Here is a 56,472-nt window from a genome sequence, read left to right on the forward strand (position 1 = left end):
ACGGCCTCGACCTCGACTCCATCGCGGCCGTGGTGCTGGGTGGCACCCTCCTGTTCGGCGGCCGCGGCTCGGTGGTCGGCACCGTCGGCGGCGTGGCGATCCTCGCCGTGCTCGACACCGCGTTCAACGTGCTCGACGTGAACCCGTTCTTCAAGGACGTGCTGCGCGGCGCGATCATCATCGCCGCCGTCGCCCTGTACGCACGACGGCAGATCGACCCGGCGAGCCGGCGCATCCGGTTCGGCACCAGAGCTGGTATCCGAGGAGGCGACGCCGCATGACCCTGACCGCAGACACCTCGCGAGGGACCGCACGGGGCACCGCGCGACAGTGGCGCGAGCGCCTGCTGTCCGGCGGCAGCTGGACGGTGCTGGCGCTGCTCGTCGTGGTCCTCGCCGTCATCGTCGTGATCAACCCCTCGTTCGCCGAGCCGGTCTCCCTCATGGCGTTCGCCAAGAAGGCGGCCCCGCTGGTGGTCCTCGCCGTGGGGCAGTACTTCGTGATCGTCTCGGGCGAGTTCGACCTGTCCGTCGGCTCTCTCGTCGGTGCCCAGGTGGTCATCGCGGCGCGGCTCATCGACGGCGAGGAGGCGCTGACCTGGCCCGTGCTGGGGCTGATGCTCGCCTTCGGCCTGCTGGTCGGGCTCGTCAACGGCCTGGTGACGACCCTGCTGCGGGTGCCGTCGTTCATCACGACGCTCGGCATGATGCTCGTGCTGTTCGGCGCGATCCGGCTGTGGACCGGCGGCGCGCCCACCGGCGCGCTGAGCGAGAGCTTCCGGGTCCTCGGCCGCAAGGGCTTCCCTGACGTCCCCGGGCAGTTCCAGGTGCCGTACGCGCTGCTGGTGGCGCTCGTCGTCGTCGGGCTGGCGGTGCTGCTGATGCGCCGCCCGTTCGGCCGGTCGCTCGTCGCCGCTGGCGACAACGCCCTTGCCACCACGTACAGCGGGGCCTCCGTGTGGTGGCTGCGTACACGGGCCTTCCTGCTCTCGTCGTTCCTCGCCACGGTGGCGGCGGTACTCATCGGCGGGTTCGCCGGCGTGACCGCCCAGGTGGGGCAGGGGCTCGAGTTCATGGCGATCACCGCGGTCGTGCTGGGCGGCGTCGCCCTCGGTGGCGGCCGCGGGACCGTCGTCGCCGCGATGGTCGGCGCGCTCGCCCTCGAAGCCCTCTTCACCCTGTTCAACCAGCTCGCCCTGCCGTCGACCATCCGGCCCGCCGTGCAGGGCGTGATCATCATCGTCGCCGTCGCCTACGCGGCGCGTCGACAACGCACCTGAGCTCGAACCCATCGAACGACAGCACTCATCAAAGGGGATGGACATGCGACCGATCCGAGCACTGCTGGCGGGCACGGCAGCGGCAGGACTGCTCCTGCTGACGGCCTGCACCACCGACGCGCCGACCGAGGAGCTGCCGGCCGCCGAGACGAGCGCGGCCGAGGAGGCGCCCGCCGAGTCCGGGGCCGAGAGCGAGTGGTTCGTCCAGGCGGACTACGACCGGGAGCTGGCCCAGCGCGACATCGAGCCAGAAGGCCCGGCCGACCAGCCATGGCTGCAGGCCATCGAGCCGGAGTTCGTGGACACCGCCGACCTCGCGAGCGACGGCGGCGACAAGACGCTGTGCTTCTCCAACGCCTCTGTCTCCAACCCGTGGCGCGTGACCGGCTGGATCACCATGCAGCAGCAGGTCGAGGTGCTCAAGGAGGAGGGCGTGATCGGCGAGTTCCGGGTCTCCGACGCCGCCGACGACGACAACAAGCAGATATCCGACATCCAGGCGTTCGTCGAGGCGGGTGACTGCGACGCGATCATCATCTCGCCGTCGACCACGGCGACGCTGACCCCGGCCGTCGAGGCGGCCTGCGAGAGCGGCAAGCCCGTCATCGTGTTCGACCGGGGCGTGAACACCGACTGCATGGTCACGTTCATCCACCCGATCGGCGGCTACGCCTACGGCGCGGTGGGCGCCGAGTTCCTCGTGGACAACCTGGAACCTGGCTCGACGGTCCTGGCACTGCGCATCCTGCCCGGCGTGGACGTGCTGGAGCACCGGTGGGCCGCGGCGGACAAGGTCTTCTCGGAGTCCGACATCGACGTCGTCGGGGTCGAGTTCACCGGCGGGGACGGCGCGAAGATCAAGGACCTCGTGACCCAGTACCTGCAGCGCGGCGAGGTCGACGGCATCTGGATGGACGCGGGCGACGGAGCCGTCGCAGCGGTCGAGGCGTTCGAGGACGCCGGCCAGCCGTACCCCGTCTTCGTGGGCGAGGACGAGATGAGCTTCATGCGCAAGTGGGACGAGACGGGGATGACGGCGATCGGCAACGTCTACTCGAACTTCCAGTGGCGCACGCCGATCCTTGCCGCGCAGAAGATCTGGGCCGGCGAGGAGGTGCCCTCCGAGTGGGTGCTGCCCCAGGAGCCGGTCGACGACGCCGACCTCGCCGCGTTCCTCGACGCCAACGCAGACATGCCGTCCCTGCACTACGCGAAGTTCGGCGGCGAGGACCTGCCCGGGTACCCCGAAGCCTGGACGGACCGCTGAATGACGGCACCCACGAAGAGCGGGACCACGTGGCCGGTCGGCGTCAACACCTGGGTGTGGACGTCGCCGCTCACCGACCGCTCGCTCGCCGAGATCGCGTCCCGCGTCGCGGGATGGGGGTTCGACGTCCTTGAGCTGCCCGTCGAGCACCTCGGCGACTGGGACCCGGGCCGTGCGGCACAGGTCCTCGCCGACAACGGCCTCGCTGCGAGCGTGTCCCTCGTGATGGGCGAGGGCCGCGAGCTGGTCGCCGCCGACGCCGGAACCGTGCGTGCGACGCAGGACTACCTGCGGGCGGTGGTCGACGCGGCGCACACGGTCGGCGCCCGGGTGGTCGGTGGTCCTGCGTACGCGTCGGTCGGGCGCACGTGGCGCACGACGCCGCAGGAGCGGGCCGACGCGTACGCCGAGCTCGCCGAGCACCTCGCGCCCGTCGTCGAGCACGCGATCGCAGCGGGCGTCGTCGTCGGCCTCGAACCGCTCAACCGCTACGAGACGAGCCTGATCAACACGGTGGACCAGGCGCTCGACGTCGTCAGACGCCTGCCCGCCGAGGGGATCGGGCTGATGCTCGACGTCTACCACATGAACATCGAGGAGCGGGACCTGCCCGCCACGGTGGTGCGCGCTGGGGCGCGCATCGCCGCCGTGCAGGTCTGCGGGAACGACCGCGGGGCACCCGGCGCGGACGGCATCGACTGGCCGGGGCTGCTCGCCGGGCTCGAGCGAGCCGGCTACGACGGCCCGCTCGTCATCGAGTCGTTCACCGCGGAGAACGCCACGATCGCCACCGCCGCCTCGATCTGGCGGCCGCTGGCCGCGAGCCAGGACGCCCTCGCGACCGAGGGCCTCGACCACCTGAGAGGACTGATGCCACCGAACAAGGTCTGAGGAGCACGCGCCTGAGTCTGAGGATGCGCAGCGCGCTCGGCGCCGGCACGCCGGGCTGGTCAACGAAACACGCTCCGCCGGGGGTACCCCCGGCGGGTCCGCACGTCGATCTGCCCAGGAGGCAACACGATGACCGCACCACGACGTCCCCGCTGGGGGAGATCCATAGCGGCTCTCGCCGTCGGAGCACTGGCGCTCACGCTCGCGTCCGTCCCGGCGGCCACGGCCGCAGACGGGCCGCAAGCCGGCGCCGAGGGGGAGCAGGCGGCGGCCCTGGAGGAGGGCCGGGTCCTCATCTTCACCGCCACCACCCAGTACCGGCACGCCGAGGCGATCACGCAGGGCACGCCAGTGCTCGAGGCGGCGTTCGCCGAGGCAGGCATCGAGTCCGACCACACGGAGGACCCGACGGTCTTCAACGACGCGGACCTGGCGCAGTACGACGCGCTGGTCATGTTCCAGGCGTCGGGCGACCCGTGGAACGCCGAGCAGAAGGCCGCGATGGAGCGGTACCAGCAGGCGGGCGGTGGCATCGTCGCCATCCACAACGCGACGGACATGCGCGGCAGCTACGCCTGGTGGGACGAGATGATCGGGTCGCTGATGCCGGGGCACGCCGCCACCGGTTCGAGCCCGGGCCTGCCCGGCACGGTCCGCGTCGAGGACCGGAAGCACCCCTCGACGGAGCACCTGCCGCAGCGCTGGGACCGGGCGGACGAGTGGTACAACTTCTCGACCAACGTGCGCGGCGACGCGCACGTGCTGGCGACGATGGACGAGTCGACCTACGACCCGGGCAGCAACGCCATGGGCTACGACCACCCGATCTCGTGGTGCAAGTACTACGACGGCGGCCGCGCGTGGATGACCGGCATGGGCCACTTCGGCGCGCACTACACCGACGAGCCGGAGCTGGTGCAGCACATCGTCGGCGGCGTGCAGTGGGCAGCGGGGCTGGCCGAGGGTGACTGCGGCGGCACCGACTGGGGCCAGTTCGAGAAGGTCTCGCTGGACACCAACACGAGCGCGCCGTTCGGGATCGACGTGGCGCCGGACGGCCGCGTCTTCTTCACCGAGCTGGTCCGCGGGCAGATCCGGGTCTTCGACCCGGAGACGCAGACCACGTCCACCGCGGTGACGCTCCCGGTCTACTCCGGCGGTGAGGACGGCCTGCTGGGCGTAGCGCTCGACGAGAACTTCGCCGAGAACGGGTACCTCTACCAGTACTGGTCACCCGCGAGCGAGGACGACACCGACCCGGCGAGCTTCACGAACCGGCTCTCGCGCTTCACGGTGACGCAGGACGGCCCGGGGACGACGACGATCGACCCGGAGTCCGAGAAGGTGCTGCTCGAGGTCCCCGCCCGGCGCCTGCCGGACGAGCCGGGGCACACGGGCGGCGGCGTGATCGTCGACCACGCGACCGGTGACCTGTACCTCGGCGTCGGCGACGACGTGAACCCCCACTCGGAACCGTCGGGCGGGTACGCGCCGATCTCCGAGCGGGACGGCACCTTCCACGACGCGCGGGAGACGTCGGCCAACACCAACGACCTGCGCGGCAAGGTCCTGCGGATCCACCCGGAGGACGACGGGACGTACTCGATCCCTGACGGCAACCTGTTCCCGGAGTCCGAGGACACCGCGGACAAGACGCTGCCCGAGATCTACGCGATGGGCTTCCGCAACCCGTTCCGGTTCGCCATCGACCCGGCGACGGGCAACCTCGGCGTCGCCGACTACTCGCCCGACAACGGCAGCGACAACCTGGCCCAGCGTGGCCCTGCGGGCATCGCGGAGTGGAACCTCATCAAGGAGCCGGGCTTCTTCGGCTGGCCGCTGTGCATGGGGAACAACGAGCCGTTCCGCGACGTCGACTACCGCACCAGCCCGGTGACGGTCGGCGAGTTCTTCGACTGCGACGCACCGGTCAACGACTCGGTGCGGAACACCGGACTGACCGAGCTGCCTGCGGCTCAGCCGGCGGACATGTGGTACGGCTACCAGCGGTCCTCCGTGCCCGGCGCCATCAACCAGGGTGGCGGGCTCGCGCCGATGGGTGGCCCGTTCTACGACTTCGACCCGGAGCTCGACTCGGACACCAAGTTCCCCGAGTACTTCGAGGGCAAGGCGTTCTTCTACGAGTGGTCGCGGAACCAGGTGTTCACGATCGAGCCGAAGGATCCCGAGGCGGCGCCGGGTGAGACCGACGTCGAGAAGGTCAACCGGTTCCTGCCCGACGAGGACTTCCTCGCGCCGATCGACGCGAAGTTCGGGCCGGACGGCGCCATGTACGTGCTCGACTGGGGCGGCGGCTTCGGCCGGGACAACCCCGACTCGGGCCTGCACCGGGTGGACTACGTGACGGGCTCGCGCTCGCCCGAGTCGCTGCCGAAGGCGTCGCCGGACTCCGGGACCGCGCCGCTGGAGGTGGAGTTCGACGGGACGGGCAGCACCGACCCGGAGGGCGAGAACCTCGAGTATGCGTGGGACTTCGACGGGGACGGGACCACCGACTCGACCGACCCGACGGCATCGCACACGTACACGGCGGACGGCGTCTACGACGCACGGCTGACCGTCACGGACCCAGCAGGCAAGGACGGGACCGCCACGGTGCCGATCACCGTCGGCAACACCCGGCCGGAGGTCGACTTCGGGCTGCCGCCGACGGGCTCGTTCTTCGAGTTCGGCGACACCATCTCGTGGGACGTCTCCGTGACCGACGCGGAGGACTCGCCCGACGGTTCCGCCATCGACGACGAAAGAGTCGTCATCCAGCCGGCCCTCGGGCACGACGCGCACGCGCACCCGTCCGAGCCGCTCCACGGCCGCACGGGCTCCGTCGCGACCGAGCTCGGCGGCGGGCACGGGGAGGGCACCAACGTCTTCTACGTGCTCGACGCACGGTACGAGGACGACGGCGGCGCCGGCGACATCCCGTCGCTCACAGGCTCGGACACGACCCTCGTGTTCCCCAAGGAGCGGCAGGCCGAGTTCCACACGGAGCAGGAGGGGACCAGGACGGCGCCGAGCCGTGACGCCGAGGGCGGCGGTGACGTCGTCGCAGGCTCCGACGGCGCATGGGCGTCCTACGACCCCGTGAACCTCACGGGGATCGACGCCCTGACGCTGCGGGTGGCCTCGGCCGCCGCCGGCACCATCGAGCTGCGGAAGGGAGCCCCGGACGGCGACCTGCTCGGGACCGCGGAGATCGAGGGCGGCGGGGTCAGCGACTTCGCCGACGTGCGGGTCGACGTCGACGACCCGGGGGAGAGCTTCGCGCTCTACGTCGTCTTCCCCGGGCCGGGTGAGCGCCTGCTCAACTTCGTGGAGGCGAACGGCAAGGGCGTCAGCGACACCACGCGGCCCGAGGTGGCGATAACGGAGCCCGAGGCAGGAGCCGAGCTCGAGCACGGCCAGATCGAGGTCACGGCCGACGCCACCGACGCGGAGAACACCGTCAGCCAGGTGGAGTTCTTCGTCGACGGGACGTCGATCGGCGTCGACGACACCGCGCCGTACGCGGCGTCCTGGGACGTCACCGCCGACGGCTACTACGACCTGACGGCGGTCGCGACCAACGACCGCGGTCTGCCGACGACGTCCCGGGTGGTGGTCGCGCAGGTCGGCGACATGTTCGGCGGGATGCAGACCTTCAGCAACGCGGACGGCGAGTTCGAGCAGCTGTCCTCCGGGGCCTACGTCATCGAGTCGGGTGGCGCCAACATGTGGCAGGGCACCGACCAGTACTCGACGATCTACCGCGAGGGCTCCGACCGGCACTGGTCGGCCACCGTGAAGATCAACAGCCAGGGGAATTCCAACGGGTCCGCCAAGGCGGGGATCATCGTCCGCAACGACGTGACCCAGCCGGGCACGTCACCGGGCTACGCGGCGCTCGGCCTCCGGCCGAGCGGCGGGTTCGAGTGGCTGCGGGGCAACGACGCAGGCCAGCTCGTGACGTCGACGGGCGGCGGTTCGACGGCGTACCCGGCCTGGGTGCGGCTCGTGCGCGACGGTGACCTGTACTCGGCGTACTGGAGCTCGGACGGCGAGACGTTCACCCAGATCGGGGAGCCGGAGGAGCTGGCAGGCGCGGCCGACCTGCAGGACGTCGGGCTGTTCGTCACCGCGCACAGCACGACGAACCGCAGCGCGGTGGAGTTCCAGGACTTCACGTTCGACGACCAGCCGGACCCGCCACGGGTCGAGGTGGCGGCAGACAGCCGGTGCACCGGTCCGCAGGGGCGCGTGACGGTGAGCGCGACCAACGCGGGCGCCGACCCGGCCCGGTTCGAGCTCAGCACCGCGCACGGGAGCAAGACCTTCAAGGAGGTGCTGCCAGGGGAGACGGTCTTCCAGCAGTTCCGGTCGGGCGCCGTTGCGCTCGACGCGGGGGCCGCAACGGTGACCGCGACCAACGGGCCGCACGAGGTGGTCGTCGAGGACGACTACGACGCCGTGAGCTGCGGGTAGTCGCCGTGGCTGACCGGACCGACCGACCGGATGGCCTGTCCGGCCTGACGGCCTGACCGAGAGGAGCAAGGGCGTGCCGAAGACGAGGAGCAGGCCGCGGAACCCACCGCGGAGCGGACCGAGCGCCGCGGCACGTCCATCGAACCGGGGCGGTGCCGGCCGCCCCGGACCTCGGCCGCCGGCGCCCACGCGGCGCCGGTGGCTGAGGTGGGGCGCCGTGGCGGCGGCCGTGCTGGTGGCCGCCACGGCCCTGACCCTGCTGGTGGTGCAGCCGTGGGAAACGGCGGAGCCCTCGCCCGGCGGGATCGAGGTAGATCCCGCCCGGGTGGCAGAGCTGGAGGCCGCGGAGGCCGCCCGAGACGGCGAGAACCTGACCGCGGCGGCGGAGCTCGCCACCTCGGCGCAGGAGCGGCTGCTGCCCGTGATGGACGGGCTGTACGAGGCGTTGCCGACGGGGGACGAGTCGGGCGACGCCTCGGCAGCGGATGCGTCGGCAGGCGGGCCGGAGGGGAACGGGAAGCCCCCGACGGCGGCCGAGCTGGGCGAGTGGCGAGGCGTCGTACAGGAGGTCAGCGCAGAGATCGAGGCGCTGCCGTCCGGATCGTCCGAGCACAACATCGTGCGCAACGGCCTCCTGCTCTCCACGCGGCTGCTGGGAGACACGCTCGACGTCGTCGAGCTGGCCGGCGCGGGCGGCGGGTCGGGGGAGTCCGAGCGGCTCTCCGCCGTCGCCGGCGACCTGCGTACTCGGGCCGTCGATGCCTGGGCCGTCGCCGCGGTCCAGCTCGACCTCCAGTACATCGCGGCGGAGCGTGGCCACCTGCATGCTTTCCTGCCGCTGCACTCCGGCATGTCGGCGGAGGGCGAGGCGGAGCTGCCGCACGGGGACCACTGAGGGTCACGTGCTGAACCGCGCTCAGCAGCGTTCACCACCCACGTCGGCTACCGGACGCCCGCCAGCGCCTCGCCCAGGGGCGTGCGGGTGTGCAGGACGCGCACGCCCGTGCGGCGGCTGTCGATCAGGCCTGCGTCGCGGAGCACGGTGAGGTGGTGGGACGCGGTGGACACGGCGAGGTCGGTCAGCCTGGCGCACTCGGAGGTCGACAGCGGCTGCTGGAGCTCGAGGACGAGGTGGGCGCGGGCCGCCCCGAGCAGGGCGGTGAGCGCGGCGAGCGCGTCGGCCCCGTCGCGGTGCCAGGTCTCGGACACCCCGTGCGCCGGGTAGAAGATGGTGGGTTGCGCGGGGCGCTCGGTGAGCACGGCGCAGCCGCGGGTGGCCATCATGACCGACGGGACGAGCACCAGGCCGGTGCCACCGCAGTCGACCACCTCCTCGTGCTTGCGCATCTGCACGCGGACCACCTCGTCGGCCCAGGTCACCGTGGAGTGCAGGGTGCCGGCCATCTCGGCGAGACCGGCGTCGCTGCTCCGCCGCGCGCGGACCGCCACGTCGGCGCGGAGCAGGCGCAGCATCTGCGGCCAGACGGGCGCGAGCAGGGCGTCCCACACCTCTTGCCATGCCTGGGCGATCATCGTCCTTGCGCGGTCCGGCGCCGCGATCAGGTCGCGGATCTCCTGCTGCCTGGCTCCGGTCGAGCGGAGCACCATCTTCTCCAGGTCGAACCGGAGCCGTTCGGCGGGGACCTGGCGGAGCCGTTCGGCCTCCTCCTCCGGGGTCATGTCGCCCGACGGCGTGGCGGTGAGGAAGTCGGGCAGGTATCCGTCCACGCCGCAGATCACGGCCAGCAGCCGGAACGCCTCGCCGGACGGCCTGCCGTCCAGGTCGCGGAACCACCCCCAGTGCAACGGTGCGCTCTGCGGACGCAGGACGGTGCGCACCGCGTGCACCAGCTCGTGCCCGGGGGAGATGCCGAATCGCACCGCCGAGATGTCGCTGGAACCGAGCCGGAACTCCACGAACTTTCGATCCACGTCGAAAGCGTAGTCAGTGGTGCCGTGACGGGCGGAGAGTGGGGCCATCAGAACGCACTCCCCGCTGAGAGGAACCCCCGTCATGACCAGTTCCACAGCGATCCCCGCCGACAGCATCCGCATCGGTGACAGCCGCACCCTCCGGTTCGAGGGCGCGTCCTACGGGTCCAACGTCTCGTTCTTCCTCGTCGCCAACGACCCCGGGCAGGGCCCGAGCCTCCACCGGCACCCCTACGACGAGACCTGGTCGGTGCTGGAGGGCGAGGCGACCATCGTCGTCGGCGAGGCGACCTTCGTCGCGAGGACCGGTGACACCGCCGTCGCGCCCGCCGACACCTGGCACCGCTTCACCAACACCGGCACCGGGACGTTGCGGATGGTCTGCATCCACGCCTCGCCGGTGATGATCCAGGAGTTCGCTCCCGAGGCGTGACGGCGGCGGCCTGTGTTGCCCGCCGTCCACCACGCGACGAGAATCCAGCCCAACCATCAGAAGGGAAGCAGTCCCATGACCCAGTACTTCCTGACCATGCCGCACGATGCGGCAGAGGAACCGACGATGGAGTCGATGAAGGAGATGGACCCGGCGGAGCTGGAGGCGGTCTTCGCTGCCGTCGGCGCCTTCAACACCGCCCTGACCGAGTCGGGGTCCTTCGTCACCGCGGGCGGGCTGCACCCGCCGTCGACCGCGATCACCGTCGATGCCACCGGACCTGAGCCGAAGCGCGTTCCGGGTCCGTTCGTTGACGCGCCGGAGTATGTCGGCGGGTTCTGGATCATCGACGTCGCCGACGAGGAGACCGCGCTCGGCTGGGCCGAGCGGTGCTCCGCGGCCCTGCGGTCGCGGATCGAGGTGCGGGCCCTGCAGGAGAAGCCCGAGTAGCCGGCCGCGCAGCGCGGGTTCAGCCGTCTTCGTCGGGGGGCGGGGCGGTGGTCGTCTGCCCGGCGGGGATCGGCTCCTCGAACACGAGGAGCGTGTGCGTGTTCACGATTCCCTTCATGCCCTGGATCTGGTCCAGGATCAGGTGCCGCAGGTCGGCGTTGTCCCGCGCGCGGACGAGCAGGACGAGGTCGAACTCCCCGCCGACCAGCCCGATGTGGTCGACGCCGCGCAGGGTGCGGAGCTCCTCGCGGACCGAACGCCACTCCGCCTGCTCCAGGTTGACCGTGACGTAGGCCGACGTGCCCAGCCCGGCCAGCACCGGATCGATGTCCGCGCGGTACCCGCGGATGACGCCCGTCGACTCGAGGCGGCGCACGCGCGCGTAGGCGTTGGCGCGCGAGATGTGCAGCTTCTCGGACAGCGTTCGCATGGACATGCGGCCGTCCTGACGTAGCTCGTCGACGATGCGCTGGTCGACGTCGTCGAGGCCCGCTACCACTTGTCTCGCCGCCACGCCCTCAGCCCCTTCGCCGCTGGACATTTGGATCGCATGACCAGCATATTGCTGGACGTTCTCTCGGATCGTCGCCGTTGATGGATTCCGAATAGAACCTTGACCATGATATCTACATGACGGGTATGACAGGCATCGCAGGCAGAGCAAGTGACCCGGATCGCATGCTCCCGTCCCGGGCGCCGGTCATGCACATCGACCCGGACGGCCGCCCGACCGCCGCCGACCAGGCCGGTCTGCCCGCGCACGAGGAGCTCCTCAGGGGCCTGGCGGGCATGGTCGCCGCCCGCCGGTTCAACGAGCAGGCCTCCGCACTCGTGCGGCAGGGGCGGCTGGCGGTCTACCCCTCGTCGTTCGGGCAGGAGGCGTGCCAGGTCGCCGCCGCGCAGGTGCTCACCGACGACGACTGGCTCTTTCCCACCTATCGCGACACCGCGGCCGCCGTCGCGCGCGGTGTCGATCCGGTCGACGTCCTCGGGCTGCTCAAGGGCGACTGGCACTCGGGGTACGACCCCTACGAGCACCACGTGGCACCCCTGACGACGCCGCTGGCCACGCAGCTCCCGCACGCCGTGGGCGTCGCGCACGCGGCGCGGCTGCGCGGGGAGAACACGGTGGTGCTGGCGATGTGCGGCGATGGCGGCACGAGCGAGGGTGACTTCCACGAGGCCCTGAACTTCGCGGCGGTCTTCCGGGCGCCGGTCGTCTTCTTCGTCCAGAACAACCAGTACGCGATCTCGGTGCCCCTGGCCCGGCAGTCGGCCGCCCCGTCGCTGGCGCACAAGGGCGTCGGCTACGGGATCCCCGGCGAGCACGTGGACGGCAACGACCTCGCGGCGCTCCTTGACGTCCTGTCCGCAGCGGTCGAGCGGGCCCGCGCCGGAGCCGGACCGCAGCTCGTCGAGGGCCTGACCTACCGGATGCAGGCCCACACCAACGCCGACGACGCGACACGCTACCGCGCCGACGACGAGGTCGCCGCGTGGGCGGCCAAGGACCCGCTGCTGCGGCTGGAGGCCTACCTGCGGGCCGAGGGAGTGCTCGACGACGCGCGCGCCGCCAGCTTCACCGAGGCCGCCGAGCAGGTCGCCCGCCGCACGCGGGACGGCCTCAACCAGGACGTCGAGCCGGACCCAGAGGACCTGTTCCGGTTCGTCTACGCCCAGCCGACCCCCCAGCTCGTGGAGCAGCTCGACCTGGTCCGTGACGAGCTCAGCCGTGACGCGCTCAGCAGGGACGAGCAGAGCAGGGACGAGCAGAGCAGGGACGAGCAGAGCAGGGACGAGCAGAGCAGAGTGGAGACCCGCTGATGACCACTACCGCGGTGGAGCACGCGACGCTCAGCACGGCGCAGGCGATCAACCGGGCCCTGCACGACGCGATGGCGGAGGACCCGTCCGTGCTCGTCCTCGGCGAGGACGTCGGCCCGCTCGGCGGCGTCTTCCGGGTCACCGACGGCCTCACCGCCGAGTTCGGCGAGGACCGCTGCTTCGACACCCCGCTCGCCGAGGCCGGGATCGCGGGCTTCGCCGTCGGCCTCGCGATGAACGGCATGCGCCCGGTGATCGAGATGCAGTTCGACGCCTTTGCCTACCCCGCCTTCGAGCAGGTCGTGAGCCACATCGCCAAGATGCGGAACCGGACCCGCGGCCGCGTCGCGCTGCCCATCGTCGTCCGGATTCCCTACGCCGGTGGCATCGGCGGGGTCGAGCACCACTGCGACTCCTCGGAGGCCTACTACGCGCACACCCCCGGCCTGCACGTCGTCGCGCCGTCGAATCCCGCGGACGCGTACACGCTGCTGCGCGAGGCGATCGCCTCGCCCGACCCGGTGATCTTCCTCGAACCGAAGAAGCTCTACTGGGCGAAGGGCGAGGTCGTCCTGGGCCGCGGTGGTGAGCCGGGCATCGGCACCGCCGTCGTGCGTCGCCAGGGCACCGATGCCACCCTCATCGCCTACGGACCGACCGTGCCGGTGGCGCTCGAGGCGGCCGAGGTGGCCGCGCGCGACGGCCGCAGCCTGCAGGTCGTCGACCTTCGCTCGATCGTGCCGTTCGACGACGCGGGCGTGTGCGCGGCCGTGGAGTCGACGGGGCGTGCCGTCGTCGTCGCGGAGGCGGCGGGCTTCGCCAGCGTCTCCTCCGAGATTGCGGCCCGGGTGAGCGAGCGCTGCTTCCACTCGCTGTCGGCGCCCGTGCGGCGGGTCACCGGTTTCGACATCCCGTACCCGCCGCCGAAGCTCGAGCACTTCCAGCTGCCGTCGGTCGACCGGATCCTCGACGCCGTCGACGAGCTCCAGTGGGAGGACGCGTGACCAGCACCGCGACCGCACAGACCTTTCTGCTGCCCGACCTCGGTGAGGGCCTGACCGAGGCAGAGGTGGTGCACTGGCTGGTCGCGGAGGGCGACGTCGTCACCATCGACCAGCCGGTGGTGGAGGTCGAGACGGCGAAGTCGGTCGTCGAGGTACCCAGCCCGTACGCCGGCAGGGTCGGCACCCTGCATGCCGCCGAGGGAGAGCTCCTGGAGGTCGGGAAGCCGCTGATCACGATCGCGGGCGAGGCCACCGGCGCGGCCGCGGAGGTCTACCGCGAGGAGGAGCAGGCCGGCTCCGGCAATGTGCTCATCGGGTACGGCACGTCGGCGGGAGCGGGCCAGGGCCGCCGACGCCGGCCACGGGGTGCCGGGCCGGTGCAGCCTGTCGGCGCCGTGCCGGACAACCGGCCGGTCAAGGTGATCTCGCCGATCGTCCGGCGGCTGGCGCGTGAGGCAGGGCTGGACCTGCGCACGATCCGGCCCACCGGCGCGGGGGGCGTCGTCACCAGGTCCGACGTGTGGGCCGCCGTCGAGAGCGCGCGCTCGGCCTCGGCTCCGGCTCCAGCTTCTGAGCCCGTGACGGCAGGGGGGATTGGATCCGCCTCAGCCTCCGCCCTCGTCGCCGACGCCGACGACGACGGTGCCGGTGCCGGTGCCGGTGCCGGTGCCGTCGTCGTCGCCCCGGGCACTCCCGGCGAGCGGCGCATCCCGCTCAGCGGTTTCCAGAGAGCGGCCGCAAGGGTGCTGTCGCGGAGCCGCGAGGAGATTCCCGAGGCGACCGTCTGGGTCGACGTCGACGCCACGGCGCTCTGGGACCTGCGCGAGGCCGCCCGCACACCCACAGACCCCGGGCCGGGCCTGCTCGCCTACCTCGCGCGGTTCGTCGTCGCGGGCCTCAAGGTCTACCCGGTACTGAACGCGCGGCTCGACAACGAGCGCGACGAGATCGTCGTGCCCGACGTCATCAACCTCGGCGTCGCTGTCCAGGGCCAGCTCGGGCTGGTCGCCCCGGCGGTGCTCGGGGCGGGATCGATGACGACGGTCGAGCTCGACGCGGCACTGCGCGACCTGACGGCCCGTGCCAGGGTCGGCAAGGCGACGGCCGAGGAGCTCTCCGCGGGGACGTTCACCCTGAACAACTACGGCGGCCTCCGGGTCGACGGCAGCGCGGCGATCATCAACCACCCGCAGGTCGCGATCCTGGGCCTCGGCCGGATCATCGACCGGCCGTGGGTGGTCGACGGCCAGATCGTGCCGCGCAAGATCACCCAGATGTCGTTCGTCTTCGACCACCGGGTCTGCGACGGCGCGACTGCGGCGGGATTCCTGCGTTCCGTTGCCGACGCCGTCGAGAACCCCGCCGCGGCGATCGTGCGGCTCTGACGGTGCTCTGCGGGCTTGATGCCCCGTTGGTGGCGTGAGAGCGTTGACGGGTCACAGACCGCCTCTCCTGACCGTCCGGGGGAAAGGCGAAACACAGTCGTCAGGGCGGCCTGAGGGTCGCCTTGTATCTGCCACGCAACCGTTCTTTCGCCGCCCGGCTCTGGGCCGTCTTCTTTGTCAACGGGGCTGTTCTCTCCAGCTGGGCCCCGCGCATTCCAGAGGTCAAGGACCTTCTCGATCTCAGCGACAGCGAGCTGGGCGTCGCCTTGTTCGGGGTCGCCGCAGGATCGGTCCCCGCACTGTTGCTCACCGCTCGGATCCTCGATCATGCGAGATCAGGACCGGTGTGCGTGGTCACCGCGCTGGTCTTCAGCGCGTCCCTGCCCCTGATCGGTGTCGTCGACGGCCTGTGGCAGCTGACCGGAGTGCTCATGCTGCTCGGGGCGGCCAGCGGTGTCCTCGACATCGCCATGAACACCGCGGGCATCGCCTACCAGCAGCACACCGGTCACCGGGTCCTGTCCCGGCTGCACGGCGGGTACAGCCTTGGCGTGCTCGCCGGTGCCCTGGGCGGGGTGGCCGCGACGCATGTCGGTGCGACGACGACCGAGCACTTCGTCGCCGTCGCCGTCCTCCTCGTGGCCCTGACCGTGGTGGGTGCGCCGATGCTGTGGTCCCGGCCCCGGAGCCCCGCCGAACGAGAGGCTGGTGGCACCCAGGTCTTGGCGCGGAAGAGGCGCCTCCGTCTGCCGTTGACGATCGCCGTGGTCGCCGTCTCTGGCCTGTTCATCGAGGGGTTGGTCACGGATTGGTCGGCTCTGCTCATCACCCGCGACCTCGGAGCACCAGCCTCCCTGGGGGCCGCCGCCTTGGCCTTGTTCAGCGTGGCGATGTTCATCTCCCGCTCGGCCGGCGACGCCGTGCTGGACCGTTTTGCCGAACGCACGGTTCTGACCACCGTTGCCGTCGTTGTGGTCTGCCTCGTGGTGCTGGGCTCCGTTGTTGCCCAACCGCTGGTCATGGCCGTGACAATCGGCCTGGTGGGGCTGGTCCTTGGCCCGGTCTTTCCCGTGGCGATCTCCCGTGCCAGCCGTTCCGCACCTGGACGAGCCGCGGCGATGACCGCGCGGGTCAGCGCGGTCGGGTACATCGCCTACCTGGGCGGGCCGCCCGTGATCGGCTTCGTCGCTGACGTTGTCGGTCTACCCATCACGTTCGCCGCCGCGGTGGCCCTCGGCTGCCTGGGCATCGCCCTCGCCCGTCGCGATCCCGGCTGACGCGCCCCCGGGAAGGCCGTGAAGAGTTATCCACAGATTGCAGTTAGCACGTGCAGATCGTACGACTGTTCGAGAGAATGGGGCATCGAGACAGTGACGAACGGGGCGGGGGTGGGGACCAGTGGGACAGTCGACGAACAGCGTGGCGTCTGGTGGTCTGCCTCCGGCGAGTTCGATCGAGGAGGCGTTGGCCCGGATTGAGGCCGCGGTGAGCGAGCTGGCGGGTCTGACGGGTGCGGAGGTGCTGGACGGGTGGGACGCACCGACCATCACCCGCCTGGCTGACGCGCACACGAGGATCCGTCGGGTGACGGGCCGTTTGGACGGGGTGCGGTACACGTTGTTGCCGCGGATCGAGGCCGAGGGTTCCTGGCGGTCGGGTGGGATGGCGCGCACGTTCACGTCGTGGTTGCGGGTGCGTGAAGGCATCTCCGCAGCCACCGCGGGGAAGGACATGACGATCGCGCGCCGCCTGGCCACCGCCCTGCCCGTCACACGCGACCGTCTGGTCGCGGGGACCCTGGGCGCGGACCACGCAAAAGTGATGACCGAGGTCGCCCCGACCAGCCAGACCCGCACGGACGCGTTGGCGTGGCTGATCGACACCCGCACCGGAGAGACGACCACGCCGGAGCGGTTCATCCAGACCGTGCCGGTCGACTTTCCCGACCCGGCCGACGACCCGGACGGGGCCCGGACCCGTGAGCTGGTCACGCAGGTGCTGGAGGGCGCGGTCACGCAGGGCACCCTCGTCACGGGTGAGGGTCTGGTGCTGCGGGAGGCGGGCTGGTTGAACGCGGACCAGTTCCGGGTGGTGGCGCGCCGGTTCGCGTCGGTGACCGATCCGGACACCGATGACGTGGAGGACGACAAGGCCGCGGCGGGGGAGTTCTTGGACCTGTCGAAGACGTTTGGTGGGTATCACGTCGCGGGGTTCTTGACCGATGAGCATGGTCTGCTGGTCTCGGCGGCGGTGAACGCGGTTATGGGCGGTCCTGCCGCGGAGGACTCGAGGACGCCTGCGCAGCGTCGGGCGCAAGGCCTGGCTGACGTGGCCCGCATGGTGCTGGACACGAACCAGGCCTCTCCGGGGGCGGCGATCGCGCCTCATCTGAATGTCACGGTGTCGTGGACGGAGCTGGTCACCCAGGTCATCCGCACCCGTGACGGGTTGTGCGTGACGTGTGGGCAGGCGCCCGCACCCGGGAACCAGGCGGGCCCGGTGATGGTGTCCGGGGTGTTGTCAGCGGGAGGTCCCGTGTTCACGGAGACCCGCGGGCGTGCACCGCGGGCGTTGGTGCGCCGGTTGGCGTGCGACAGCGCGGTCACGAGGATCGTGTTCGGACCGGACGGTGCCGCGCTGGATGTCGGACGTGCGCGACGGACGGTGACGGGGCAGATGCGTCGTGCGGTGATCGCCCGGGACGGGCATTGTGTGTATCCGGGGTGTGATCAGCCGCCGTCGCGGTGCGAGGTCCACCACGCGGTACGGCACTGGGCCGATGGTGGGGAGACGTCGGTCGCGAACAGTGCGTTGCTGTGCTGGTTCCATCACCAGCTCGTCGACACGCGTGGCATCGTCATGCACTGGACCGGCAAGCCCACTCACGCAGACACGCCCGGGATGCTGATCGAGACCGGGTGGGCCTTCACCGACGCCCGCGGCCACCGCATCCACCTACCCGACGCCATCCAGGGCCTACCGCCGCCGGACGCCGAAGCCGCCTGACACGCAGGGACCCGGCACGACCCGGCCAGCTCCGACCCGGCTCCGGCAAGCCCCGACCGCCGAGCCGCCGCCGACAGCCGAAGCGGTCCGACCTATGGGTAGCGGGGGCCGGACCAGCACAAGGACCAGCACAGGACCCGCGCACCGCTGCAGGACCCGGACGGCGTCAGCGGGGTTCGATCAGCTGGTTGGTGATCCGCGCGGTGCAGATGCGGCGGCCTTGCTCGTCCGTGACGACGATCTCGTGCGACGTGATGGTCCGGCCCAGGTGTACGGGAGTTGCCGTGCCGGTCAGCAGCCCGTCCGTCGCGCCCCGGTGGTGCGTGATGTTCAGGTCCACGCCTGCGCACACCTTGTCCATCGTGCTGGCGTGGATCAGGGCGCACCACGATCCAAGGGCCTCCGCGAACGCGGCGGTCGCCCCGCCATGCAGACGGTTCAGCGACTGGGTGTTCCCCGCCACCGGCATGGTGGCCACGACGCGCTGCGCCGACTGCTCCAGAACCTGGATGCCCAGCTTCTCGTCCAGCGCGCCCAGCGTGATCGCCCATGGCTTCGTCATGCCGACACTCTAGGGGCGTGACCGGCAGCTTCTACCAGCTCGACGCCCCGGCATCCTGCCGGTCCAGGTCCGGAACCAGGTCGGCACGGTCGGACGCCTGGGCGACGTGCCGGCCCGCCAGCCGGCCGGAGACCATGGCCCAGCCGATGTGCAGCCCGTGGTTCAGCAGCTGCAGGCCACCCTGGCCGGTGGAGCCGGCCGCCCAGAGGCCGGGGATCGGCTGCTGGTCCTCTGTCGTCACCCGCAGCTGCGTGTCGACGGCCAGACCGCCGTCGGCCAGGGTGATGAAGGCGTTCATCGGCCCGAGAGCGTAGAACGGGCCCGAGCGGACGCCGTCGCCGAGGTGCTCACGGCCGAACCGGCTGTCGCTGCCCGCCGAGACGTCCGCGTTCCATCGGTCGACGGTGGAGCGCAGCGTCGCGGGGGCGATCCCGATGCTTCGCGCGAGCTCTTCGATCGTGTCCGCGCGATGGAAGGTGTCCGGACGATAGCGCCGGTAGTCCTCGACGTACGCGTAGGCGACGCCGGGAAAGGTCGAGACGGGGTGCGGCCAGGCCGAGAAGGTCTCGGCGACACGGGCGTCGAAGATCATGTAACCGGCGTTGGCCGGCTCGGCGGCGACCGCGCGGGCCATGGCCTTGTCGGTGTCCTCGTTCGCGACGCGCTCACCGTTCGGGCCCACCAGGATCGCGCCCCGGTGGTACATCGCGACGTTCGGTCCGACCCAGCTGGTCAACGCGCCACGGATCACGTACGCGAGCAGGCGTTTCGGCAGGTGCTCGACGACGAGGCGCATCGCCTTCGACAGGAGGGGGTGTGACGGCAGCATCTTGATCGGGTCCGGGCGGTTCGCGGGGGCGAACCGCAGGCCTTCGTAGAGTCGGTCCATCTGCAGCATGACGCCGCCGACCCGGGTGGCGAGCAGGAAGCCGTCGCCGGTGTTGTTCTTGTTCACCGCGGGGATCCGCGCGGCGTCCTCGCCGACGAACCGCGCCTTCATCTCCTCGGAGGCCGAGTAGTCCCCGGTCGCGAGGACGACCCCGCGTCGTCCGAAGTAGTCGCGGCCCTCGGCACGGGCACCGATCACGTCCCCCGCGGCGTTGCGGAGCAAGGTCTCGACGCGTACGGACGTGCGGATCGTGACCCCGCGCTTGCGGCACTCGCGGAGCAGCGCCTCGCGGTAGGCCGTCGAGTTCGGAAGCACGTTGTGCATCCGGGGCTTCTCGTAGGGCGGTTCGGGCGTGGGACCCAGGAACTGCACGCCGATGCTCGACAGCCACTCCACGGTCGGGCCGGCGTTCTCGGCGAGGATCCGCCGGAGCTCCTGGTTCTCCCGCGCCTCGAACTCGCCGTTGGCGACCTTCATGTCGGCGACGAACAGATCGATGCTGTCGTTCACGCCCGCCCGGTACTGGTAGGACGTGTTCGCGGCGGTGAACGAGCCGACCGACATGGCGGTGCTCCCACCCACGCGGTCGCACTTCTCCAGGACGAGCACGGTGGCCCCGCTGGTGGCCGCGGAGATCGCGGCGCTCAGCCCGGCGCCGCCGCCGCCGATCACCAGGACGTCTGCAGTGTTGTTGTTCATGGTCTACCTCTCACGGGAGTCGGACCGGTATGACGACCACCGGCGGGGCGTGCAGGTCAGTAGCTGGCGCGTCCGCCGGACGCGTCATAGACGAAGCCGGTGGTGAAGGACGCCTCTGCCGACGTGATGAACTCGACGAGGGCAGCGATCTCGGCGACGGTGCCGAACCGGCCCATGGGGATCAGGTCCCGCTGGACGGCCTGCCGCTCGGGGGCCATCCCCGCGATGAGCGGTGTCTCGATCGAGGCGGGGGCGACGGCGTTGACCGTGACGCCCGACGCGGCGAACTCCTTTCCGACCGACTTGACCATGCCGATCACGCCCGCCTTGGCCGCCGAGTAGGGCGCCATCTGCGGGTTGCCCTCCTTGCCCGCGATCGATGCGATGTGCACGATCCGTCCGTAGCCGGCGGGCAGCATGTGCCGCAGCGCGGCCCTGGTCACGGCGAACGCACCGCCGAGATTGACCCGCAGGATCCGCTCGAACGTCGGCTGGTCGACCTCGGTCGTCGGGACGACGGGGCCGAGGATCCCCGCGCAGTTGATGACGATCTCGATGCCGCCGAGCCGGCCGGCGACCAGCTGCATCGCCGCGTCGACCGAGTCCGGGTCCGAGACGTCGACCGGCAACCGGTCCGTGACGGACGAGTTCTCCGGCCAGACCGCGTCCGGGAGGTCGAGCCCGGTCACGGTGACGCCGTGCGCACCGAGGCGGGCCGCGATGGCGGCGCCCATCCCGCTCGAGGCACCGACGACGACGGCTCGCTGCGGGCTTCCGGCGTCGGGCGGGCTTCCGGCGTCGGGCGAGCCTACGGTGTCGGGCGAGCTTACGGTGTCGGGCGAGCCTACGGCGGCAGAGGTAGAGGTAGAGGTAGAGACCGTGGCGGACCTGGTGGCGTGCCCGGCGGCGGAGCGTCCTGCCCATCGCCCGGTGACGTAGCCGGGTGCCAGGCCGCCCGCGTACCCGTGGTTCGACAGGCCCCCGATATCGGCACCTGCGGCGAACAGGCCGGGTACCGGGCGGCCGTCGGCGTCGAGCGCCCGGCCCTCCGTGTCGGTGCGGATGCCGCCGAACGTGAAGGTGATCGACGGCTGCACCTGGAGCGCGTAGAACGGGCCCGTCTGGGCGGGGCGTGCCGTGGCCGCCACGGGGACGCCGAGAGAGACCCCGCCACCCTCCCGCGCGGTCCGGTCGTAGTCGGCGAGCGTACGGCTCAGGACCTCCGCGTCGACGCCCCAGGACGCCACCTCTGCGACCAGGTCGGGGAGGGTGGGTGCGGTGGCGTGCCGCGCCCCGAGGTCGGCGGCGTGCTGGAAGCGGTCGATGGCACCGAGGCCGGGGAACGGCTCGGAGGTGGCCTCGGTGCGACGGACGTGGTCGTCGAAGACGAGGATGCCCAGCGCTTCCGGCTGCCACATGAGGTCCTGGTTGAGGATCTCGTCCCCGCGGGTCTCGTCGGCGAACCGTTCGCCGCGCAGGTTCACCAGCACCGCCGACCCGGAGTAGTACTGAGAGGTCGGCAGGAAGTCCGCCGGCTCGAACCGGTCGACCGGGGACCCGATGAGATGGCCGTAGAAGGTACTCATCGCCCCGGTCCCACCCGCGCCGGCGTGCCGGGCCAGGCGGAGCCCGTCACCCACGCTGCCGGGGTTCGAGCGCAGCAGGAGGCGGTCGGCGTTGCGACCCATGTGTCTGGCCAGCTCGGCAGGGTCGCCCTGGAAGCCGCCGGTCGCGAGGACGACGGACGGCGCGAAGATCCTGACCGTCCCGCCGTCTGTGGTCCGGGCCAGCACGCCCGTCGTCCCGCGCTCGTCGCTGAGCAGGCGCAGTACCGACGTGCCGGTCAGGACCAGGCCGCCCGCTGCGAGCACCACGTCCCGGCACCACGCCAGGATCGCCCGGATGTCGGTGGCGTAGCCGACGCCGAACGTCATGATGTCGCGCTGCGGCTCGTCGGCGACGCGCGCTCCCGTGGACCGGAGCTCTGCCAGCGCCTCGGCGTAGTCGGCGACGAGCCGGTCCCCGAGATCCGTGCGGCCGAGCGGGATGCGCGCGCGGTAGGCCTCTGCGGTCGGGGCGGTCCAGAACATGCCCGCGGAGAGGGCCGCGGAGCCGCCAGGGGTGGGGAGCTTCTCGAGCAGGACGACGCGGGCGCCCGCTCGTGCCGCGGTCGCCGCGGCGGCGGAGCCGGCGACGCCGGAGCCGACGACGACGACGTCGGCCGAGCGGAGCACGTCGGGTGCGGGCGAGGTGGTCATCTCGGCATCCCTTCGGTCGTGCGGGTCGCACCACGGGCGGCGGTGCCGGGGCGCGCTGCCGCGAGCGCGCCCGCAACGTGGCGGGCCACGATCCGCCCGAACACGGTGCCCTTGCCGAGCGACGTCCCTGTCATGTACGAGGCGCCGTGGAACCCGCCGGTCACCTCTCCGATCGCGTAGAGACCCTGGATGACATCGCCGTCGACGTCGAGGACCTGGGCGGACGGGTTGACGGTGACACCGCAGTAGGTGGTGGTCATCAGCGACTTGGCGGGGTACGCGTAGAACGGGGCCGTGTCGACGGGCAGCAGGTCGCCGACCCCGTTGCACAGGTGCGTGCGGCCCTGCTCGTCCTCAGCGGCACCGGCCACCGCGTCGTTGTACCGGGCGACCGTGCGGGTGAGCGCCTCGGCGTCGATGCCGGCGATCCGGGCCAGCTCTTCCAGGGTGTCCGCCCGGTGCACGTGGCCGATCTCCTCGAGCAGGTCGATGTCCTTCAGCGGGATACCGGGATGGGACTGCGCGCGGACCTTGGCGTCGAACACCTCGAACCCGAGGCCGTCGGGCTGGTCGAGGACGACACGGCCGAGCTCCTTGTAGTCCAGCGACTCGTCGACGAAGCGCCGGCCGTCGCGGTTCACGATGATCGCGCCCATGTAGTAGGCGGTCAGGAGCTCGTGGAACTCCTCGCCGGTCTCGGGGTGCGAGCCGTAGGTTCCGGAGACGAACGACATGTCGGCGAGGCCGGCGCCGAGCTTCCAGGCCATCTTCAGTCCGTCTCCCGTGTTACCACGGCCGCCGTAGGGGATCGCAGCGAGCTGCTCGGGTGCGAAGATCCGGAGCAGGTCGGTGCCGCGGCTGAAGCCACCCGTCGCCAGCACCACGCCGCCACGGCCGGAGACGGTCTGCTCCCCGGCGGGGGTGTGCACGACGGCCCCGGTGACATGGCCCGTGACGTCCCGCAGGAGCCGGGTGGCGCGGGCCGACAGCCAGGTCTCGCCGCCCGCCGCCCGGTACGCCTCGTGCAGGCTCGCCAGCACCTCCTTGATCGGGGCGTTGTGGCCGCGCCGGGCCGACTGGCCCGAGCTGATCTCGGCCTCGCGGAACGCGGTGCCGTGGCCCTTCAGCCAGTCGTAGGCGTCCCGCTGGTTCGCGAGATAGGCCTCGAGGAGGGAGCGGTCGTTGAGGTGCGCCCCGCCCTCCAGGAGGTCCGACAGGAACAGGTCGTCGGAGTCCTCGATGCCGAGCTCCTGCTGCTCGGCGGTACCGGAGAAGGCGAACCAGCCGCCGCTCATGGCCGAGGACCCGCCGAGGCTGTCGGTCTTCTCCAGCAGGACGACGCGCAGGCCGGCCTCGGCCGCGCTCGTCGCGGCCGTCTGGCCCGCGATCCCTGATCCGATGACGACCAGGTCGAAGGCGTTCTCTGGAATGGTCACGGTGCACTTCCTTCGTCGTTGAGGGGAGGTCTCGTGCGGGTGGGGCTCAGCAGGTCGTGAACCCGCCGGTGACGTCGAGGCTCGCGCCGGTGATGTACGACGCCCGCTCGCTGACCAGGAACGCCACGGCGTCGGCGATCTCCTCGGGACGGGCGAAGCGCCGCAGGGGGACCTGGTCGGTGATGCCGCTGTCGCGGGGCACCGCCGCCATCATCGGCGTCTCCACGAACCCGGGGGCGACGCCGTTGACACGGATGTGCTTGCCGGCGAGCTCGTGCGCGAGGCTCGCGGTGAGGTTCCGCAACGCGGCCTTCGATGCACCGTACGCGATGGTCGAGGGGAGCCGTGGGTAGAACGGAGCGTCCTCCGGGCCGCCCGTTCCCACCGACGCCGTGATGGACAGGAGGTTCACGATGCTGCCCGTACCGTCGGTCGGCATGAGCGGAGCGGCCTCGCGGACCAGGAAGAAGGGGGCGCTCACGTTGACCGCCAGGACCCTGTTCCAGGTCTCGTCGTCGAGCTCGGCGAACGGGATCTTCCGGCCGTCGCGCTTCGGCGAGATGCCGACCGCGTTGACGACGGCCCCGATCGGCGCCGTGCCAGCGGCGAGGCCCGCGAGCTCTGCGTTGACCTCGCTGCGCGTCAGGTCCCCCGCAAAGGCGCGGTGGGTGACGCCGCCGACGCGAGGCAGGGCGTCGGCGGTCGCCCGAGCCCTGTCGACGTCGACGTCGGCGACGACGACCCCGTAGCCGGCCTCGGCGAGACCGCGGCAGATGGCGGAGCCGATGCCGCCCGCACCGCCGGTGACGATCGCCGTGCGGGCAGGTGCGGCAGGGCCGGCGGTCCGGGCGCTGTTCATACGTCGCCCCTGGCGGTCGTGGTGAACGCGGTGTCGGGATCGTCGACGACGACGGGCAGGGAACGGATGGGGGAGAAGTCCGTCGGGTACATGATCCGGTTCTGCATCGTCATGATCAGCGGCCGGATGATCCCCAGGCAGCGCTGCCACTCGGGGTCCTTGGCCAGGCGCTCCCGGCGCTCGCGGCGGTCCTCGAGCCCGCTGTAGGCCCAGAAGTGGTTGATCTCGTTCTGGGTGCCGAACTCGGTGAGGAAGTAGCCGAGGAATCCGCCGAGGATCGGCTTCTGGGCGGGCAGGCCGATCGTCGAGTAGGCCTCGAGGTATGCGGCCATGCTGGCCTCGGTGTGCAGGACGTAGGTGCGCTGTTCGACGATCAACGGCGGCCCCCCTCGGTGGTGGTGGAACCTGCGGCGGGGGCGACCTCGTGCTCCTGCGCCGCGAGCATGGCCCGGGCGAACTCGACCGGGACGTACCTGCCGAAGTACTGCGGCTCACCCTCGAGGGTCGGCCCCTCGGAGGTGCGGGAGAGCACGACCAGGGCGGCGACGATGATGCCGAGCCAGATGACCGTGATCGGGAGGTTGCTGCCGCCGCTGATGGTGGTCAGCCACGAGGCGAGGAACGGGGCCGGCGCTGCGAAGATCAGGTTCGCCCCGGTCAGCGCGAGCGCCGAGCCGGTGTATCGGACACGGGTCGGAAAGGCCTCGGCGAACAGTGCACCGAAGCCTGCGTTCCCGAACTGGGCGCTGACCAGCGCGAAGGCCACCACGGCAAGGGTGAGCGGGAAGCTCTGCAGGTCGACGACGGGGAAGAAGACCAGGCTCGCGACCAGGCAGCCGGCGCCGCCGGCCATGAGCGTGTTGCGCCGGCCCCACGTGTCCGCGACCCGTCCGCCGATCACGATCGCGACCACCGACAGCAGGTTGGAGATCATCACGATCGTGAAGCTCTCGCTGCGGGACAGGCCGTGCGACGTCATGTAGCTGATGCCGTAGACGGAGACGACGTAGAAGGTGACGACGATCGGCGAGTAGCACATGATCAGGCGGATCATGGTCCGCCAGTGGTCGCGGACGACCGTCGCGGGGTTCGAGGTCTTCTGGTCGATCTCCTGCACGCCCTCGCGGAAGATCGGCGTCTCCTCGACCTTGAGCCGGATGTAGATCCCGACGCCGACGAGCGCGAGGCTCAGCAGGAAGGGCAGGCGCCAGCCCCACGCGAAGAAGTCGGCGTCACTGAGCGTCGCGGTGAGCAGGGCGAGCAGGAGGTTCGCGATCACCTGAGAGGCGGGCGAGCCCAGCGACATCAGCGCCGAGTAGAAGCCCCTGCGGTCGCGCGGGGCGTGCTCCATGGTCATGAGCTGCGCGCCGGTCGCCTCGCCGCCGAGCGCGACGCCCTGGACGAAGCGCATGACCACGAGCAGCAGCGGGGCCAGCAACCCGATCTGCGCGTAGGGCGGCAGGAGGCCGATGATCGCCGAGGAGACGCCCATCAGGAGGAACGTCGCGAGCAGGACCGCGCGGCGTCCGATCCGGTCGCCGAGGTGGCCGAACACGATGCCGCCGAGCGGCCGGGCGAAGATCCCGACGCCGAAGGTCGCGAACGAGGCGAGCAGCGCCACCGGTCCGGTCATCTCGCTGAAGAACACGACGGGGAACACGGTGGCCGACATCGCGCCGTACACCGCGAAGTCGAACCACTCGAGGATGGATCCGGCGGTGCCGCTCGCGACGGCACGGCGGGACTGGCTGTCGGCCGGGGCGCGCCGCACACGAGGGCGACGAACCAGTTCCGGGCCGGGAGACGACGTTGTCTGGGAAGCCATGGAAGTACTCCTATCTCCGCCGGGCGGAGAGGAAAGGACGGGGGAACGTGAAGTCGGTGGGCCTGCCTGCGGCCCGATCAGGGGTGGATGGGTCAGAGCCAGCGAGGCAGCTCGGGCAGGTCGTGGTCGTCGGTCGTCCGCAGCCGGCCCTCTCCCCGGCCGGTGAGCCACCTCACCAGGTCCGGGAGCGTGCCCTGGACGCCCGAGACGTCGACCGGCTCGCCACGCCTGGCCCAGGTGCCGAGGACGTCGTCGCGCAGCCGTTCGAGCACGCCCGCAGGGAGGTTCGCGAACGACGGGGTGACGCCCCGTGATGCGTCGGCGAGGTCGACCGCGTGGACCCAGACCTCGCGCGTGCGCATCCAGGCCGTCTCGGACACCGGCACGGCGCGGCCCTGTGCCGTGACGACCGGTTCGGTCCATGCTGCACCGGGCAGGTCGCGCCACTCGACGTCCAGGTGGATCGCCGCGTGCGCCGCGAGATGCCGCAGCGCACGCGCCGGCAGCGTCGAGCCCCGCTCGATCTCGGCGTCGCGCTGCTTGGCGGACGCGTACATGGGCGTGGTCTCGCCGGTGCGGGCCCAGCCGACGAGGCGCACCAGGGCCCGCGCGTTGTAGCCGACGTGCGCGACCACGTGCGCCCTGGTCCAGCCAGGAAGTGCTGACGGCTCGTACAGCGCGGCGTCGGGCAGGTCGTTCAGGACACGGGCGAAGTACGCCGAGCCGAGCCGAGCCCAGGCCAGTGCCTCGGCCGGGGCCTCGGGCGCGTCGTACCGCGCGCCGGCGCCCTGCCGGAGCCGAAGCGCCTCGCGGGCGGTGACCGTCATGGCACCCGCTCCGCGACGGTCCGGTTGGTCAGCTCGCCGATCCCGTCGATCCGGACCGTCACGGTCTGTCCGGGGCGCAGGTACTCCTGCGGCGAACGCGCGTGCCCGACGCCGCCCGGTGTCCCCGTGATGATGACGTCGCCGGGGTTCAACGGCAGGATCGTGGAGATGTACCGGACGAGGTGCACGGGGTCATGGACCAGGTCGTGGATGTCGCCGTGCTGCTTCTCGACGCCGTCGATCAGGGTCGTGAGCCTGGCGTCGGCCGGGATCTCGTCCGGCGTGGCCAGCAGCGGGCCGAGGGGAGTGGAGTCCGCCCACATCTTGCCCTGGAGCCACTCCTTCGTGCGGAACTGCCAGTCGCGCATCGACACGTCGTTGCAGACCGAGTAGCCCGCGATCGCCGCGCGGGCCTCGTCCGGCGAGGCTCGGCGCACGCGGGAGCCCACGATCACCGCGAGCTCGCCCTCCCAGTCGACCGTCCCGGACTCCGGCGGCAAGGGGATGTCGTCGCCCGCGCCGAGCAGGCAGTCCGCGAACTTGGCGAAGAGGGTCGGGTGCTCCGGCAGGTCGCGCCTCATCTCCAGGATGTGCGCCTTGTAGTTCAGGCCGACGCACACGATCTTGCCCGGGCTGGTCACCACGGGCGCCAGGTCGGCGGACGCCAGCGGTAGCCGCTCGCCGTCGTGCGACCCGGCCTGCCCGACGGTGCCGAGCGCCCGGGCACGCAGCACAGCGCCCACGTCGGCGTACCTCGGCAGCGTGACGAGCGAGTCGCCCTCCACGCGGGCGGCCACCGTCGTCGACGCTCCTGCTTCGGCGGTGGTGCGGATGGTGGCAAGCTTCATCGGGGTGCCTCCTCGACGTGGGTGCGGGCGAAGTGGAGCCGCTCCATGATCGGAGCGTCGGAGAACCGGAACAGGTCGAACTGGGTGTCGGCGGCGAACGACCACTGGACCCACGACGGGACGACGAACAGGTCGCCCTGGACGAGCCGGTGCTCGGTACCGCCGAGCGTGATCACACCCTCGCCGTCGAACACCTGGAAGACGCTCGAGCCCACCTCGCGGCGGCCCGGCGTGACCGTGCCTGCGCGCAACCGGTGGAACTCGCAGCGGATCGTCGGCATCACGTCGCCACCCGTGGTCGGGTTGGTGTACCGGATCGCCGCGTGCCCCTGCTCCACCGTGGCGGGCTGGCCCTCCTCCTCGAGCAGGAGCTGCTCGGTCAGGGCGGCGTCGGTGTGCTCCCAGCGGTAGGCCATCAGCGGCGAGGACACCGTGTCCCGCAGGCCGCTGAGCGGCCGCAGACCGGGGTGTGCCCACAGGCGCTCGCCGCGGGAGTAGTTCGGGGTCGCGTAGTCGGTGACCCGGTCAGAGCCGAACTCGAAGAAGCCGACGTCGTTCTGGTGCGAGAACGGGATGTCGAGCCCGTCGATCCAGGCCATCGGTCCGTCCGTGTCGTTGTGATGACCGTGGAAGTGCCAGCCGGGAGTGAGCAGCAGGTCGCCGCGGCTCATCCGCACCGGATCGCCGTTCACCACGGTCCACACGCCCTCGCCCTCGACCACGAACCGGAAGGCGTTCTGCGCGTGGCGGTGCTCCGGCGCCGTCTCGCGCGGACCGAGGTACTGGATCGCCGCCCACAACGTGGGAGAGACGTAGGCGCGGCCGCCCAGGCCCGGGTTCGCCAGCCCGAGCGCGCGGCGCTCGCCGCCACGGCCGACGGGCACCAGGTCGCCCGACTGCCGGGCCAGGTCGTAGAGGCGGTCCCACTTCCAGACGTGCGGAACGGCCTGCGGCGTGGGGTGGGTCGGCATGAGATCGCCGAGCTGCGTCCACAACGGGACGATGTGTTCTTCCTCGAAGCCCTGGTAGAGCGCGCGCAGCGCCGGCGTCTGCTCGGGCTGCATGGCGTCCTCCACGTCGTCGTGGCCCGGAGCGTCGTCGGGGTAGACGTCGTCGAGGGTGATCGCGTCGGTCATCGGTTCACTTCCTCACGAGATAGGTGTCGACCGGGCGCGGACCGGCAGGGTCCGCATGATCGCCCGGGTCCAGCACCGGGCCGTAGAGCCAGTCGACGAGGTGGTAGTCGTAGACGTCCCTGCGCCGGAACGCCTCGTCACGCAGGAGGACGTGGACCGGTTCGTCCACGTGCCAGATGTCGCCCCAGAGCCGGCCCGTCGACTGGACGGTCGCCGCCGCGGCGACGCGGCTGGCCTCGTACCGGTGCAGCGCGGCCTTGACGCCGCCGGCTGACCAGCGCTCGCCGTCGGGCACCTCGGCGAGCGGGGCGAGGGCGTCGGCGAGCGCCGCGCCGTCGAGGAGGGACTGGCCGGCGCCCTGCGCGAGGTACTGGAGCATGGCGTGGGCGGCGTCGCCGAGCAGGGTGATGTTGCCGTTGGTCCAGGTGGTGATCGGCTCGCGGTCGTACATGGGCCAGCGGTTCTCGCGCTGGATGGCGGGCAGTCCTGCGACGACGGGCGCGGCCAGGCCGGCGTAGGTGGCGTCGAGCTCGGCGGGGGTGCCCCAGTCCTCCTTGCCGTCGAGGTACTCCTGCGACCTGAAGACAGCCACCTGGTTGTAGAGCTCACCGCCGCGTACGGGGTACTGGACGAAGTGGCAGCCGGGGCCCATCCAGACGACGACGTCGTCAGTCTCCGAGAGGCGGTCGACGGTCTCGATGGGGACGACGCCGCGGTAGGCGACGTAGCCGGAGCAGACCGGCTCGTCGTCGACCACGAGCTTGCGCACGACCGAACGGAGGCCGTCCGCGCCGACGACGATGCGGCCGGTGAGCTCCTGCCCGCCCGCGCAGGTGACGGTGACGCTGTCGCCGTGGTCGGTGATGCGGGTGACGTGGTGGTCGGTGTGGAGCGTGACCAGCGGCTCGGCGCGCGCTGCGAGGAGCAGGGCGTCCAGGAGGTCGCTACGGTGCAGCACGACGTACGGCCCGCCGTAGCGCGTGGCGGCGTCCTCGAGGTCGAGGTGGGTGAGCTCCTCGCCGGTCGCCGCGTTCGCGAAGACGACCCGGCGGGGGCGCACGGCGTGGGGCAGCAGGCTCTCCAGGACGCCGACCTCGTCCAGCATGCGCGTGATGTTCGGCGCGAGCTGCAGGCCTGCGCCGACCTCCTGGAACTCGGCTGCGCGTTCGAGGACCATGACGGGGATGCCCCGCCGGGCAAGCATCAGGGCCGCCCCCAGTCCGCCGATGCCGCCGCCCGTGATGATCACGTGGTCGGTGCCGTGGGTCATGGCTTCCTCCTCGAAGTCGCGGCGAGCGGTTGCTCGTACGGCGTCTCTGCCTGATGCCCGACGGTATGTTCGGAGTTCTGGTTACCGCAATCATGGGCTACAGTTTTTCTGTGGAGCAGAATTTGGAGCAGAATTCGTACCGCATCGAGGCGGTTGACCGGGCGATGGTTCTGCTGACGCTCCTGGTGGAGCGGGAGTCCCTGAGCGTCACCGAGGCGGCGGCGTCGCTCGGTGTCGCGCCGTCGACGGCGCACCGCCTCCTGACGACCATGGCCGGACGCGGGTTCGTGGAGCAGGGCGAGCGCAAGCTCTACCACCCAGGACCGCAGCTGCTCGGGGCGCGGGCACCGCAGCGGAGCATCCCGGCGCTCGTCGCCCGCATGCGTCCCGTGCTCCAGGCCCTGCACGACGAGGTGCGCGAGACCGTCCACCTCGTCGTCCTGGCGGGACCTGACGTCCAGTTCGTGTACGGGATCGAGGGACAGCAGACGCTGCGGATCGGCCTGCGCATCGGTTCCCGCATCCCCGCCTACTGCACGTCCGGTGGCAAAGCGATCCTCGCCGCGCTCCCGGCAGACGTCGTCGACGGGTTGCACCCTGAGGGGCTCCGCCCCTGGCCGGGCAGGCACGCGGAGTCGCTCGCCGACCTGCATGCCGAGCTCGACCGGGTGCGGCGACGCGGCTACGGCGTGAACACCGAGGAGAGCGAGCTCGGTGTGGCCGCGGTCGGCGTTGCCGTCGGGGCCGACGCCGCGCAGCCGGCGGGGGCCGTCAGCATCTCGCTACCGACGGCCCGCTACGACCCGGACGACGAGGCGCGGCTGGTCGCGCCGCTGCGCGTGGCGCAGGACGAGGCCGTCCGGATCCTCGCCGGCTAACGGAGAAACGGGCTGTGAGGTGCCGGGGTCGTGGACGAGCCGGCTACGGCATACCGCCGGAGCCGGCCCGGCCCGCCAACGGGACGCGCCAGCGGTGGCGCAGCGAGAGTCCCCGTGCGGTGAACACCAGCGCCGCGACGGCGCTCCCCGTGACGACGTTGAACCAGTCGAGGTTCCAGAGGAGCGAGGTCAGCGCCGCGCCGGCCACGGCAGGGATCGCGTAGATCCCCTGCGGCTGGAACACCTGAGGGATCTCGTTGGCGACGACGTCCCGCATGACGCCGCCGCCGACCGCTGTCGTGAGCCCCAGCAGCACGGACGTCACCGCACCCATGCCCGATTCCAGCGCCGTGAGCGTCCCGGTGACGCAGAACAGCGCCAGGCCGCCCGCGTCGAACAGCAACAGCGTGCGGCGCAGCCGGCGGACCCCGAACACGTGCAGGTAGACCGCCAGGGCGGCGAGCAGCGGCGGGACGACGTAGAGGGGCTGCTGGAAGGCGTTGGGCACGCCCTGGTTGATGACCAGGTCGCGGATGACGCCGCCGCCGAGGCCGACGAGCGAGGCCAGCATGACCGATCCGACGATGTCGAAGTCGCGGCGGGCCGCCAGGAGGGACCCCGACACGGCGAAGAAGAACACGCCGATCAGGTCGAGCACGAACATGAGGTTCACGGCCGGCCGGCCCCTGTCGTCGACGTCGGCTCAGGCATGGTGGCCGACCCGGGAGAGGATCGCGGTGAGCGCGGCGGAGAGGTGGCCGATGTCCTCCGAGGCCATCACGGGGGAGCCCGTGATGAGGTCGGCGGCCACGAGCTCGGCCGTCCGGTGCTCCTGCATGGACAGCTCAGGGTGCTGGTGGAGCTGGCGGTAGGTCCTGTGGAGGTAGTCGCGGTGGTCGTCGGTCAGCCGATCCGCCGCGGAAACTCGCTGTTCCTGCGTCATCACCCATCCCTCCACCGGACCGGTCGCGGTCCGCCAGGCCTCGCCGGTTCACGGTAGCACCGGGGCGCGATCAGCCACCGGAGGGCCGCGGCGGACGGAGACCGTCGAAGAGCAGGCTGGAGATCGTGGCGGCCAGCGCGTCCTCGCGCAACGGCCCGTCGGGCCGGTACCAGTCGGCGAGGGAGTTGACCATGCCGAAGATGAGCCGGCTGACGATGTCGGGGTCGACGTCGCCGCGCAGGTCGCCTTCCGCCGTCGCCTGGCGGACCAGGGCGGCCAGGCGCTCGTCGATGTGCCGGCGCCGCTCCATCGCCGCGCGCTCGACGTCGCTGTTGCCCCGGACGCGCAGCAGGAGCGTGACGGCGGGGAGGTTGCCCGCGAGGATGCGGACCGCCGCCTCGACGGTGGTCCGCAGGCGGACGGAGCTGCGCTCGCCGTCGGTGGCCGTGGCCGCCGCCTCGACCGCTGAGCTCAGCCCCTCCAGCGCCTCGTCGAGCGCCGCAGACAGCAGCGCCTCCTTGCTGGGGAAGTGGTGGTACACCGCCGACTTGGTGACGCCCAGCTCCGCCGCGAGGTCGCTGATCGACGTCGCGTCGAACCCGCGGCGGGTGAAGAGGTCGATGGCGGTCCGGAGCACCGCCTCGCGGTCGTGGCCAGGGCGCCCGCGGGGGCGGCGAGCCGGGGCGCCCGTCTCCGTTGCGTCAGTGGTCATCCGAGCATCGTCCCAGACCGGGGGCCTCAGCCCTCCGTGGCGGTCCGGGTGGCGGTCTTGGCGACGAGGGTCAGCACGTCGTACGTGGCCACCTGCTCGTCGTCCTGGTTGGTGACCGTCGCGTCCCAGCGCACCTCGCCGTAGTCGGCGGAGCTGCGCGGGGTCAGCTGCTTGACGGTGAGGCTCACCCGGATCGTGTCGCCCGCCTTGACCGGGGTGAGGAACCGCAGGTTGTCCACGCCGAAGTTGGCGAGCACCGGGCCGGGGTTCGGTTCGACGAAGAGGCCGGCGGCCAGTGACACCACGAGGTAGCCGTGCGCCACGATGCCGCCGAAGAACGGGTTCGCCGCTGCGGCCTCCGGGTCGGTGTGCGCGTAGAACGTGTCCCCGGTGAACTCCGCGAAGTGGTCGATGTCGTCGCGGGTGACCGTCCGGGACGCCGTCTCGACGGTGTCGCCGATCCGCAGCTCGGCCAGCGACTTGCGGAACGGGTGCACGCCGTCGAGCACCCGGCGCGACCCGGTGGTCCACCGGCCGGTGATCGCCGTGAGCATGTCGGGCGAGCCCTGGACGGCGGTGCGCTGCATGTGGTGCAGGACGGCGCGGGTGCCACCCAGCTCCTCGCCGCCGCCGGCGCGGCCGGGACCGCCGTGCACGAGCATCGGCAGCGGGCTGCCGTGGCCGGTCGACTCCGCGGCGTCGTCGCGGTCGAGGATCAGCAGCCGGCCGTGCCAGGGGGCCAGACCGCGGGCCACCTCGCGGGCGACCTGCGGGTCGTGCGTGACGAGGGAGGCCACCAGGCTGCCCCTGCCCCGGGCGGCCAGCTCGATCGCCTCGTGGACCGGCCCGTAGATGAGCACCGTGCTGACCGGGCCGAAGGGCTCTACCTCGTGAGGCTCGGCGGCGCCCGGACGGGCCCGCAGCAGGACGGGGGAGAGGAACGCGCCACGCTCGGCGTCAGCGCCCACGACGTCGACGTGCGCCGGGTCGCCGTACACGATCTCGGCGGACGTGCGCAGCGCCTCGATGGCCTTGCGCACCTCGTCGCGCTGGCCGAGGCTGGCGAGCGCACCCATCCGGACGCTCTGGTCGGCGGGGTCGCCGACGGTGATCCGGCCGAGGCGCGCGCTGATCGCGTCGACCACGGCGTCGGCGATCGGCTCCGGGACGATGACGCGCCGGATCGCCGTGCACTTCTGGCCTGCCTTGACGGTCATCTCGGTGACGACGCCCTTGACGAACAGGTCGAACTCCTCGTCCTGTGTGGTCACGTCGGGCCCGAGGATCGAGCAGTTCAGGGAGTCGGCCTCCACGCCGAGGCGGACACCACGGTGCAGCACCGACGGGTGGTTGCGCAGCAGCTCGGCGGTGTGCGCCGAGCCCGTGAAGGCCACCGAGTCCTGCTCGCCGAGCTCGTCCAGCAGGGTGCCCGCGCTGCCGCAGACCAGCTGAAGGCTGCCGGCGGGCAGGATGTCGGAGGCGATGATCTGCCGGACCACCGCCTCCGTGAGGTAGGCGGTCTGGCTGCCCGGCTTGACGATGCTGGGCAGGCCCGCGAGGAAGGCGGGTGCAAGCTTCTCGAGCATGCCCCACACGGGGAAGTTGAAGGCGTTGATCTGCACGGCGACCCCGGTGCGCGAGGTGTACAGGTGCTGGCCGAGGAACGTGCCGCCCTTGCCGAGCGGCTCGGGGGCGCCGTCGAGGACGACGGTGTCGTTCGGCAGCTCCCGCTTGCCCTTGCTCGCATAGCTGAACAGCGTGCCGATGCCGCCGTCGATGTCGACCATCGAGTCGCGCCGCGTGGCACCGGTGCGCAGCGACACGGCGTAGAAGTCGTCCTTGTGGCCGCCCAGGTGCAGGGCCAGCTCCTTGAGCAGGGTCGCCCGCTCGTGGAACGTGAGCCGCCGGACCGCCGGGCCGCCGACCTGGCGCGCGTGGGTGACGAGCGCGGCGAAGTCGAGGCCGTGGCTCGAGACCCGGGTGACCTCGTCGCCGGTCACCGCGTCGAGGACGGGCTCGCCGCCGTCGGTCCCGCGGAACCAGCTGCCCGCGACATAGCTCTCCAGCTGTGTGCTCACTGTGCGCATCCCTCCAGATCGGTCCGCCCGGGCCGTTGTGCTACCCGCTGTGCCTGTGTCAATGTATTACAGAACGTTCGGTCGGTAAATAGCAGACGTCGCCCAGCGGAGGTACCCATGTCGGCAGTCGCCGAGCCAGCGCACGATGCCGAGCCCTGGCCGGAGCCGGAGGCGCAGCTCGAGGCGCGCTTCCAGGCCGTGATCGCCCGGAAGGACCGCATCGAGCCGCGCGACTGGATGCCGGAGGCCTACCGCAGGACCCTGGTGCGCCAGGTCGCCCAGCACGCCCACTCCGAGATCATCGGCATGCAGCCGGAGGGCAACTGGATCGGCAGGGCGCCGTCGCTGCGGCGCAAGGCCATCCTGCTGGCCAAGGTCCAGGACGAGGCAGGGCACGGCCTCTACCTCTACTCGGCGGCGGAGACGCTCGGCGTCTCCCGCCAGGAGCTCACCGAGATGCTGATCAGCGGGAGGCAGAAGTACTCCTCGATCTTCAACTATCCGACGCTCTCGTACGCCGACATGGGCACCATCGGCTGGCTGGTCGACGGCGCGGCCATCTGCAACCAGGTGCCCCTGTGCCGGACGTCGTTCGGGCCGTACGGCCGGGCCATGATCCGCATCTGCAAGGAGGAGTCGTTCCACCAGCGGCAGGGCTACGAGCTGCTGATGACGATGATGCGCGGCACCGACGAGCAGCGCGCCATGGTCCAGGAGTCCGTCGACCGGTTCTGGTGGCCGTCGCTGATGATGTTCGGCCCGCCCGACGACGCGTCGCCCAACACCGCGCAGTCCATGGCGTGGGGCGTCAAGACGCACACCAACGACGAGCTGCGCCAGCGCTTCGTCGACATGACGGTGCCACAGGCCGATGCGCTCGGCGTGACGCTCCCCGACCCCGACCTGGTCTGGAACGCGGAGCGCGGAGCGCACGACTTCGGGCAGCCGGACTGGGACGAGCTCTGGGCGGTCGTCAAGGGGAACGGTCCGTGCAACGCCCAGCGTGTGGCGCACCGCAAGCGAGCCTGGGACGAGGGCGCCTGGGTCCGTGCGGCGGCGCTCGCCTTCGCGAACGGCACGGGGATCGGCGCCGGCAACGGCATCCGTAGCGACGAGCACGACGGGACGGAGCAAGCATGACAGACCAGGTCCGCGGCGAGTGGCCGCTCTACGAGGTGTTCGTCCGCGGCAAGCGGGGCCTCAACCACGTCCATGTCGGGTCGCTGCACGCACCCGACGACCAGCTCGCGCTGCGGCATGCCCGCGACGTCTACACCCGCCGCAACGAGGGCGTGAGCATCTGGGTCGTGCGCTCCTCCGCGATCACGGCGTCCAGCCCGGACGAGAAGGACCCGCTGTTCGCCCCCAGCGGGGACAAGGTGTACCGGCACCCGACGTTCTACGACATCCCCGCCGACGTCCCGCACATGTAGCGCCACCTGGAAGAAACCACCTGGAAGAAACCACCTGGAAGAAACCACCCGGAAGAAGCCACCTGGAAGAAGGAAGGAGCACCGCATGCCCGACGTCCGTACCCACGAACCCGACGAGCACGACAACGCCTACGCGGGGCTGCTCGTCAACGACGCGCACTGGGCCTTCGGCACCGACTTCGAGGACCCGCTCGCCGGCGTGGACACCACGGTGCCCGACGGCGTCGACCCGGCGGCGCTGGCGACGTACTGCCTGATGCTCGGCGACGATGCCCTGGTGCTGTCCCAGCGGCTGGCCGAGTGGTGCAGCAACGCGCCGGACCTCGAGGAGGACATCGCGCTCTCCAACATCGCGCTCGACCTGCTCGGTCAGGCACGCCTGCTGCTCGCGCGGGCGGCCGCGGCAGACCCTGGCCAGGTCCCCGCGCTCCCGGAGGGCTCGCCGGTCCCGGACGAGGACCGGCTGGCGTACTTCCGCGACGACCTGCGGTTCCGCAACGTGCGGCTCGTGGAGCTCCCGGGCGGCGACTTCGCCCAGACCGTCGCCCGGATCCTGCTCTTCTCCACCTGGCGCCTCGCGCTCTGCGAGGAGCTGGCGCACAGCCGGGACGCCGTGCTCGCAGCGGTGGCCGCCAAGGCCGTCAAGGAGCTGACCTATCACCGGGACTTCGCCGGCCGCTGGTTCCTGACGCTCGCCCGTGGCACCGACGAGTCCCGGCGGCGGCTGCTCGCCGGGCTCGACACGCTCTGGCCGTACTGGACCGAGCTGTTCGAGACGCACGACGTCGAGCGCGAGACGGCCGAGGCCGGCGTCGGCGTCGACCCGGCGGGCCTCGCCGCCGACGTCGACGTGATCCTCGACCAGGTGCTGGTGGCGAGCGGAGTCACCCGGCCGACCGTGCCGCCGCTCGCGGGCGTACAGGGGCGCAAGGGTCGCGACGGCCGCCACACCGAGGCGCACAGCAGGATGCTCGCCGAGATGCAGGTGGTCGCCCGCGCCCACCCGATGGGGCACTGGTGACCGCCGCGCTCCGCCGGGACCGGACGCTCGACCGGGCGTGGGACGCCGCGTCCGCCGTCGTCGACCCGGAGCTGCCCATGCTCACGCTCGTCGACCTCGGCGTGCTGCGCGACATCGGCTTCGGGGACGACGGCGCGGTCGTCGCCGCGATCACCCCCACCTACTCGGGGTGTCCTGCGATGGCGACCATGCGCGACGACCTCGTGCGCGAGCTGCGGGCTGCGGGCTTCGCCGACGCGCGGGTACGGGTGGTCCTCGAACCTGCCTGGACCACCGACTGGATCACCCCCGCCGGGCGCGCGGCGCTCGCCGCCGCCGGGATCTCCCCGCCCGGGCGGGCCCCGGGCCGGACCGGGCCGGTGCCGCTGCGGCTCGTGCCGACGCGTCGTGCCGTGCGGTGCCCGCTGTGCGGGTCGGACGACGCCGTGGTCGGCTCGGAGTTCGGCTCCACCGCCTGCAAGGCGCTGTACCGCTGCCTGGCCTGCCTCGAGCCGTTCGAGCACCTGAAGGAGATCTGACGTGACCGCGACCCTGCCGGCCGGCGCCCGCGCCTCGCGCACGACGTTCCACACACTCACCGTGACCGACGTCGAGCGGCTCACCGACGACGCCGCCGCCGTGACGTTCGGGCTGCCCGCCGACCTGGCCGCCGTCTTCGACTTCGCCGCCGGCCAGTCGCTGACCCTGCGGCGCACCGTCGACGGCGTCGAGCACCGCCGCACCTACTCCATCTGCTCGCCCGCCGGCAGCGCACCGCGGATCGGCGTGCGCGAGATCCCCGACGGCATGTTCTCGTCCTGGCTGGTGCACGAGGTGCGACCCGGCGACCAGGTCGAGGTGCAGCCGCCGAGCGGCAGCTTCCGGGCCGACCCGGCCGAGGGCGGACGGCACCTGTGCATCGCGGCGGGCTCCGGCATCACGCCGATGCTCTCGATAGCCGCCACCGTGCTCGGCAACCCGGACGCGCAGGTGACGCTGCTCTACGGCAACCGGACCACCAGCTCGGTGATGTTCGCCGAGGAGCTGGCGGACCTCAAGAACGTCCACCACGAGCAGCTCGACCTGGTCCACGTGCTGTCCAGGGAGCCGCGCGACGTCGAGCTGTTCTCGGGCCGGCTCGACGGCGACCGGCTGCGCAAGCTGCTGACGCTCGTCGTCCCGCTCGGCGACATGGACCACGTGTGGCTCTGCGGGCCCTTCGGCATGCTGACGGAGGCCCGTGCCGTGCTGGACGAGCTCGGGGTCCCGGCCGAGCGGGTGCACGTGGAGCACTTCTACGTGGACGAGCCCCCGCCGGAGCTGCGGCACGCCGACCGGGTCGTCGAGGGGGCGACGAGCCAGGTGACGGTCGTCCTCGACGGCCGGTCGACGACCAGCGCGATGCCGCGGGACACGAGGCTCCTCGACGCCGCCCAGGAGGTCCGCGCCGACCTGCCCTTCGCGTGCAAGGGCGGGGTCTGCGGCACCTGCCGGGCGAAGGTGCGCGACGGCGAGGTCGACATGATGCGCAACTACGCTCTCGAACCGGAGGAGGTCGCCGCCGGCTTCGTCCTCACCTGCCAGAGCTACCCGGTCAGCTCCGAGGTCGTCGTCGACTACGACGCCTGACCTCACGAGCACCGACCACACGCAGCACCGACCACACGCAGCACCGACCCACGCAGCACCGACCACGCCGACGGCCCACCGAACCAGGAGCATCATGTCCGACGCCTTCATCCTCGACGGGGTGCGCACACCGATCGGCCGGTACGGCGGCGCCCTGGCCGCGCACCGGCCCGACGACCTCGCCGCGCTGGTCGTGCGCACCGTCGTCGAGCGCAGCGGCATCGACCCGGCAGACATCGACGAGGTGGTGCTCGGCGCCGCGAACCAGGCGGGGGAGGACAACCGGAACGTCGCCCGCATGGCGACGCTGCTCGCCGGGCTGCCGAGCAGCATCCCCGGGTTCACCGTCAACCGCCTCTGCGCCTCCGGGCTCACGGCGATCACCACCGCGCGCCAGATGATCGTCGCGGGTGACGCCGACGTCGTCGTCGCGGGCGGCGTCGAGTCGATGACCAGAGCGCCCTGGGTGACCGAGAAGCCGTCGCGCGCGTGGGCCAGACCCGGCCAGACCTGGGACACCTCCATCGGCTGGCGGTTCACCAACCCGGCGTTCGGCCCCGACACCACGCTGACCATGCCGCAGACCGCCGAGCGGGTCGCCGAGCGCTGGGGCCTGAGCCGCGAAGAGCTGGACGCCTTCGCGCTGCGTTCGCACCACCGTGCGCTGGACGCGCAGCGGAACGGTCGCTTCGACGCCGAGATCGTCCCCGTCGGCGACGTCAAGCAGGACGAAGGGCCGCGGGCGGACACGACAGCGGAGAAGCTCGCAGGCCTGCGCCCCCTGCACGGCCCGGGCGGCCGGGTCACGGCGGGCAACTCCAGCTCGCTCAACGACGGGGCCGCTGCCCTGGTCCTGGTCAGCGAGCGGTACGCGGAGGCCCACGACCTGCAACCGGCCGCCCGGGTGGTCGCGGGGGCGAACGCTGGCGTCCCGCCGGAGATCATGGGCATCGGTCCGGTGCCGGCAACCCGTAAGGCGCTCGACCGGGCCGGCTGGTCGGTCGGCGACCTGGACGCCGTCGAGCTCAACGAGGCGTTCGCCGCCCAGTCCCTCGCCTGCGTGCGGGACCTTGGCCTGGACGAGGACACGGTGAACGCCGACGGCGGGGCCATCGCCCTCGGCCATCCGCTCGGCAGCTCAGGGGCACGGATCACCGTCACCCTGCTGTCCCGGCTCGCTCGCACCGGCGGCCGGCGGGGCCTTGCCACGATGTGCGTCGGCGTCGGTCAGGGGTCCGCGCTCCTGCTGGAGCGACCGTGAGCGCGCCGCTCGTGGTCGAGGAGCACGACGACCGGGTGGTGCTGCGGCTGAACCGTCCCGAGGTCCGCAACGCGATCGACCGGGCCATGGTCGAGGCCCTGCACGACGCGTGCGCCGCCCTCGAGGCCGCGCCACGGGTGGCGATCCTGATCGGCTCCGGCGGCACGTTCGCAGCAGGCGCGGACATCGCCCAGCTGCGCGAGCGGCGCAGGGAGGACGCGCTCGCCGGCATCAACTCCGGCGTCTTCGACCGGATCCACCGGCTGCCGATGCCGACCGTCGCCCTCGTCGACGGGTACGCGCTCGGGGGCGGGGCGGAGCTCGCGTACGCGTGCGACTTCCGGATCGGTACCCCCGCGACCCGGATCGGCAACCCGGAGCCCGGCCTCGGCATCCTTGCCGCCGCGGGTGCCGCCTGGCGGCTGAAGGAGCTCGTCGGCGAGCCGCTGGCCAAGGAGGTGCTCCTGGCGGGGCGCGTGCTCGACGCCGACGAGGCGCTGGCGGTGCACCTGCTCAACGAGGTGGTCGAGGCCGAGGTCCTCGAGGCCGCCGGCCGGCGCCTGGCGGACCGCATCACCGCCCAGGCACCGCTCGCCGTGCGGCTCACCAAGTCGGTCCTCGACGCGCCGCGCGACGCGCATCCGCTGGTCGACAACGTCGCGCAGGCGGTGCTGTTCGAGACCCAGGACAAGACCGACCGGATGACGGCGTTCCTCGACCGCGGGAAGGAGAGGTCATGACCGGCAGCCTGGTCCCGCGGGCCGTGGGCGTGTACGGCGGCGGCCGGATGGGCAGCGGCATCGCGCACGCCTTCGCGGTGGTCGGCGCCGCCGTCACCGTCGTGGAGACCGACCCCGCCTCCGCGACGGCGGCGCGGGCGCGGATCGACGCGAGCCTCGCCCGGGCGGACGCCGAGGGCGTGCGGGCCGCTGGCACGTTCGACGTCGTGACCGATGCGGCGGCGCTCGCCGCCTGCCGGCTCGTGGTCGAGGCGGTGCCGGAGCTGGTCGACCTCAAGCACGACGTGCTGCGGGCGATCGCAGCGGCCGCGCCCTCCGCCGTGATCGGCAGCAACACGAGCTCGCTGTCGATCGACGGGCTGGCAGACGCTCTGCCGGACCCGTCCCGTCTGGTCGGCCTGCACTTCTTCAACCCGGTCCCGGTCAGCGCCCTGGTCGAGGTGGTGGTCGGCCCGCGGACGGCGCCCGGCCTGGTCGAGGACGCACGGGCCTGGGTCGCAGGCCTGGGCAAGGCGGCTATCACCGTCAGGGACTCGCCAGGCTTCGCGAGCAGCCGGCTCGGGGTGGCCATAGCGCTGGAGGCGGTGCGGATGCTGGAGGACGGCGTGGCCGACGCCGCCGACATCGACACGGCGATGACGCTGGGCTACCGGCACCCGGTGGGTCCGCTGCGCACCACCGACCTGGTCGGGCTCGACGTCCGGCTGCACATCGCCGAGCACCTGGAGCGCGAGCTGGGACCGCGGTTCGCACCGCCGCGGCTGCTCCGGGACAAGGTCGCGGCAGGTGAGCTGGGCCGCAAGACCGGGCAGGGTTTCTACACGTGGTGACGCCGAGCCGCCCGCTGGGGCGGCCCATTCCTCAGGAGGACCAATGACCGACAGCCCTGTCACCGTCGACCGCACGGCCGCGGTAGCGGCCATCACGCTGAACGACCTCGAGCACCGCAACGCGCTGACGGCCGCGGCCAAGGAGGCGTTGCGGGACGCCGTGGCGGAGGTGGCGGGCGACGAGCGGGTGCGCGCCGTCGTGCTCACCGGGTCGGCGAGGGCGTTCTGCCTCGGCCAGGACCTCGGCGAGCATGCGCGGGCCCTGACGGACGGGCCGGAGGCGGCGTTCGCCACGGTCCGCGAGCACTACACGCCGATCGTCCGGGACCTGCTGACCATGCCGAAGCCGGTGATCGCCGCCGTGGGCGGCACCTGTGTCGGCGCGGGGCTCGGCCTCGCACTGGCCTGCGACCACCGGGTCTTCGCGACCGGCGTCAAGCTGGCGACCGCGTTCGCAGGGATCGGGCTGACCTTCGACACCGGCCTTTCCGTCACGCTGCCGCGCGCGGTGGGGGACGCCAGGGCGAAGGAGCTGCTCCTGTTCGGCCGGACCTTCACCGCGGAGGAAGCCATCGGCTGGGGGATCTCCGGCGAGACGGTCGCCGCCGAGGAGGTGCTGCCCCGGGCGACGGCCCTCGCCCGGCAGCTCGCCGACGGGCCGACCGCCGCCTTCGCGCAGAGCAAGCGCCTGATCGAGCAGGCGCACGGCCTGAGCCTCGACGAGGCGCTCGAGGCCGAGGCGGTCGGGCAGACCAGGTGCGGCTCGACCAGCGATCACGCGGGAGCGGTCGCCGCGTTCCTGGACCGGCGGACGCCCGTCTTCACCGGGCGTTGAACCCCGCTCGGCCGGGTCAGGAGGAACCCGGTTCACGAAGTGCTGTGACATCCCGGTCCTCGGCGCGTCTGAGAGACATGACAGAAACGACCGGAACGACGTCGTCGACCACCACCGCCCCGCGGAGCGCACCTGCTCCCTCTCGGTCTCTTCCTGGGAGAGGCACCGCCACCAGGTCTCTCGTCGCGCTGGACATCGACGGCACGCTCCTCGGCGCGGACCGGGTCGTCCCCGCCGTGACGGTCGATGCGGTCCTGGACGCGCGGCGGTCCGGGCACCACGTGGTGCTCGCCTCCGGCCGGTCCCTCGTGGGGGTGCTCCCGGTCGCCCGCGCCCTGGGCTTCGACCAGGGCTGGGTCGTCGCCTCCAACGGCGCGGTGGTCGCCCGCGCCGGTGACGGCCTGCCCGACGGCTACCGGCTGGAGAAGATGCACACCTTCGACGTCGAACCGGTGATCCGCCTGGCCCGTGCCTTCATCCCGGGGATCCAGGTGGGGGTGGAGGAGATCGGCTGGGGCTACCGGGTCAACCGGCTCTTCGAGCGAGGGCTGGTGAACGGACAGCAACGCAGGGCGTCCGACACGGAGCTGTGGAACGTGCCCGCGCCACGCGTCATCCTCCGGGCGGAGGGAGCGCTGGCCCTCACGGAGCCGCTGCGAGACCTCGGCGTCACGGCGAGCCCCGCCGGGCCCGACTGGCTCGACGTCACGCCGAGGTACCTGAGCAAGGCGACGGCGCTCGAGCGCGTCCGCGAGCGCATCGGGGTGGACCCGCGTCAGACCGTGGCGGTGGGGGACGGGGTCAACGACCTGGAGATGCTCACCTGGGCCGCCCGTGGCGTCGCGATGGGCCATGCGCCCGCTGCCGTCATCGACGCGGCGGACGAGGTCACCGGGACGATCGAGGAGCACGGCGTCGTCGCGGTCCTGCGCGCGCTGGGCGGATCGAACTGACGTAGCCGTCGTGCTCGGCCACGAACGGCGGCCGCCGCGCCCCCTCGTCGACGGAAGTCCGCCAAGGGGGCGCGTAACTGGTCGAACCCCTTGACGCGGTCGTGGTGTGCTCGTAACGTCCATACAGAAGACTGCAAGAAAGTGACAGGCGCTGAGCACAAAGCAGTGCGCAGGCTGCAAGTCACTAACCTCGCCTCCGGGTGGCCGGTCTCATCTCCGATGGGTCGCCCCGGTGGCGCCGACCCGACCCACCCAGGACGTCGACGCGCACCCGCACGGTCGCGCCGTCGTCGGGCAGCGCAGCCCGGGGGTGGCCGAGCCCGCCCCGGCGGGAGAACGAGGACGTTCATGAGAATCCCCTGGAAGCACACGGTCGTGACGGGTGCCGCGGTGGCGCTCGTCGTGCCGCTCGGCGTGGTCGCCGTCGCGCACGCCGCCGACGCCACCAACCTCGCGCTCGGCAAGCCGATCGCTGCGTCATCGGTGACGCAGGCGTACGTCGCAGGCAACGCGAACGACGGGAGCACGAGCTCCTACTGGGAGGGCGGGGGCGGTCAGTACCCCGCGCACCTCACGGTCGACCTCGGTGAGCCGGCCGACGTCGAGCGCGTCGTCGTCACGCTGCCGCCTGCGGCGGTGTGGGCGGCCCGAACCCAGACGTTCAGCGTGCTGGGCCGGTCCGACGGCGAGTCGTCGTTCCGCACCCTCGAGGCCTCGGCCGACTACGGGTTCGACCCCGCGAGCGGCAACCAGGTCGAGATCCCGCTGGACGCGGAGGCCGACGAGATCCGCCTCGCGTTCAGCGCCAACACCGGCGCGGGCAACGGCCAGGTCGCCGAGCTCGAGGTCTACGGTGACCCGGCACCGAACCCGAACCTCACCGTCACCGCGGTGGCGACGTCTCCGGAGTCGCCGACGGCGACGACCCCCGTGACCCTCACGGCGACCGTCGAGAACACGGGCGACCGGGCGTCGTCGGGCACCGCGCTCGACGCGAAGGTCGGCGGCTCCACCGTCGGCTCGGCGGACGTCGCGGCCTTGCAGCCCGGCGCGAGCGCCCAGGTGGAGGTCGACGCGGGCACCCGCCCCGCTGGGGAGTACACGGTCGGCGCGGTCGTCGACCCGGCGGACACGGTTGCGGAGCAGGACGAGACCGACAACGCGTTCACGGCGCCGGCCAAGCTGGTCGTGGGTGCTGCGCCAGGACCGGACCTCGAGGTCGTCTCCGTGTCCGCGGACCCGGCCAACCCCGCCGTCGGCGCGGACGTGTCCTTCACGGTCCAGGTGCGCAACCGCGGCAACCAGCCGGCAGCGGCAGGCTCGGTGACGCGCGTCGAGGCCGGATCGAGCACGCTCGACGGCACGACGCCGGCGGTCCCCGCCGGCGAGACCGTCACCGTCACACCTGACGGGTCGTGGACCGCGACGAACGGCGGGGCCACCGTGACGGCGACCGCGGACGCCACCGACGTCGTCGACGAGACGAACGAGGACAACAACACCGGCACGCTCGCGGTGACCGTCGGCCGCGGCGCCGCCGTCCCGTACACGACCTACGAGGCAGAGGACGGTCGCTACACGGGCACGCTCCTGGAGACCGACCCGCTGCGGACGTTCGGGCACACCAACTTCGCCACCGAGTCGTCGGGCCGCGAGTCCGTGCGGCTGAACAGCACGGGCCAGCACGTGGAGCTCACGTCCACGAACCCGACGAACTCGATCGTCGTGCGCAGCTCGATCCCCGACGCGCCCGGCGGCGGTGGCCAGGACAAGACGATCAGCCTGTACGCCGACGGCGAGTTCGTGCAGAAGCTGACCCTCTCGTCGAAGCACTCGTGGCTGTACGGGACCACCGACGACCCGGAGGGCCTCACCAACACCCCTGGCGGTGACGCGCGCCGGCTCTTCGACGAGTCGCACGCGCTGCTCGACCGGTCGTTCTCCGCGGGCACGGTGTTCAGGCTCCAGCGCGACGCCGGCGACGACGCCGCGTTCTACGTCATCGACCTCGTCGAGCTGGAGCAGGTCGCGCCGCCCGCCTCGAAGCCTGCCCAGTGCACCTCCATCACCGAGTACGGCGCGGTCCCGAACGACGGGCAGGAGGACACCGCAGCGATCCAGGACGCCGTCACCGCCGACCAGAACGGCGAGATCGACTGCGTGTGGATCCCGGCGGGGCAGTGGCGCCAGGAGAAGAAGATCCTCACCGACGACCCGCTGAACCGTGGCACGCACAACCAGGTCGGGATCAGCGACGTCACGATCCGCGGCGCCGGCATGTGGCACTCGCAGCTCTACAGCCTCATCGAGCCCCACCTCGCCCCTGGCGTCATCAACCACCCGCACGAGGGCAACTTCGGGTTCGACATCGACGACAACGTCCAGATCTCCGACATCGCGATCTTCGGCTCCGGCAGGATCCGCGGCAACAACGGCCAGCAGGAGGGCGGCGTCGGCCTGAACGGCCGGTTCGGCAAGGACACGAAGATCAGCAACGTATGGATCGAGCACGCGAACGTCGCCGTCTGGGTCGGCCGCGACTACTCGAACATCCCCGAGCTGTGGGGCCCGGCCGACGGGCTGCAGCTCAGCGGGATGCGCATCCGCAACACCTACGCGGACGGCGTCAACTTCAGCAACGGCACCCGCAACTCCAGCGTGCTCAACTCGTCGCTGCGCAACACGGGCGACGACGCGCTCGCCGTCTGGGCCAACCCGTACGTCAAGGACCCGGCGGTCGACATCGGGCACGACAACACGTTCCGCAACAACACGGTGCAGCTGCCGTGGCGCGCCAACGGCATAGCGATCTACGGCGGCTACGACAACAGCATCGAGAACAACCTGATCTCGGACACGATGAACTACCCCGGCATCATGCTGGCGACCGACCACAGCCCGCTGCCGTTCTCGGGGACGACGCTCATCGCCAACAACGGCCTCCACCGCACCGGCGGGGCGTTCTGGAACGAGGACCAGGAGTTCGGCGCCATCACGATCTTCCCGCAGACGCACGACATCGTCGGGGTCACCATCCGCGACACGGACATCGTCGACTCCACCTACGACGGCATCCAGTTCAAGAACGGCGGCGGGAACATGCCCGACGTGCGCATCACGGACGTGCGCATCGACCGGTCGAACAACGGGTCCGGCATCCTCGCGATGGGCGGCGCTCGCGGCAATGCGATCCTCTCGAACGTGACCGTCACCAACTCCGGTGAGGGGGACATCGAGAAGGAGCCGGGTTCGACGTTCGTGTTCACCGGCGAGTAGGCGCGGTCGGCTCCAGGCAGGGTCGGCTCCACAGCCGAACCAGGGTTGGTGTCGTCATCCGGCAGGCGGATGGCGGCACCAACTCGCTGTCGACTCGCTGTCGACTCGCTGTCGACTCGCTGTCGACTCGCTGTCGACTCGCTGGTCGCTGGTCGCTGGTTGCTGGTTGCTGGTTGCTGGTTGCTGGTTGCTGGTTGCAGGTCACGGGTCACGGGTTGCGCCGAACCGCAAGTTGCTCGGCTCGGGCACGTCGAACCGCAAGTTGTTCGTGTTCAAGCGGCTAACTCACCGTCGAACCGCAAGTTGCTGGTCACCGGTCGCGCCGAACCGCAAGTCACGCGTCGATCAGGGCGCTGATCGACCATCAACATTCGGTTCGGCGTCGAGAAGGAAGCGGGACTTGCGGTTCGGCGCTCTTCAGACCGGCGGAGGACCGTCAACTTGCGGTTCGAGGTCCGTCAGACCGGCGGAGGACCGTCAACTTGCGGTTCGAGGTCCGTCAGACCGGCGGAGGACCGTCAACTTGCGGTTCGAGGTCCGTCAGACCGGCGGAGGACCGTCAACTTGCGGTTCGAGGTCCGTCAGACCGGCGGAGGACCGTCAACTTGCGGTTCGAGGTCCGTCAGACCGGCGGAGGACCATCAACTTGCGGTTCGGCGCTCTCCGACGAGGAGGCCGCGCTCGGCTGGGCCGAGCAGTGATCGTCGGCCCGGCGGTTCCACGATCGAGGTGCGCGCGCTGCAGACGGGCCCCCGAGTAGCGCGGTCGGCGCAGGCCCCCTCGGCGCAGGCCCCCTCAGCGCAGGCCCCCGTCAGCGCAGCCCCCCGTCAGCGCAGCCCTGCGTCGGTGACCCGGCGGCGCAGCTCGGCCGCCGCGGCCCGGGGGTCCGCGGCCTGAGTGATCGCACGGACGACGACGACGCGGCGGGCCCCGGCGTCGAGCACCTGGTCGAGGCGGGCGGCGTCGATCCCGCCGATGGCGAACCAGGGCGTGGCCGGCTCGCGGGCGGCGACGTCACGCAGCAGGTCCAGCCCGACGGCGGGGCGGCCCGGCTTGGTCGGTGTCGCCCACAGGGGTCCGACGCAGAAGTAGTCGACCCCCGGATCGGCCTCTGCGGCCAGCGCCTGGTCCAGGGAGTGGGTGGAGCGGCCGAGGACGGGGCTGTCGCCCAGCAGGGCCCGGACGGCGTGCGGCGGGAGGTCGCCCTGGCCCATGTGCACCGCCGGCGCACCGGTGAGCTGGGCGATGTCGGCGCGGTCGTTGACCGCCCAGAGCGCACCGTGCTCCGCGGCGACCCGGGCGACGAGTGCATGCAGCTCGACCTCGCGGGCCGCGTCCAGCGACTTGTCCCGGAGCTGGACGACGTCGACGCCGCCCTCCAGCGCCGCGTGCAGGAACGGTTCGAGGTCGTCCGTGTCCTGGCGGGCGTCCGTGCACAGGTACAGGTGGGCGTCGGCGAGGCGGTTTCGGGGGTCCACGAGCGCGAGTGTAGGCAGACGCCGGCCCGTGCCGTGCCTCCCGGTCCACCCGCCAGGCCGCCCCTCGGGCCGGGTTATGGTTGTCGCGTGCACGGGAGCCCCGCACGGGGCTGAGAGGGCGAGAGCGCCGACCGTCGAACCTGATCTGGGTCATGCCAGCGAAGGGAGAACATGTGAGCAGTCGTGTGTGCGACGTCCTCGTCATCGGCGGGGGCATCATCGGCCTGACCGCTGCCTGGCGTGCGCTGGAGGCCGGCGCGAGCGTCGTCGTCCTCGACCCGTCGCCCGGCGACGGCGCGACCCACGCCGCAGCGGGCATGCTCGCACCCGTCATGGAGGCAGGTTTCGGGGAAGCGGGCCAGGCCCGCCTCGGCACCGCCTCGCTCGCCCTCTGGCCGGCGTTCGCCGAGTCGCTCGAACGCGCGGCGGGACTGCCACCGGGCGCCGTCGGGCTGGAGACGACCGGGACGCTCGCGCTCGCCTACGACAGCGACGACCTGGTCGCGATGCGCCGCATGCTCGCCCTGCACAGCGAGTGGGATCTCGGCTCGGCGGAGATCCCGCCGGACGAGGCGCGGCACCGCGAGCCCGCCGTCGGGCAACGGGTGGCCGGCGCGGCATGGGTGCCCCGCGACCACCGGGTCGACCCCCGTGCGGTGCACCGGGCGCTGGCCGCCGTCGTCGCGGCGCGCGGCACCTTCGTCCGCCGCGCCGCGGTCTCGCTGACATGGGCAGACGGCGCGGTGGTCGGCGCGGTCGACGAGGCGGGCGCCGGGTACGCGGCAGGGACGGTGGTCCTGGCCGCCGGCCACGCCAGCGGGACCCTGTTCGCGGGCGCGCCCACCCGGCCGGTTCCCGGCACGACGCTGCGCCTCGATGCCGACGCCGACCGGTCGCCGGCGGTCGTGGTGCGCGGCACGGTCCAGGGGCGTCCGATCTACGCGGTGCCCCGCGCGCTGCGGGCCGACGGGCGGCGCCAGGTGGTCGTCGGTGCGACGTCGGACGAGCGCGAGGACGACCGTCTGACGCGCGCCGGCGACGTCTTCGCCCTGCTGCGTGACGCCCGCGCGCTCCTGCCAGGGCTCGACGACGCCGTCCTCGTGGAGACCACCACCCGTTCCCGGCCCGGCAGCCCGGACAACGCTCCGCTGCTCGGCCGGGCCGCCGAGGGCCTCTGCCTGGCCACCGGGCACCACCGCAACGGCATCCTGCTCACGGCGCTGACGGCGGCCGCCGTCGACCGGGTGCTGGGGGTGGCACCGGTCGGATCGCAGGCCGCGGAGGCCATCGAAGCCGCTCACCAGTTCGCGGACCCGCGCAGGTTCGCCGACACGTACAGCACGACTAGAGGAGGCACGGCATGAGCACCGCCCCGTCCACACAGCACCCGCACCCGGAGAACCCGGGGGCTCACCACGGGCCCGCAGGCACCGCCGTCGTCAACGGTGAGCCGTACCGGCTCGACGGCGAGCTGCCCGTCACCGACCTGGTTGCCCGCCTCCTGCCCGGTCTCGTGGTCGACGGCGCACCGCAGGGCGTCGCGGTGGCGCTGGACGACGCCGTCGTGCCGCGCGGCGCCTGGAGCACCACGACGGTCCGGCCGGGCGACCGTGTCGAGATCGTCACCGCGGTCCAGGGAGGCTGACCATGCAGGAGACACCACTCACCATCGCGGGCACGCAGCTCGGCTCACGACTGGTCATGGGCACGGGGGGAGCGGCGAGCCTGCTCGCCCTCGAGGACGCCCTCGTGGCGTCGGGCACCGAGCTGACCACCGTCGCGATGCGACGGGTGTCCCGGCCCCGCCCGTCGGGCGACCCGGCCGGCGCGGGGGACCCGTCGATCTGGGGCCTGCTCGCGCGCCTGGGCATCCGCGCCCTGCCGAACACCGCCGGCTGCTTCTCCGTGCGCGAGGCGGTGCTCACGGCGCAGCTCGCGCGGGAGGCGTGCGAGACCGACTGGATCAAGCTGGAGGTCATCGCCGACGACGTGACCCTGCTGCCCGACGCGATCGGTCTGGTCGAGGCGGCGAAGATCCTGGTCGACGACGGCTTCACCGTCCTGCCGTACACGAACGACGACCCGATCGTCGCGCGCAGGCTGGAGGACGTGGGCTGCGCGGCGGTCATGCCGCTCGGGTCGCCCATCGGCTCGGGGCTCGGTATCGCCAACCCGCGCAACATCGAGGCGATCGCCGCGGCGTCGGCGGTGCCGGTGATCCTGGACGCGGGCATCGGCACGGCCTCTGATGCCGCACTGGCGATGGAGCTCGGGTGCGACGCCGTGCTGCTCGCGACCGCCGTGACGCGCGCCGCCGACCCGGTGCGCATGGCCCGTGCCATGCGGCTCGCCGTCGAGGCGGGGTACGACGCCGCGCACGCCGGCCGGTCACCGCGCCGGGAGCGGGCGCTGGCGTCGTCCCCTGCCGACGGGCTGGTGCGCGTCGGCGACAACCTGGACCTGGCCCTGTGACCGCGCTGCCGCCGTTGGTCGAGACCGGTCGGGAGCTCGGCCGTGACGAGCTCGCGCGATACGCCCGGCACCTCGTGCTGCCCGGCGTGGGCCCGGCGGGCCAGCGCCGGCTGGCGAACGCGCGTGTGCTGGTGGTGGGAGCCGGCGGCCTCGGCAGCCCGATCCTGCTCTACCTCGCCGCTGCGGGCGTCGGCACGCTGGGGATCGTGGACGACGACGTCGTCGAGACGTCCAACCTCCAGCGTCAGGTGATCCACGGGGTCTCGGACCTGGGGCTGCCCAAGACGGCGTCGGCGCTGGCGGCGGTCGCGGAGGTGAACCCGCATGTCGAGGTGGTCGAGCACCGTGCGCGGCTGACGACGGCGAACGCGCTCGACGTGCTGTCCGGCTACGACCTGGTGCTCGACGGGACCGACGCCTTCGCCACGCGCTATCTCGTGTCGGACGCCGCCGAGGTGCTGGGCATCCCGTGCGTCTGGGGGGCGATCTACCGGTTCACCGGGCAAGTCGCGACGTTCTGGGGCCCGGCGGGGGCCCCGGACGGCGTCGACGGGGTGACCTACCGGGACGTGTTCCCGGTCCCGCCGCCGCCAGGGGCCTCGCCGGACTGTGCGGCGGGTGGTGTCCTCGGCGCGATGTGCGGCACCGTCGGCTCGGTCATGGCGACAGAGGCGATCAAGCTCATCACCGGGGCGGGGGACACCCTGCTCGGGCGCCTGGCCGTGTACGACGCGCTGGCGTGCACGTGGCGGCAGCTCACCGTGCGCCCCGACCCGGCGAGGGAACCGGTCACGGCGCTGCTGACGGGTACCGGCGACGCCGACCCGTACGTGGCGTTCTGCGGGCTGCCGCCGGCGGACGGCGCAACGGTCACTGCCGCGGAGCTGGCAGCGCTGCGCTCCGACGGGTCCGAGCCTGTCGTGCTCGACGTGCGCGAGCCGTGGGAGGTCGAGCTCGCCGCCCTGCCCGGGGCCAGGGGGGTTCCGTCGGGCACCTTCGTGGGCGACGGCGCGGCCGGGGCCGTGGACGAGGTGGCCGCATGGGCCGGTGGCCGACCGGTGCACGTGCTGTGCAAGTCGGGGGCCCGGTCCGCGCGCGTGGCCCGGCGGCTGCGCGACGCGGGGGTCGACGCCCGGTCGGTCGAGGGCGGGATCCTGGCCTGGGCGCAGGAGGTGGACGGGACGATGCCCGCTTACTGACCCACCAGCCCGCGCGTCAGGGCAGGAGGGTCTTCTGCGCGGCGGCCCACGCGTCCGGGCTCGCGACGTGGCTCGAGTGCCCGGCGGCCAGCACGGTGCGGAGCTCGGCGAGGTGCTCGGTGTCGGGGGCGAGCCCGAGTCCGTCGAGGATCGTGCGGGCAGGGCCGGGCTCGAGGTCGCCGAAGTAGTCGTGATAGCTCCTCAGGAGCCCACGGAAGACCGCCGGCTGGAGCGCCTCGACCGAGGCAGCTGCCTCGTAGGCCCGCATCTTGACACCCCAGCGGACGGGACCGGAGGCCGTCAGGACCCGGTCTGCCCGACGGAGGAACCGGTCGTCGACGCTGCCTGCCTCCAGCCGCTCGACGTCCTGGCCGAGCAGGGCGACGAACGCCTCCTCGGAGGTGTCGGTGCACTCGAACCAGGTGTACCAGAGCGACTGGGTGACCTGTTCGCTGACCTGCGGCGCCTCCAGCCGGGTCCGGTATCCGTCCCAGAGCTCCGCCGGAGGCCGTTCGCGGGAGCTGCCGCAGTACGGGAAGTGCATCTCCTGCGTGGTCCAGTACTCGTCGAGCAGGTCGATCAGGCCGAACGCGATGCGGAACCGCATCGCGACCTCGAGGTCGGCGTCGTCGAACACCCAGCTCGAGTAGTCGAGCGCGACGTCGTTGGCGCTCAGCTCCGACCCGAGATCGTCGTCGACCCACGTCAGGTCTCCGGTCTGGCGAACCTTCGCCCGCGCAAGCCACGATCGGGCGGTCTCGGCATCAGCCGTCGTGCTCATCTCGGTACCTCTCGGCCGCACCTTGTGACCCGTGATCAAGACCAGGGGCTTCGCGCCGGTCGCCGCAAGGTGTGGGATCTCGTCGTGCCGCATCCCGGTGGGATCTCGTAGGGAGCGGCGGTTCGCGGTCCCGATGGTATCCGACGGGAGAGCGAGGCGTCGTGACGGGTGCGCCGGACCGTACGTCGGACCCGCCGACCGCGCAGAGGCCCCTCAGGACGCAGCGGTTCCCCGTGCGAGCCGTCTCGGTCCGTCCTACCGTGACCAGGAGAGACGTCTTCGGACGTCCCCGGCGCGGGCCTCAAGGAGCGGGACTCTCAGGCGCCGAGCGGCGCGTTGCCGGCCGCTCGAAGGGAGGCCTCCATGAGCGAGAGCGCTGCTGATGAAGAGAAGTCCCGTCCGCGGTTCCACCGCGCGTACTCGTTCGGGATCGTGACCGCCGGGTTCTTCCTCGTGTCGTGGATCGGCCAGTTCGTGTTCCAGGCCATCGCCGTCCGGAACGAGGCGGCCCAGCACGGGTCGCCGTTCAGCTGGGCCGATTTCTATCCTCAGTTCCTGGCCTCCACGTTCGAGAACTGGCAGTCGGAGTTCCTCCAGCTGGTGTGGCAGGCGGCCGGCCTGATGCTGTTCTACTTCTGGGGCTCGTCCCAGTCCCGCGAGGGTGAGGAGCGCGTCGAGGCCAAGATCGACGCCCTCCTGGAGGACCGCGGCATCGACCCGTCGGGGATGGACCGTGACGTGCGGGCCCGCGCGGACGGCAAGGGTTCCTGACCGCACTCGCCACCCGGCACCCGGCCACTCCCGTCCGGTCCCGGCACATCCACTTTCGGCACATCCACTTCCGGCACATCCATTTCCGGCACTGCTCCGAACACCCTGTACGACCCGTGCCGCGACCGAGCGGCTCGGCTCGACCGTGAGCCGTACGTGCATGACAACACCGAATGGAGAAGCATCATGACGCAGTCCACGTCCTCGACGGCCACCCGGGCGCCGTTTCAGCGGCTCGCCCTCGTCATAGGCGCCGTCTACCTCCTGGTAGGTATCGCCGGGTTCTTCGTGACCGGGTTCGACGGCTTCGCCGAGCACGACCACGACCAGACCCTGCTCGGTTTCGCGATCAACCCGCTGCACAACATCGTGCACCTCCTGATCGGGATCCTGGGGCTGACCATGTGGTCCACCCCCGGCAGGGCACGGACGTTCGGCTGGCTGCTCGTCGTCGGGTACGGCGCGGCCTTCGTGTACGGCCTGTTCGCGGTCAACAATCCGGACATCAACATCCTGAACATCAACATGGCGGACAACTGGCTGCACATCCTGAGCGTCGCGGCAGGCCTGGCCATCGCGCTCTGGCCCCGCAAGCACGTCGACGCCCCGGGCGGCGCGCAGCGGCAGCACTGATCCGCCCCGTTCCGTCCTCGTGCGCGTGTACCCCAGGGATCGGGCCCGAACTCGGCGTGAGTCCGGGCCCGATCGCTGGGTAGAACGCACACGGTGGTCCCGGTCACCGGGGAACCGCGATATCGGCAGCGGCAAGGCCAAGCAGGACCACGCAGAGCACGGCGACCCCCAGGCTGAGGCCGAACGGCGCGCGGCTGTGCGGCCGGGCCACGGTGCTGACACCTGCGGCGAGGGCCAGGCCGACGGCGGCCGCGCCACCGATCCAGGCAACGGGGCCCGGGGGGCCGGCGGGGCCGGCGACCACCACGGCGACGGCGGCCACGAGCAGGCCAGGGGCGAGCACGCCGGACGCCCGGCGACCGAGCCGGTGCGGCAGCCCGCGCACGCCCGTCGACGCGTCGTCCTCGAGGTCGGGCAGGGTGTTCGCGACGTGTGCGCCGACGCCCAGCAGTGCCGCCGCTGCCACCGCCCAGCCGGCCGGGACCCGATCTCCCGGCGCCGCGAGCACCACGGCGACGGCCAGCAGCGCGAACGAGAGCGCATAGGGCAGCCATGACCAGACGGTCTGCTTGAGCCGGGCGTTGTACGCCCACGCGCCGGCCACCGCCACGAGGTGGGCGGCCCCGGGGGCGAGCCCCAGAGCGAGCGACGCGAGGACGCACACGGCGAGTGCCACGAGGGCGGCGAGGCGCAGGGTGCGGGCGGTGACGAGCCCTGCGACGACCGGCTTGTCGGTACGGCCGACGGCGACGTCGCGTGCGGCGTCGATCCAGTCGTTGGACCATCCGACGGAGAGCTGGCCGGTCCCGACCGCAACGGTGACCAGCGTGACGGTGACCCATCCGGAGCCCAGGGCCGCTGCGAGGGCACCGGCCAGGCCGGTCACGACGGCTGCCGGAGCTGCATGGCTCGCGCGCACGAGCCCACGGGCCAGCCTGCGGGTTTCCTGGCCGGGCGTCATGGGCGGAACGCTAGTCGTGGCATGTTCTCCCCGCGCGGGCGGACCGGTCCTGGGTCACGATGCGTAGATGTCGCGCGTCGTGGCGGTCGAGCCGGTCCTGCCGGGGAACGGGTATGCCCAGGAGGCGATCACGGAGGTCGTGGGGCCCCTGGTGGCGCCGGACCCGGCACGTACCGCGCTGCTGCGCCGCCTGCACGCGAACGCCGGCGTGCGCCGCCGCCACCTGGTGCTGCCGCTCGAGGAGTACGGGGGACTGCGCTCCCTCGGCGCCACCAACGCCGTCTTCGTGCGCGAGGGTGCCGTGCTGGCCGAGGAGGCGTCCCGGCGCGCGCTGGCCGCCGCGGGGCTCGAGCCGGGCGACGTCGACCACGTGTTCGCGACCTCGGTGACCGGGGTGGCCGCGCCGTCCCTGGACGTGCTGCTCGCCGAGCGCCTCGGTCTGCGGAGCGGGGTGCGGCGCACGCCGTCGTTCGGTCTCGGCTGCGCCGGGGGCGCCGGAGGGCTCGCGCGCGTGCACGACCATCTGCGGGGCCGGCCGGGCGACGTGTCGCTCCTGGTGTCCGTCGAGCTGTGCTCCTTGACGCTCCAGCACGGCGACGACTCCACGGCCAACATGGTGGCCTCCGGTCTGTTCGGTGACGGTGCGGCGGCCGTCGTCGTCGTGGGTGCGGGCCATCCGCTGGCGCAGCCGCGGTCGACAGGTGGGGGCAGGCAGCGCCGTACGGCCCGGGTCGTCGACACCCGCTCGCGGCTGTACCCAGGGACCACTGCCGCGCTCGGCTGGGAGGTGCGCGACACCGGGTTCGCGATAGTGCTCTCCGCCGGGCTGCCGGACCTCCTGCGCGCGCACCTGCTCGCCGACGTGAAGGATCTGCTCGCCGAGCACGACATCACCCCGGCCGAGGTGCCCACCTGGGTGGTGCACGCGGGCGGGCCACGGGTGATCGACGCCGTGCGGGACGCCCTCGGGCTGTCCGAGCACGCCGTCCGGGAGAGCCGGGCGAGCCTCGCCGCCGCCGGCAACCTGTCGTCCGCGTCGGTCCTCGACGT

The 56,472-nt window shown here is 71.9% G+C and carries 52 protein-coding genes and 1 riboswitch (2 of these 53 cut by a window edge); of the genes, 32 read left to right on the forward strand and 20 right to left on the reverse strand.

The annotated features are described in order from the left end of the window. The 6 genes from ACFS27_RS15020 to ACFS27_RS15045 all read left to right on the forward strand — a co-directional run. On the forward strand, positions 1 to 281 hold the end of the coding sequence (locus tag ACFS27_RS15020) for an ABC transporter permease (RefSeq protein ID WP_377184364.1). It extends 775 nt beyond the left edge of the window; 281 of the gene's 1,056 nt are visible here — the last part of the coding sequence; the start codon falls outside the window, past its left edge; its stop codon occupies positions 279 to 281. Next, positions 278 to 1,279 (forward strand): ABC transporter permease, encoded by a 1,002-nt coding sequence (locus ACFS27_RS15025; protein ID WP_377184366.1) that lies wholly within the window; start codon positions 278 to 280, stop codon positions 1,277 to 1,279. The genes ACFS27_RS15020 and ACFS27_RS15025 overlap by 4 nt, the downstream gene beginning before the upstream one ends. 37 nt (positions 1,280 to 1,316) lie before the next feature. Beyond that, a complete protein-coding gene (locus ACFS27_RS15030; protein WP_377184368.1) occupies positions 1,317 to 2,546 on the forward strand; it encodes a substrate-binding domain-containing protein in 1,230 nt (409 codons plus the stop codon). Beyond that, entirely contained in the window at positions 2,547 to 3,437 is an 891-nt protein-coding gene (locus tag ACFS27_RS15035) for a sugar phosphate isomerase/epimerase family protein (RefSeq protein ID WP_377184370.1), read from the forward strand. Positions 3,438 to 3,566: 129 nt separating this feature from the next. Next, positions 3,567 to 7,916, forward strand: coding sequence for a ThuA domain-containing protein (locus ACFS27_RS15040; protein WP_377184372.1), 4,350 nt, complete (start codon positions 3,567 to 3,569; stop codon positions 7,914 to 7,916). Between the two features lie 217 nt (positions 7,917 to 8,133). Continuing rightward, a complete protein-coding gene (locus ACFS27_RS15045) occupies positions 8,134 to 8,811 on the forward strand; it encodes a hypothetical protein (RefSeq protein ID WP_377184375.1) in 678 nt (225 codons plus the stop codon). 47 nt (positions 8,812 to 8,858) lie between these two features. On the opposite strand, the gene ACFS27_RS15050 is transcribed toward ACFS27_RS15045, so the two are convergent. Then, complete coding sequence (locus ACFS27_RS15050) at positions 8,859 to 9,848, reverse strand: ArsR/SmtB family transcription factor (protein ID WP_377184377.1); 990 nt, start codon at positions 9,846 to 9,848, stop codon at positions 8,859 to 8,861. Between the two features lie 82 nt (positions 9,849 to 9,930). On the opposite strand from ACFS27_RS15050, the gene ACFS27_RS15055 reads away from it, so the two are divergent. Both ACFS27_RS15055 and ACFS27_RS15060 read left to right on the forward strand, forming a co-directional pair. Continuing rightward, the gene (locus ACFS27_RS15055; RefSeq protein ID WP_377184380.1) at positions 9,931 to 10,281 is read left to right on the forward strand and encodes a cupin domain-containing protein; all 351 of its coding nucleotides are present in this window, start codon (positions 9,931 to 9,933) and stop codon (positions 10,279 to 10,281) included. A 75-nt stretch (positions 10,282 to 10,356) separates the two neighbouring features. Beyond that, positions 10,357 to 10,731 (forward strand): YciI family protein, encoded by a 375-nt coding sequence (locus ACFS27_RS15060; protein WP_377184382.1) that lies wholly within the window; start codon positions 10,357 to 10,359, stop codon positions 10,729 to 10,731. A 19-nt stretch (positions 10,732 to 10,750) separates the two neighbouring features. Here the strand turns inward: ACFS27_RS15060 and ACFS27_RS15065 are convergent, their stop codons facing one another. Next, positions 10,751 to 11,245 carry an Lrp/AsnC family transcriptional regulator gene (locus ACFS27_RS15065; RefSeq protein ID WP_377184384.1) on the reverse strand — a complete coding sequence of 165 codons (495 nt, stop codon included), beginning with the start codon at positions 11,243 to 11,245 and terminating at the stop codon, positions 10,751 to 10,753. 116 nt (positions 11,246 to 11,361) lie between these two features. On the opposite strand from ACFS27_RS15065, the gene pdhA reads away from it, so the two are divergent. The 5 genes from pdhA (at position 11,362) to ACFS27_RS15090 (ending at position 17,950) form a co-directional block, all read left to right on the forward strand. Further along, entirely contained in the window at positions 11,362 to 12,555 is a 1,194-nt protein-coding gene (gene pdhA, locus ACFS27_RS15070; RefSeq protein WP_377184387.1) for a pyruvate dehydrogenase (acetyl-transferring) E1 component subunit alpha, read from the forward strand. After that, positions 12,555 to 13,559 carry an alpha-ketoacid dehydrogenase subunit beta gene (locus ACFS27_RS15075; protein ID WP_377184389.1) on the forward strand — a complete coding sequence of 335 codons (1,005 nt, stop codon included), beginning with the start codon at positions 12,555 to 12,557 and terminating at the stop codon, positions 13,557 to 13,559. Before pdhA ends, ACFS27_RS15075 begins: the two co-directional genes overlap by 1 nt. Beyond that, entirely contained in the window at positions 13,556 to 14,944 is a 1,389-nt protein-coding gene (locus tag ACFS27_RS15080) for a dihydrolipoamide acetyltransferase family protein (RefSeq protein ID WP_377184392.1), read from the forward strand. Before ACFS27_RS15075 ends, ACFS27_RS15080 begins: the two co-directional genes overlap by 4 nt. 122 nt (positions 14,945 to 15,066) lie before the next feature. After that, on the forward strand, positions 15,067 to 16,221 hold the full coding sequence (locus tag ACFS27_RS15085) for an MFS transporter (RefSeq protein ID WP_377184395.1): 1,155 nt from the start codon (positions 15,067 to 15,069) through the stop codon (positions 16,219 to 16,221). A 208-nt stretch (positions 16,222 to 16,429) separates the two neighbouring features. Then, positions 16,430 to 17,950 (forward strand): HNH endonuclease signature motif containing protein, encoded by a 1,521-nt coding sequence (locus ACFS27_RS15090; RefSeq protein ID WP_377184397.1) that lies wholly within the window; start codon positions 16,430 to 16,432, stop codon positions 17,948 to 17,950. A gap of 166 nt (positions 17,951 to 18,116) precedes the next feature. On the opposite strand, the gene ACFS27_RS15095 is transcribed toward ACFS27_RS15090, so the two are convergent. From ACFS27_RS15095 to ACFS27_RS15145, 11 genes are all read right to left on the reverse strand, one after another. Further along, positions 18,117 to 18,512, reverse strand: a complete 396-nt coding sequence (locus tag ACFS27_RS15095; RefSeq protein ID WP_377184399.1) for a PaaI family thioesterase — start codon at positions 18,510 to 18,512, stop codon at positions 18,117 to 18,119. A gap of 31 nt (positions 18,513 to 18,543) precedes the next feature. Continuing rightward, a complete protein-coding gene (locus ACFS27_RS15100; RefSeq protein ID WP_377184400.1) occupies positions 18,544 to 20,100 on the reverse strand; it encodes an FAD-dependent oxidoreductase in 1,557 nt (518 codons plus the stop codon). Positions 20,101 to 20,156: 56 nt separating this feature from the next. Further along, positions 20,157 to 22,358, reverse strand: coding sequence for an SDR family oxidoreductase (locus ACFS27_RS15105; protein ID WP_377184402.1), 2,202 nt, complete (start codon positions 22,356 to 22,358; stop codon positions 20,157 to 20,159). Continuing rightward, a complete protein-coding gene (locus ACFS27_RS15110) occupies positions 22,355 to 23,794 on the reverse strand; it encodes an FAD-dependent oxidoreductase (protein WP_377184404.1) in 1,440 nt (479 codons plus the stop codon). Before ACFS27_RS15110 ends, ACFS27_RS15105 begins: the two co-directional genes overlap by 4 nt. A gap of 46 nt (positions 23,795 to 23,840) precedes the next feature. Continuing rightward, complete coding sequence (locus tag ACFS27_RS15115; RefSeq protein ID WP_377184406.1) at positions 23,841 to 24,653, reverse strand: SDR family NAD(P)-dependent oxidoreductase; 813 nt, start codon at positions 24,651 to 24,653, stop codon at positions 23,841 to 23,843. Continuing rightward, on the reverse strand, positions 24,650 to 25,030 hold the full coding sequence (locus tag ACFS27_RS15120; protein ID WP_377184408.1) for an NIPSNAP family protein: 381 nt from the start codon (positions 25,028 to 25,030) through the stop codon (positions 24,650 to 24,652). The genes ACFS27_RS15115 and ACFS27_RS15120 overlap by 4 nt, the downstream gene beginning before the upstream one ends. Then, positions 25,027 to 26,478, reverse strand: a complete 1,452-nt coding sequence (locus ACFS27_RS15125) for an MFS transporter (protein ID WP_377184410.1) — start codon at positions 26,476 to 26,478, stop codon at positions 25,027 to 25,029. Before ACFS27_RS15125 ends, ACFS27_RS15120 begins: the two co-directional genes overlap by 4 nt. Before the next feature lie 92 nt (positions 26,479 to 26,570). Next, positions 26,571 to 27,305 carry a maleylpyruvate isomerase family mycothiol-dependent enzyme gene (locus ACFS27_RS15130; RefSeq protein WP_377184412.1) on the reverse strand — a complete coding sequence of 245 codons (735 nt, stop codon included), beginning with the start codon at positions 27,303 to 27,305 and terminating at the stop codon, positions 26,571 to 26,573. Then, positions 27,302 to 28,153, reverse strand: a complete 852-nt coding sequence (locus tag ACFS27_RS15135) for a fumarylacetoacetate hydrolase family protein (protein WP_377184414.1) — start codon at positions 28,151 to 28,153, stop codon at positions 27,302 to 27,304. The genes ACFS27_RS15130 and ACFS27_RS15135 overlap by 4 nt, the downstream gene beginning before the upstream one ends. Continuing rightward, a complete protein-coding gene (locus ACFS27_RS15140; RefSeq protein WP_377191053.1) occupies positions 28,150 to 29,217 on the reverse strand; it encodes a cupin domain-containing protein in 1,068 nt (355 codons plus the stop codon). Before ACFS27_RS15140 ends, ACFS27_RS15135 begins: the two co-directional genes overlap by 4 nt. 76 nt (positions 29,218 to 29,293) lie before the next feature. Continuing rightward, complete coding sequence (locus ACFS27_RS15145; RefSeq protein WP_377184416.1) at positions 29,294 to 30,559, reverse strand: FAD-dependent monooxygenase; 1,266 nt, start codon at positions 30,557 to 30,559, stop codon at positions 29,294 to 29,296. Positions 30,560 to 30,669: 110 nt separating this feature from the next. Here ACFS27_RS15145 and ACFS27_RS15150 point away from each other — a divergent pair, with 110 nt between their 5' ends. Next, positions 30,670 to 31,437: an IclR family transcriptional regulator gene (locus tag ACFS27_RS15150; RefSeq protein ID WP_377184418.1), complete on the forward strand. Its 768-nt coding sequence runs from the start codon at positions 30,670 to 30,672 to the stop codon at positions 31,435 to 31,437. A 43-nt stretch (positions 31,438 to 31,480) separates the two neighbouring features. On the opposite strand, the gene ACFS27_RS15155 is transcribed toward ACFS27_RS15150, so the two are convergent. The 4 genes from ACFS27_RS15155 to paaZ all read right to left on the reverse strand — a co-directional run bounded on the left by ACFS27_RS15155 (position 31,481) and on the right by paaZ (position 35,179). Next, positions 31,481 to 32,101: a trimeric intracellular cation channel family protein gene (locus tag ACFS27_RS15155; protein ID WP_377191055.1), complete on the reverse strand. Its 621-nt coding sequence runs from the start codon at positions 32,099 to 32,101 to the stop codon at positions 31,481 to 31,483. Between the two features lie 39 nt (positions 32,102 to 32,140). Then, positions 32,141 to 32,380, reverse strand: a complete 240-nt coding sequence (locus tag ACFS27_RS15160; protein ID WP_377184420.1) for a hypothetical protein — start codon at positions 32,378 to 32,380, stop codon at positions 32,141 to 32,143. 70 nt (positions 32,381 to 32,450) lie between these two features. Beyond that, the gene (locus tag ACFS27_RS15165) at positions 32,451 to 33,092 is read right to left on the reverse strand and encodes a TetR/AcrR family transcriptional regulator (RefSeq protein ID WP_377184422.1); all 642 of its coding nucleotides are present in this window, start codon (positions 33,090 to 33,092) and stop codon (positions 32,451 to 32,453) included. Between the two features lie 26 nt (positions 33,093 to 33,118). After that, positions 33,119 to 35,179 (reverse strand): phenylacetic acid degradation bifunctional protein PaaZ, encoded by a 2,061-nt coding sequence (gene paaZ / locus ACFS27_RS15170; protein WP_377184424.1) that lies wholly within the window; start codon positions 35,177 to 35,179, stop codon positions 33,119 to 33,121. 108 nt (positions 35,180 to 35,287) lie between these two features. Here paaZ and paaA point away from each other — a divergent pair, with 108 nt between their 5' ends. The 11 genes from paaA to ACFS27_RS15225 all read left to right on the forward strand — a co-directional run bounded on the left by paaA (position 35,288) and on the right by ACFS27_RS15225 (position 47,127). Further along, positions 35,288 to 36,310, forward strand: coding sequence for a 1,2-phenylacetyl-CoA epoxidase subunit PaaA (gene paaA, locus ACFS27_RS15175; RefSeq protein ID WP_377184426.1), 1,023 nt, complete (start codon positions 35,288 to 35,290; stop codon positions 36,308 to 36,310). Then, complete coding sequence (gene paaB / locus ACFS27_RS15180; RefSeq protein WP_377184428.1) at positions 36,307 to 36,603, forward strand: 1,2-phenylacetyl-CoA epoxidase subunit PaaB; 297 nt, start codon at positions 36,307 to 36,309, stop codon at positions 36,601 to 36,603. The genes paaA and paaB overlap by 4 nt, the downstream gene beginning before the upstream one ends. Before the next feature lie 85 nt (positions 36,604 to 36,688). After that, the gene (paaC, locus tag ACFS27_RS15185) at positions 36,689 to 37,624 is read left to right on the forward strand and encodes a 1,2-phenylacetyl-CoA epoxidase subunit PaaC (protein WP_377184430.1); all 936 of its coding nucleotides are present in this window, start codon (positions 36,689 to 36,691) and stop codon (positions 37,622 to 37,624) included. Beyond that, positions 37,621 to 38,142: a 1,2-phenylacetyl-CoA epoxidase subunit PaaD gene (gene paaD, locus ACFS27_RS15190; RefSeq protein ID WP_377184432.1), complete on the forward strand. Its 522-nt coding sequence runs from the start codon at positions 37,621 to 37,623 to the stop codon at positions 38,140 to 38,142. Before paaC ends, paaD begins: the two co-directional genes overlap by 4 nt. 1 nt (position 38,143) lies before the next feature. Next, a complete protein-coding gene (paaE, locus tag ACFS27_RS15195; protein WP_377184434.1) occupies positions 38,144 to 39,232 on the forward strand; it encodes a 1,2-phenylacetyl-CoA epoxidase subunit PaaE in 1,089 nt (362 codons plus the stop codon). 94 nt (positions 39,233 to 39,326) lie between these two features. After that, positions 39,327 to 40,493 (forward strand): thiolase family protein, encoded by a 1,167-nt coding sequence (locus tag ACFS27_RS15200; RefSeq protein WP_377184436.1) that lies wholly within the window; start codon positions 39,327 to 39,329, stop codon positions 40,491 to 40,493. Further along, positions 40,490 to 41,233 carry an enoyl-CoA hydratase/isomerase family protein gene (locus ACFS27_RS15205; protein WP_377184438.1) on the forward strand — a complete coding sequence of 248 codons (744 nt, stop codon included), beginning with the start codon at positions 40,490 to 40,492 and terminating at the stop codon, positions 41,231 to 41,233. The genes ACFS27_RS15200 and ACFS27_RS15205 overlap by 4 nt, the downstream gene beginning before the upstream one ends. Beyond that, the gene (locus ACFS27_RS15210) at positions 41,230 to 42,063 is read left to right on the forward strand and encodes a 3-hydroxyacyl-CoA dehydrogenase family protein (protein WP_377184440.1); all 834 of its coding nucleotides are present in this window, start codon (positions 41,230 to 41,232) and stop codon (positions 42,061 to 42,063) included. The genes ACFS27_RS15205 and ACFS27_RS15210 overlap by 4 nt, the downstream gene beginning before the upstream one ends. A gap of 43 nt (positions 42,064 to 42,106) precedes the next feature. After that, entirely contained in the window at positions 42,107 to 42,898 is a 792-nt protein-coding gene (locus ACFS27_RS15215; RefSeq protein ID WP_377184442.1) for an enoyl-CoA hydratase/isomerase family protein, read from the forward strand. Positions 42,899 to 42,975: 77 nt separating this feature from the next. Next, the gene (locus ACFS27_RS15220) at positions 42,976 to 43,851 is read left to right on the forward strand and encodes an HAD family hydrolase (RefSeq protein WP_377184444.1); all 876 of its coding nucleotides are present in this window, start codon (positions 42,976 to 42,978) and stop codon (positions 43,849 to 43,851) included. A 348-nt stretch (positions 43,852 to 44,199) separates the two neighbouring features. Then, positions 44,200 to 47,127 (forward strand): CARDB domain-containing protein, encoded by a 2,928-nt coding sequence (locus tag ACFS27_RS15225; protein WP_377184446.1) that lies wholly within the window; start codon positions 44,200 to 44,202, stop codon positions 47,125 to 47,127. An 827-nt stretch (positions 47,128 to 47,954) separates the two neighbouring features. On the opposite strand, the gene thiE is transcribed toward ACFS27_RS15225, so the two are convergent. Further along, positions 47,955 to 48,605 carry a thiamine phosphate synthase gene (thiE, locus tag ACFS27_RS15230; protein WP_377184448.1) on the reverse strand — a complete coding sequence of 217 codons (651 nt, stop codon included), beginning with the start codon at positions 48,603 to 48,605 and terminating at the stop codon, positions 47,955 to 47,957. 81 nt (positions 48,606 to 48,686) lie between these two features. Then, positions 48,687 to 48,789, forward strand: a riboswitch (TPP riboswitch). On the opposite strand from thiE, the gene thiO reads away from it, so the two are divergent. The 4 genes from thiO (at position 48,779) to ACFS27_RS15250 (ending at position 52,276) form a co-directional block, all read left to right on the forward strand. Then, positions 48,779 to 49,969 carry a glycine oxidase ThiO gene (gene thiO / locus ACFS27_RS15235; RefSeq protein WP_377184450.1) on the forward strand — a complete coding sequence of 397 codons (1,191 nt, stop codon included), beginning with the start codon at positions 48,779 to 48,781 and terminating at the stop codon, positions 49,967 to 49,969. (Overlaps the previous riboswitch by 11 nt.) After that, positions 49,966 to 50,250, forward strand: a complete 285-nt coding sequence (gene thiS, locus ACFS27_RS15240) for a sulfur carrier protein ThiS (RefSeq protein WP_377184452.1) — start codon at positions 49,966 to 49,968, stop codon at positions 50,248 to 50,250. Before thiO ends, thiS begins: the two co-directional genes overlap by 4 nt. A gap of 2 nt (positions 50,251 to 50,252) precedes the next feature. Beyond that, positions 50,253 to 51,077 (forward strand): thiazole synthase, encoded by an 825-nt coding sequence (locus tag ACFS27_RS15245; RefSeq protein ID WP_377184454.1) that lies wholly within the window; start codon positions 50,253 to 50,255, stop codon positions 51,075 to 51,077. Continuing rightward, complete coding sequence (locus tag ACFS27_RS15250; protein WP_377184456.1) at positions 51,074 to 52,276, forward strand: ThiF family adenylyltransferase; 1,203 nt, start codon at positions 51,074 to 51,076, stop codon at positions 52,274 to 52,276. The genes ACFS27_RS15245 and ACFS27_RS15250 overlap by 4 nt, the downstream gene beginning before the upstream one ends. Before the next feature lie 16 nt (positions 52,277 to 52,292). On the opposite strand, the gene ACFS27_RS15255 is transcribed toward ACFS27_RS15250, so the two are convergent. Next, positions 52,293 to 53,057 (reverse strand): hypothetical protein, encoded by a 765-nt coding sequence (locus ACFS27_RS15255; protein WP_377184458.1) that lies wholly within the window; start codon positions 53,055 to 53,057, stop codon positions 52,293 to 52,295. Between the two features lie 363 nt (positions 53,058 to 53,420). On the opposite strand from ACFS27_RS15255, the gene ACFS27_RS15260 reads away from it, so the two are divergent. Both ACFS27_RS15260 and ACFS27_RS15265 read left to right on the forward strand, forming a co-directional pair. Further along, positions 53,421 to 53,828 (forward strand): DUF6766 family protein, encoded by a 408-nt coding sequence (locus ACFS27_RS15260; RefSeq protein WP_377184460.1) that lies wholly within the window; start codon positions 53,421 to 53,423, stop codon positions 53,826 to 53,828. 186 nt (positions 53,829 to 54,014) lie between these two features. Next, positions 54,015 to 54,461 carry a DUF4383 domain-containing protein gene (locus tag ACFS27_RS15265; protein ID WP_377184462.1) on the forward strand — a complete coding sequence of 149 codons (447 nt, stop codon included), beginning with the start codon at positions 54,015 to 54,017 and terminating at the stop codon, positions 54,459 to 54,461. 103 nt (positions 54,462 to 54,564) lie between these two features. Here the strand turns inward: ACFS27_RS15265 and ACFS27_RS15270 are convergent, their stop codons facing one another. Continuing rightward, positions 54,565 to 55,422: a UbiA family prenyltransferase gene (locus ACFS27_RS15270; RefSeq protein WP_377184464.1), complete on the reverse strand. Its 858-nt coding sequence runs from the start codon at positions 55,420 to 55,422 to the stop codon at positions 54,565 to 54,567. 67 nt (positions 55,423 to 55,489) lie between these two features. Here ACFS27_RS15270 and ACFS27_RS15275 point away from each other — a divergent pair, with 67 nt between their 5' ends. Further along, positions 55,490 to 56,472: the 5' portion of a type III polyketide synthase gene (locus ACFS27_RS15275; protein ID WP_377184466.1), read on the forward strand. It continues 115 nt past the right edge of the window; 983 of the gene's 1,098 nt are visible here — the first part of the coding sequence; its start codon is at positions 55,490 to 55,492; the stop codon falls past the right edge of the window.

The organism is Promicromonospora vindobonensis, assembly GCF_042685865.1.
In the GTDB taxonomy this organism is placed as follows: domain Bacteria; phylum Actinomycetota; class Actinomycetes; order Actinomycetales; family Cellulomonadaceae; genus Promicromonospora; species Promicromonospora vindobonensis.

Excerpts from the sequence above, each read along its gene's own strand:
- ACFS27_RS15030 (WP_377184368.1), top strand. The coding sequence starts at position 1,317 with ATGGACATGCGACCGATCCGAGCACTGCTGGCGGGCACGGCAGCGGCA.
- ACFS27_RS15060 (WP_377184382.1), top strand. The coding sequence starts at position 10,357 with ATGACCCAGTACTTCCTGACCATGCCGCACGATGCGGCAGAGGAACCG.
- ACFS27_RS15125 (WP_377184410.1), bottom strand. The coding sequence starts at position 26,478 with ATGGCTTCCCAGACAACGTCGTCTCCCGGCCCGGAACTGGTTCGTCGC.
- ACFS27_RS15160 (WP_377184420.1), bottom strand. The coding sequence starts at position 32,380 with ATGACGCAGGAACAGCGAGTTTCCGCGGCGGATCGGCTGACCGACGAC.
- ACFS27_RS15095 (WP_377184399.1), bottom strand. The coding sequence starts at position 18,512 with ATGACGAAGCCATGGGCGATCACGCTGGGCGCGCTGGACGAGAAGCTG.
- ACFS27_RS15135 (WP_377184414.1), bottom strand. The coding sequence starts at position 28,153 with ATGAAGCTTGCCACCATCCGCACCACCGCCGAAGCAGGAGCGTCGACG.
- ACFS27_RS15260 (WP_377184460.1), top strand. The coding sequence starts at position 53,421 with ATGAGCGAGAGCGCTGCTGATGAAGAGAAGTCCCGTCCGCGGTTCCAC.
- ACFS27_RS15130 (WP_377184412.1), bottom strand. The coding sequence starts at position 27,305 with ATGACGGTCACCGCCCGCGAGGCGCTTCGGCTCCGGCAGGGCGCCGGC.
- ACFS27_RS15210 (WP_377184440.1), top strand. The coding sequence starts at position 41,230 with ATGACCGGCAGCCTGGTCCCGCGGGCCGTGGGCGTGTACGGCGGCGGC.
- paaZ (WP_377184424.1), bottom strand. The coding sequence starts at position 35,179 with ATGCGCACAGTGAGCACACAGCTGGAGAGCTATGTCGCGGGCAGCTGG.
- ACFS27_RS15270 (WP_377184464.1), bottom strand. The coding sequence starts at position 55,422 with ATGACGCCCGGCCAGGAAACCCGCAGGCTGGCCCGTGGGCTCGTGCGC.
- ACFS27_RS15165 (WP_377184422.1), bottom strand. The coding sequence starts at position 33,092 with ATGACCACTGACGCAACGGAGACGGGCGCCCCGGCTCGCCGCCCCCGC.
- ACFS27_RS15215 (WP_377184442.1), top strand. The coding sequence starts at position 42,107 with ATGACCGACAGCCCTGTCACCGTCGACCGCACGGCCGCGGTAGCGGCC.
- ACFS27_RS15105 (WP_377184402.1), bottom strand. The coding sequence starts at position 22,358 with ATGACCACCTCGCCCGCACCCGACGTGCTCCGCTCGGCCGACGTCGTC.
- ACFS27_RS15255 (WP_377184458.1), bottom strand. The coding sequence starts at position 53,057 with ATGAGCACGACGGCTGATGCCGAGACCGCCCGATCGTGGCTTGCGCGG.
- paaA (WP_377184426.1), top strand. The coding sequence starts at position 35,288 with ATGTCGGCAGTCGCCGAGCCAGCGCACGATGCCGAGCCCTGGCCGGAG.
- ACFS27_RS15140 (WP_377191053.1), bottom strand. The coding sequence starts at position 29,217 with ATGCAGCCCGAGCAGACGCCGGCGCTGCGCGCGCTCTACCAGGGCTTC.
- ACFS27_RS15035 (WP_377184370.1), top strand. The coding sequence starts at position 2,547 with ATGACGGCACCCACGAAGAGCGGGACCACGTGGCCGGTCGGCGTCAAC.
- ACFS27_RS15245 (WP_377184454.1), top strand. The coding sequence starts at position 50,253 with ATGCAGGAGACACCACTCACCATCGCGGGCACGCAGCTCGGCTCACGA.
- ACFS27_RS15100 (WP_377184400.1), bottom strand. The coding sequence starts at position 20,100 with ATGAACAACAACACTGCAGACGTCCTGGTGATCGGCGGCGGCGGCGCC.
- thiS (WP_377184452.1), top strand. The coding sequence starts at position 49,966 with ATGAGCACCGCCCCGTCCACACAGCACCCGCACCCGGAGAACCCGGGG.
- ACFS27_RS15155 (WP_377191055.1), bottom strand. The coding sequence starts at position 32,101 with ATGTTCGTGCTCGACCTGATCGGCGTGTTCTTCTTCGCCGTGTCGGGG.
- ACFS27_RS15265 (WP_377184462.1), top strand. The coding sequence starts at position 54,015 with ATGACGCAGTCCACGTCCTCGACGGCCACCCGGGCGCCGTTTCAGCGG.
- ACFS27_RS15040 (WP_377184372.1), top strand. The coding sequence starts at position 3,567 with ATGACCGCACCACGACGTCCCCGCTGGGGGAGATCCATAGCGGCTCTC.
- ACFS27_RS15225 (WP_377184446.1), top strand. The coding sequence starts at position 44,200 with ATGAGAATCCCCTGGAAGCACACGGTCGTGACGGGTGCCGCGGTGGCG.
- ACFS27_RS15115 (WP_377184406.1), bottom strand. The coding sequence starts at position 24,653 with ATGAACAGCGCCCGGACCGCCGGCCCTGCCGCACCTGCCCGCACGGCG.
- ACFS27_RS15200 (WP_377184436.1), top strand. The coding sequence starts at position 39,327 with ATGTCCGACGCCTTCATCCTCGACGGGGTGCGCACACCGATCGGCCGG.
- pdhA (WP_377184387.1), top strand. The coding sequence starts at position 11,362 with ATGACGGGTATGACAGGCATCGCAGGCAGAGCAAGTGACCCGGATCGC.
- ACFS27_RS15075 (WP_377184389.1), top strand. The coding sequence starts at position 12,555 with ATGACCACTACCGCGGTGGAGCACGCGACGCTCAGCACGGCGCAGGCG.
- ACFS27_RS15055 (WP_377184380.1), top strand. The coding sequence starts at position 9,931 with ATGACCAGTTCCACAGCGATCCCCGCCGACAGCATCCGCATCGGTGAC.
- ACFS27_RS15025 (WP_377184366.1), top strand. The coding sequence starts at position 278 with ATGACCCTGACCGCAGACACCTCGCGAGGGACCGCACGGGGCACCGCG.
- paaC (WP_377184430.1), top strand. The coding sequence starts at position 36,689 with ATGCCCGACGTCCGTACCCACGAACCCGACGAGCACGACAACGCCTAC.
- ACFS27_RS15145 (WP_377184416.1), bottom strand. The coding sequence starts at position 30,559 with ATGACCCACGGCACCGACCACGTGATCATCACGGGCGGCGGCATCGGC.
- paaB (WP_377184428.1), top strand. The coding sequence starts at position 36,307 with ATGACAGACCAGGTCCGCGGCGAGTGGCCGCTCTACGAGGTGTTCGTC.
- ACFS27_RS15220 (WP_377184444.1), top strand. The coding sequence starts at position 42,976 with ATGACAGAAACGACCGGAACGACGTCGTCGACCACCACCGCCCCGCGG.